This window comes from Bartonella sp. OT172YNZD (assembly GCF_042193725.1).
In the GTDB taxonomy this organism is placed as follows: Bacteria; Pseudomonadota; Alphaproteobacteria; order Rhizobiales; family Rhizobiaceae; genus Bartonella; species Bartonella grahamii_A.
Genome location: NZ_JBHILZ010000001.1, coordinates 115,343 through 173,013 on the forward strand (window position 1 = coordinate 115,343; position 57,671 = coordinate 173,013).

Here is a 57,671-nt window from a genome sequence, read left to right on the forward strand (position 1 = left end):
CTTTTTCAACGTCTTCGTGTTCCTCTGTTTTATGTGTTTTTAAAAATTCATCGGCTGCCTGTTTAAGTGTATTACGATCAGCTGGATTTTTTAAATCACAATTTCCAAATGAAGCGTCAGTAATTTTGTTTTTTTCATCAGACATAAAAATTTTATTCCTTCATAAGATTCGTTATTCTCGATATCGAAATTCTACAGACAAAAATCAAGGGGTATCGATGTATATAATACAATGAGCTTTTATAGTACAAATACTTACCTGCATCGTTTTAACGCAATAACTGCGACACAAGTTGAGCTGTATAATCAACCATGGGCACAATCCTTGCATAATTAAGCCGTGTAGGACCAATAACGCCTAAAGCACCAATGACTCTTTGTTGTGAATCACAATAAGGTGCTACAACTAAAGAAGAACCAGAAAGTGAAAATAACTTATTTTCTGAACCAATAAAAATTCGAACCCCAGAACCTTCATCCGTTAAATCGAGAAGCTGTGCCATACTCTCACGCGTTTCAAGATCATCAAACAAATGGCGTAACCGTTCTAAATCTTCTTCTGCTTTCACATCTTCAAGTAAATTGCTACGCCCGCGAACAATGAGGTGTATTTTATGATCAGCACCTTCTCCTCCCCAAAGAGCTAATCCCGTTTCAACAAGATGATGCGATAAATCATCAAGTGCAGCCTGTGTTTCTGCGCATAAGCGGGCAATTTCCTCTTTAGCTTCACTCAATGTACGCCCTTGGATATGGGCATTGAGAAAATTCGTTGCTTCCGTCAATTGTGCATGGGTAACCCCTTCCGGCAAATGAACAATACGATTTTCAACTTCACCTTGTTGAGTCACCAAAACGGCAAGAGCGTACTCCCTATCAAGGCGCACAAATTCAATATGTTTCAATGTTCCTTCTTGTTTTGTTGCTAAAACAAGCCCTGCCCCACGTGAAAGATCTGAAAGAACTCGGCTTGCTTGAACAAGAAAATGTTCAACCGATTGTGCATGACCAGCCTCTTTGACTTGCATTTCAATATTTTCTCGCTCTTCGTTTGGCAAATCACCCGCTTCCATAAATGCATCAACAAAAAAGCGTAAACCTGATTGTGTCGGCATTCTACCCGCAGAAACATGTGGTGCATAAATCAAACCGAGATGTTCAAGATCACTCATCACATTGCGAATCGTCGCAGGCGATAATGTCTGTCGTAAAAGCCGCGAAAGATTGCGTGACCCTACAGGTTCACCATCATTAAGATAAGCTTCAACAATATGGCGAAAAATATCACGCGAACGTTTATCAAGATATTTTAGTTCATTATCAATATTTTTGTGCTTCATCACAATTGTTTCACTACTTTTAAAATACTCACCTCTTATATAAGTTTTGCCAAGGTTTGGTCAAATAGTCTAAAATAGTATAAAAACATATTATCCTATTGAGCCGTAAAATGCTACCTTTCAAAGTGATGATTGATAAATTACGCAGAAGGTATTTTTTGTTAGAGTGTGTGAGAAATATTTAAGATTAAGAGTTGATCTGTAAAGTGGTCTGCTGTAGGGACTTGCTAAGAGAACCTGGATTATTTAAAAACCGCTGTAAATAGACAATTTCACCCTTTAGAGCAAGCAGGAAAGTGGAAATTTACCATAAAAATACTATCATAAAAAAGGCATGTCTTTCATATCTTGGCAAGGTTATCTTCATACAAGATAAAAAATTTTATTGGAATAAAATATCATAAAACGTGTAAAATAATCATATCATGTAAAATTAAGCAGAATGTGTTTATATGAGTATTTAAGCTGTTTTTTAGCAAAAAATAGTTCCCCTTATTATTTTTGGAGAAATCTATATGAGAAGCATAGCAGATAGGAAACTTGTCATTGCTACACATAACACCGGCAAATTGCATGAAATCACTACTTTAATTACGCCTTTCGGTTTAATAATACAATCAGCAAAAGAACTGGACTTGCCAGAACCAAAAGAAACAGGAAAAACATTTGAAGAAAATGCTTATATTAAAGCTTTTTCAGCAGCAAAAAAAACAGGACTTCCTGCCCTCTCTGATGATTCAGGCTTAGAAATAGATGCATTGGAGGGTGCGCCAGGCGTTTATAGCGCTGATTGGGCGATTCAAGCCGATGGTACACGTAATTTTCCAAAAGCTATGAAAAAAATAGAAAATGAACTCCAAAAAGTCGGAGCACAAGAAAAAAGTCAACGAAAATGCCGTTTTATATCCATCATTTGCATTGCATGGCCTGATGCTCATGCAGATTACTTCCGCGGATGCGTTGAAGGAACATTCATTTGGCCTCCACGGGGAGACAAAGGCTTTGGTTTTGATCCTATTTTTTTACCAGATGGATATGAAAATACCTTTGGAGAAATGTCAACAGAGCAAAAACACAACTGGAAACGTAATGATATTCCCCCTCTTTCACATCGCGCACGTGCTTTCAAACTTTTGGCAGAAAACCTTTTAGCATCCTCATGAATGAACCTTTTGGCATTTACATTCATTGGCCCTTTTGTGCAGCTAAATGTCCTTATTGTGACTTTAATTCGCATGTTCGCATCCATGGTGTTGATCAAACACGTTTTGTTTCCGCCTTTAAGCACGAAATAGAAACGCAATATCACAAAATAGGCCCACGCCATATTACAAGTATTTTTATTGGTGGAGGAACCCCTTCTCTTATGGAGCCGCAAACTGTTGATGCCCTTTTGCAAGCACTTGCAAAAAAATGGGTAGTCGATGATAAAGTTGAAATTACATTAGAAGCTAATCCATCCAGTGTGGAGGCAGAGCGCTTTCGTGGATACCGTGCGGCAGGTGTTAATCGCTTATCTCTAGGGATACAAGCGCTCAATGATAAAGCATTGCGCAAACTTGGCCGACTCCATAATGTGGAACAAGCTCTTTGTGCTATTGCTTTAGCACGGGAAATTTTTCCACGTTTATCCTTTGATCTCATTTATGCCCGCCCCGAACAAACCCTTGAACAATGGAAATCTGAACTTGTACAAGCAATTAATTTGGCAGCGGACCATCTTTCTCTTTATCAATTGACGATCGAAGAAGGAACTGCTTTTAAACGGCTTCATGATGCAGGAAGACTTATCCTTCCCGCATCAGAGCTAGCAGCAGATCTGTATCATCTTACCCAAGAAATAACGGCACTGCATGGACTTCCTGCCTATGAAATCTCAAACCATGCAATGCCCGGTGCTGAATCAGCACACAATCTTCTTTATTGGCGTTATTACCAATATGCAGGCTTTGGTCCAGGAGCACATGGACGTTTCATTGAGCACGCACCGAATCATTCCTCTACCTGTTCAAAAACATTGTCATCACACCTTGAAAACTGCGAACGTTATGTCACAATAAATGAAAAGCATCCCGAACAGTGGCTTAATTTAGTAGAAACAACAGGACATGGCTGTATTGAAACAGAACATTTAACCACTGAACAACAGGCAAATGAAATGCTCCTTATGGGATTACGCCTTTGCGAAGGCTTAGAACTTATACGCTATGAAACCTTAAGCCCTAAACGCATCCCAATGGAAAAACTAAGCGATTTACAACACCAAAAATTGATAGAAATAGTGGATAACCAACGCTTAAAAGCGACAACCAAAGGACGGATTGTTCTTGATCACATCATCAGCCAACTCGTAAACTAAAGTTTTTATAACAACATACTTATTTTAATCATAATTATCATTTTTCATAGCAGAGGTGAGATTAAAATATCGTGAGATTCTCTCATTTCAAAACTATTTATAGTAAATTAGTTGTCACCATTTGTTTACACTTTAAAAGTAGGGAAGCATGTGGATAAAAGCTATAATAAAGAAGTAAAAATGTCTCTCTTATGAACACTCTTAAGTGCTAAAAGCTATTGCAATATTTTGAGCTAGGAAGTGTATGGTGGTCTGACTTTCTTTTTAATAAACGTAAAGATGGTGAGGCACTATAGATTTTGTACACTTTACAGAAAATTTTATATTACACTACATCATAAGCACCGTAGTGGCACGGATGTGACAAACATTGGGAAAATTTCTTTAAAACAAGTATGAAACCATGCATTAATCTCTGATTATTTAGAAAGATATTAATCTAGATACTTTTAAAAACCGTAAAACCGAATAAAAAAGGAGAGTAAAAAAGCACGCTGATTTTCACCTTTATACCTTTTCCCTCAATGAGGTTGTGGCTGTATGTCTGTTTCAGAGATTACAAAAATAGATATACACAATACTTTTATCCTATTCTGGCATATAAAAGCTGTTGTCGCAAAAAATACTGACCAATATTTATTTGAGATACGCAGCTGTATGATTGGTATTGATTTATAGGTCACAGCAAAATCATGAGTTTTATTAAACAAATAAAGCACTCAAATGGCAAATATACCAGATATGAATCGAGATTGCTTTGTTAGCGAGCGAAACGACATTAATCTCATATGATCTTACTTGTCTGCGTACATGTTTATGAGTGTCTATAGCATCCTTTAAGGTTATTTTATTAAAAAATTGAGAATAGTACTAGGACAATCCTTGGCTAAAGAAATCAACGTGCTGCTACAAAAGAATTTCTGTGTATCTTTATCATCTCCAATATTAAAGCTGATAAAATAAGCTTACCTTCTATCACATAATGATTTTGCAATGGAAATTCTTGGGGACAAAAAAAGCAGGGCAAAATATATGAAATAAAACAAACTTAAAGAGCATTTCTATGGGCTTTACTCTAAGAGAGGCTAATTGAAACAAGAAGTACCTTTTATGGGAGTGCAGAAACCATATTAAAATATGAGCTGTGAATGAGCGCATTTATGTTGTACGAACTTTTTACAATAGCAGCATGTTTTTGTGTGTCTTTATGGCTTCAACCTGACATCACACAATTATGATATAGTATTCCTTGTTTTCCATATATGATTGCATGTTGACTTCCTTTCTACACTTTAAAGAACGAATATTTTAATCCAATATGGTCTGTAAACAGTTCCGCTTCTTAAAGCAGGTCCCACTTGGCTTTCCAATTATGTAATTCACTTAACGAAAGACTCTACAGGCAAGAATCCCAACTTAAGAATATTCATCACTTACTCTAAAACCACTTAATATATTAAGTCTTACGTGTTTCATATCACCACACCTCAAATAGCAATGTCTTATGGCACAACAAGATAAAGGTATTTTTGAGCCAAAAATCATTTCTTTATGAAAAAAAATCAACAATAAAACGCTCATAAATAGTAGTAAGCGTTTCCACTGCATCAAGGGCTACACACTCATCTACCATATGCATCGTTTGTCCTGGTAAGCCAAATTCAACCACTGGGCAATAATCCTTAATAAATCGCGCATCTGAAGTACCGCCAGAAGTGGAACATTCTGGTATATTCCCTGTTACACTTTTAATAGCATTAGATAACGTTTGAATGAGTTTATTATTTTTGGTCAAAAAAACATCCCCTAAACTTGGAATCCATTCAAGCTGATAAGAAGGATATTGGTCACCATTGTTTTTTGATTGCACCAAAGCAAGACGCTTTTTAATTTCCTCCATCAGTGTTTCTTTTGTCCAAAGATCATTGTAGCGTATATTAAAATGAACTGTTGTCTGCGCTGGAATAACATTGACCGCTAAATTACCGGTATCGATGCTTGTTAGCTCTAAATTACTGGGTTGAAAATTCTCTGTCCCTTTATCTAAAGCAGTTTGTGTTAATGCTTGAATAAGCTTACTTGCCAAAGGCAAGGGATTAGAAGCCCGCTCTGGAAAAGCAACATGACCTTGGCGACCTCTCACGGTAATAATACCAGAAATCGATCCGCGGCGACCAATTTTGATGACATCCCCGACAGTCTTTACACTTGTTGGTTCCCCCACAAGAGCCGCAGTCCATTTTTCGCCTTTTTTTTCTGCCCATTTGAGAAGTTTGACGGTACCATTAACAGCAGGTCCCTCTTCATCACCGGTAATCAAAAAACTTACCGTTCCTTTAATGGGCCGTTTCTCCAGAACTCGCGCTAGCGCCGCAATAAAACAAGCGATTGCGCCCTTCATATCAACAGCACCCCGCCCATATAATTTCCCCTGATCTATGATAGCTTCAAAAGGTGAATAGGTCCATTCATCCAATGCACCTGGTGGTACGACATCTGTATGACCTGCAAACATAAGATGGGGTCCTTCATTTCCCATTTTTGCATAAAGATTTTCAACATTATCTGTATTTTTATCCGTAAAAATAGGGCGCTCGACATGAAATCCCATTTTTTTCAAAAATTGTTCCAAAGCTGATAAAGCCCCTGCTTCATGAGGTGTAACAGAAGGACAACGGATAAGTCTCTGTAATAGCTGAAGTGGATCTGTAAGAACAGGCATAAGGTCGCCTTCCCATTTTTATAAGTCATCGGAACTTAAGGTTATTATGCTGAATTACAAAAAAGATAAAGTAAAAACATTGAAGACACTCAGCAAACCAAGCAGGGGAGAACAATCGTGCTGAGAGCTTCAATAGCTTCCTCATTATGTATGAGCAAGTACACACACAACAAAACACTCAACAAAAAGTTCCGTTAAATATTGCCTTCATTGGAAAGTTTTTTACGCCTCTAAATTATATGAATCAAAATTAATTGCTTGCAATCTATGAGCATTTTCCTTCAACCAAGCGCGATACGTTTTACTATCAGGACATAGTTCTTCACAAAGAGCCCAAAATCTTGGACCGTGATTCATTTCAACAAGATGAGCAACCTCATGAGCAGCAACATATTCCACAACTTCTTTTGGTGCCATAACAAGGCGCCAAGAAAAAGAAAGACGCTTATCTATTGAACAAGACCCCCAACGACTTCTCGTATCTTTATAACAAATTGATTTGACTTTACGCTCTACTTTATGGGCATAATGTGCCACCAAAGGCGTTATAATGCGTGCCGCTTGTTTTTTCAAAACGTCAGCAATACGTCTTGGGAGGTATTCTAATTGACCATAAACGATAATTTGAGGTTCTTGTCCTGCATCTCCTGCAATAATTTCCGTCACCCCACGTCCTTCTCTATGCTTTATGGAATGGCAAACACCCAATAAAGAAATCGTCGCCCCCTCTTTGAGATAAGCATTTTCATGAGAGATTTGTACACGAGCAAGACGTGCCTCAATCCAAGACCGATGCTTTTCAATAAAACTTTGAATCGTACAGAGACTTATCGCTGGTGGTGTTGTTACACAAATCTCTTGACTGCTGATATCGATACGTAAGGTAAGACGGCGCGCGCACTTATTTTCCCGCACCCGTACAGGTACAGAGCGATCAGAAAAAATAAAATGCTGTTTAGAAATGCTCATATATTTTTATCTTCATCAATAAATGTATCCTTTATTTTGTATTAATCTGATTGATAAAAGATCTCAAGACTGTTTCAAAACAATCTAAATCTTGTGGACGAGAAAAGCGATGATCTGCATCACGAACAAGTGTCAATGTTACATCATGGAGAGGCAAATGATCCAGTAAAGTCAATGTATGCTGATAGGGTATCTCTGCATCTTTCATTCCTTGTAGAATATGAACTGGACACCCAACATCAATGCATCCTTTCATAACACAATTTTCGTATCCATCTTCAATCAGTGTTTTTGTAAAGGGCATTGGCTCTGTATCACCAACAGCAGGTCGCTCAATATAGCCTTTTTCTTCCAAAGTTTTCCATTCTTCTGGGCCTAATTCTGGTTCCACTAATGTTTGTGTAAAATCAGGTGCTGGAGCAATTAATATCATGCCAGCAAGCTTCTTATTTTTCTGTCCTAGAATCATAGCAAGCTTTAGCGCAATCCACCCGCCCATAGAGGTGCCAATCAAAATTTGTGGCCCCTCACAATAAGTTTCAAAAACCGCTAAACTTTCTTTAACCCAGCGTGAAATCGTTCCTTGAAAAAAATCACCATCCGATTCTCCATGTCCAGAGTAATCAAAACGTAAACAAGACAAATCATTCTTCTGAGCAAAATTATCAACCAACATCGCCTTATCCCCTGACATATTGGATAAATAGCCATGAAGCCAAACCAAACCTGGAGATTGGTGCCCCTTGCGATAGCGTACTGCAAGTGCGGTGTTCTCAAACAAAAAAAACTGACAAGGAATATTTTGATCCATGACTCTGTATCCTCCATAAAACAATTTCTTTAAATTAAGAGAAAAACTTTTATAATCTAAATCATTCCAAAAAGTAATAAATCAAATAATGAAAAAGACGCGAATTATAGTTGTTTTTAGGTGCATAATTGTATATTAAATTAACCGTAGTTGAATCAAAATTAAGGAGCATAAACCATTCGTAAACCGTTTAAAATGACGCCTACCCAAAAAGACGGACCACGTTCAAATCAGGATATCCGGGTACCTCATGTTCAGCTTATCAATGATGAAGGACAACATCAGGGGGTTGTCACGATACAAGAAGCTCTTGCTATGGCTGCAGATGCGGGACTTGATTTGGTTGAAATTGTACCAAATGCGAAGCCACCCGTATGTAAAATCATCGATTTAGGCAAATTAAAATATCAAACCCAAAAAAAAGCTGCTGAAACGCGTAAGAAGCAAAAAGTCATCGAAATCAAAGAGATTAAGATGCGTCCAAATGTTGATGTCCATGATTATGGAGTCAAACTCAAGGCTGTTCATCGCTTTATTGATCATGGTGATAAAGTAAAGATTACTTTGCGTTTTCGTGGTCGTGAGATGGCTCACCAGGATCTTGGATTAAAGCTTCTTCAGCGTGTGAAAGAAGATACAAGTGAAATTGCCAAAATCGAATTGGAGCCAAAGCTTGAAGGCCGGCAAATGATGATGGTGATAGCACCTAAATAATTTTGCATTGGAATAATAGTTGCATGCAACTCATCAAAATGATGTTATAGTATTATTTAGAAGCACCACATAGAGTTTTTGTGGTGCTTTTAAGATTTTATAAATGTGTATAAATCATGCTTTATCAATTTATAAGAAGAATTCCTTATTTTGCATATTAAATGAGAAAGCTCACACATCGTAAGATCTCCTTATTTCAAGCTCTCTTATCATACAATGCAGCAAAATTGTTTGCTTACACATCAGAAATGGAGATGATACATAAAAATTATTAAAAAAGCAGAAATGTTTTTTGTGAGTCATTTCAAGTGCCAAAGGCTATCACAATATGGAAATTGGTAAATACAATGGTGAAACTCACCAGTACCTTTTATTGAAAACTAAAAATAATGATAAACAACGAATTTTCGTTATACCTTTCACAGAAACTTTGCCCTACACCCTTCACTCTCACCATCATGAGATTGATACGATGAACCTTGAAAGAAAAGGCTATTTTTGTAAAAAAGATTAAGGGGCTTTTTAATTAAGAGTGTTCCAATCTTGCATAAAATAATGAGAGAATATAGAAGCACTTCATGGCTAAAAAACAAATTTCCTCTTTCGATAAACATCTTATTATCCGCCTTTTGCGAGAAAATTTTCGTAAACATATGCGTTGGTACAGTGCAGCTATTTTCTCAATGATCATCATTTCTTGTACCACGGCAACTAGTGCATGGATTATGCGTGATGTTGTTAATCAGATTATTGATGCACAAAATTTTCCTATGATTGTTTTTATTTCTAGCTTCATTGCTTTTATCTTTATTCTCAAGGGAGTTGCAACTTTTTCTCAAACTTACTTTCTAAACAAAGCAGGCAATAGTATCATTGCTGAACAACAGCGTAAAATTTTTGCACGACTTATGGAACAAGGAGTCTCTTTTTATCATAATAATACTTCATCTGATCTTCTTGTTCGTGTAACTCATAATGCGACAGCCGTACGTAACATAATTGATACTATTATCACAACTTTTGTACGTGATTTGCTTTCCGTTAGTGGTCTGTTACTTGTCATGTTCATTCAAAACTTTGTGTTAATCTCCATTACTTTAATCGTCGGACCACTAGCTTTTTTAGGCGTTCGAATGGCTTTAAAACGCATTCGCTGCCTGATGGAAAAAGAGCTCCTTTCACTTGGTGAAATTATCAAAATCATACAGGAAACGGCTGTTGGTATTCGAATCATCAAGACCTTTTCACTAGAAGAAGTCATGAAAAAACGGATGGACAAAGCCATTTGTGATGTTGAAAAACAAACAAACAATATTGCAACACTCGAAGCTATCACCAATCCAATTATGGAAACACTCACGGGTATTGCTATTGCAGGTATTATTTGTTTTTCCGGTTATCTTGCAACCCAACGCGCAGGTGTTCAAGGTGAATTTATGTCCTTTATTGTTGCTTTACTTTTAGCTTATGAACCCGCAAAAAGACTAGCAAATGTACGTGTAAAAATTGAATCTGGCTTGGTCAATATCCATACGATGTTTGAAATACTCGATTGTCCTCTTACAGTTGTAGAACATAAAGAAGCTAAAGATCTGAGTAAAACGCAAGGAACTATTCGTTTCGAACATGTTTCTTTTGCATACACTGATAACAAAATGATATTGAAAGACATCAACCTAGAAATAGAAGCCGGAAAAATGACAGCATTGGTGGGACCATCCGGTTCGGGAAAGTCATCCCTTATCAACCTTATTATGCGCCTCTATGACCCTACAAAAGGACGCATATTGATTAATGATCAAGACATCCGTTACACGACATTTCGCTCTCTGAGAAACCTGATGGCCTATGTAGGACAGGATACTTTTCTCTTTCAAGGAACTGTTAAATATAATATCGGGCTTGGAAAAGAAGGGGCTAGTGATGCCGAAATTATCGACGCAGCAAAAGCAGCAAATGCTCATGACTTTATTATGAGTTTGCCAAATGGTTATGATACACAGATAGGTGATAATGGCTGTAATCTTTCAGGGGGGCAAAAACAACGACTCGCTATCGCTAGAGCAATAATTCACGATAGCGAAATTCTGATTCTTGATGAAGCAACGAGTGCGCTTGATTCACACACCGAATCACAAATTAATGAAGCCATTCAACACCTTACCAAAGGACGCACAACGATCATTATTGCTCACCGCCTTTCAACGATTGCTCGTGCTCATAAAATTGTGGTCATACAAAATGGACAACTGATTGAACAAGGCACTCAGAAAGAATTACTAGCAAAAGAACATGGGTTTTATAAAAAACTTCATAATATCCAGTTCAAAAACATACCTCCTAATTTCTAGACCCTTAAATAAGATTTGAAATAAAAATGGATAGAAGGTAATGCTCCATTTATAAAAAAGGCTTGTTACCAAGCAAAAGTATTACTTCAATCAAGAATTGGCAAAGAATTTATGGTTTATTGAAAATAAACTTCTTGGATTTAGATGAAAACTTTACTCGCTATTTTATTGAATGCAATTGACTTTAACAATGAAACTTCAAAAACCCCTTCTCTTCCTCAAATAAGTGTTGAAACATTCATAAGTGTTGTGAATCCTAAAAGAGAGAGCATCAAGATTTGAAAAAATTGCCGCGGATTATGATGATGAATCTGGATTAATACAACCTTTATCCGTGTTTATCCCTACACTGACAATTTTTTCTCCACACATCTTAAAGGATAAAGATTCTACCCAATCCGATTTGTAAACAATCTAGATTTTTATTGAGTTCGTTTCACTTGATAACAACTTATGTGATTCACTTATACAAGGCTTACCTTAAATATTCACCACGTGCTTTCAAAATACTTTGTCAAAAAGGCTTACATGCCTTATGTTACCACACCTCAAATGTCGGTCTTTTATGGTACAACAGGATAAGCTGACAATTATAAATTTTGCTGCAAATTATAGATATACGCAGCGTAAAAGAAAAACATTGAAAAAATAAGAGAGAATTTATTATAAAACTTTTTTACTGTTGTAGATTGCTTTAAAGCAAGCTTTGCTGTTTTTTCTACATCTAGAATTAAAGTGATATTCCTCAAATACCTTAACTTCTTGAAAAGTTTATAAATGCACAACGTTAGTGCTTATATTAAGACTATGATTTCAAATATGCAAAAAAACAGATGAAAAGTAAAATGACATTCGTCTTTCTTTTAACCGCCTAAATAGAAAATTAAAACATACTAACTCTAATAAATATTCTTACAAAAAATATCTTTTGGCATGCATCTTAGTACTTTTATTTATAATCATAATATCTTAAATAAAAGATAAGATGTAATTTTCTTACTGCAAATTTTTTTATATTTATGATGAATCAATCAAAAGCACTTGTTGTACGTTATAAGAGATATTGGTGTATGCATAAAAACTCTTAAGATAAGCAATAAAAATACCTCTACGCTTTCAAGTGAAAAAATTGTCGGCAACATGAGAAGCTGGAAAATAGAATGGTGCCGGCTTATATCTTTAATTAATACTTATGCCTTTATTAATAACGGTAGTATGGATTTTATACCATTCATAAGAGATACTTTATACCATTTCACAAGCAATCTTATGAAATAGGCTCAAGCGCAACACTGAAAAACGTTTCTTTAAAATAAGAAAATGAATTTGCAACACAGTAGTGTTATATTTTGTAGTATTCTATTTGGCGGAGCTATTCATTATAAGAAAAGTGACCTCACTCAAAAAAACAATAAACAAAAATCTAAAATAATAGGTAATTTTTATTATTAAAAATATTGCTTTAAATGCGTTTGAAAATAAAATCGATATCTTATGAACTCTACGCTTGCCTCACGCTTTTGTTATCGCGTTCTTTAATGAAATCACACTCTTCACGTAAAAACAGAATGCCATTGTTTTGCAAATTCACGGGCTTGTTTTAAAGAGACCTCTCTCAAAGTCCTTCCCCAAGCCCATTTCGCGATAACATCCGTGAATTGTATAACGATAAATCCATTAAGCCCCCTATCCTTACGCTTATAGAGTAAAAAGCTGGCATTCACACTGTTTTGCCAGCCCCTAATATTGCGACAGCTCTTAGTTCTCGAAGATGGTTCATAAGAAGCATTTTTAGTCATTTCTTAATAGTTCTATCCACACAGGATTCTCCGCTTTTAACATGCAAAGCGAATGATTTTGACTGATTCAACATGAGAGAAAGCCGAAATGAAAGAATTATACGATATTCAAAGTTCTAATTCAAGTTAAATAACGATAAATTATCTTTATAAATCAATATATTGCATATATTTCATTCTTTAGGCAACAGCACGAGATGAGTTTGAGAACAAGGTAAGTTATTTCTCATAAATATATAACAGCAAAATAACATACTGTCTTTCGTGAAGATTTTGTCCCTTTAGAAAATAGCATAAATAAAAATCGAATATTTCAGATATATCTCTTTATGCCTCAACAAAAAGCTTCTTCTTTTATAGGATTTCTAGTCTATGTCTCCTTCCGCAGATTTAGAAATGAGAGACAAAAAACGAAGAAATTGTTTTTTTAAAATCCAATCTTTAGTAATCTCTTTCATAAAAGAGACCAATACTAGAATTTTGTTCATTTCCTATGGCACCTTTAGCTTTGAGATGACGCGAAATATCTAAATTAATTGTCCCTTTCGTCGTTCCATCAGACCCTGCTTCAAAGCCCAAGTAAATATTATTGTGTATGTAACGTCCAATACGTAAGCCTGTATTACCCTTCTCATTAACGATAACATCAAGATCATCAAGCCCAATTTTAGTTCGTAAAGTATTCAACAAAGATGTATTAGAAGCACCTGTAAGATCAGCCGCTGCTGCTGCAAGTTGAGCAATCTGAAATGGTGATAATTCATTAAGAGAGCGATTAAAAATCAAACGTGCCAAGATCTCATCCTGAGGCAAATTCGGTTGTGAAGAAAAATTAATATCAAGATTATCAATCGTCCCACTTACAGTTACAGTGACTTGAATATCACCACTATTATTATTGGTTACAAAATAAACCGTAGGATTAAGATTACCGCTAAAACTCGTTTGCCCTTGATCAAAATTAAGACGTTGCGAAAGAATATCAAAACGTCCACGAATCATTCTAAATTCACCAACTGGATGCACATCATTCAATGGACCTGCTAGATTAATGCGTCCTCCCAGTTCAGCATCTAACCCTTTTCCGCGTACAAAAAATTGATTGCGTGCTGTAATACGCATATTTGATAGCACGACAGATGAAGATTCTGGTGTAACTATACGGCTTTTGCTTTTGTTCGTGTTCTTAACATCAGCACGTTTAAGTGTTGTTTGAATCGATTTAGTTAAATTCTTATTTCTAACATCAAGAAACTTAGCACTTTTAAAATGATCAGGAACAAAAACTTCAGCTTTTTCAACGATGATATCACCACCAAGAACAAGATCATTTAAAAAATGACCTGTCATTGTCATCTCACCTGATAATGTTGCCAGAATCATAGAACCATCATTATAATTGGCATTATCAAGATGAAATATCAAATCTGTCTCTAGACCATTAGAGATACGACCTGAAGCGGAAATCCTTCCCCCTTCAAACGAAGAAGCTGAAGCTTTCTCTATAAGGAGATGATCACCACTCAATTTGCCTTCAAGCGTTATATTATTCAATCCTACATTTGTTTGTGAATCAAAAAAGCTACCGTCGCCTATAGAAATATTTCCTATCAATTGTGGCTTTGATAACGCCCCATTAAGAGCTGTATCAATTCTTGCTGTACCCGTTATATGTGCACCACGCTTGGCTAATAAGAGATTAACAAAATCAAGAGGCATTATCCCTTTAACGTTTAATTTTGCCTCTGAACCATTAAGAGATACAGGCCCATGGATGGAAAGATCTAATCCTTTATCTCCAGTAGCTATCATATTTTCAATATGAAATGTCGATTTTTTATAAGAACCACGAGCATTTATATTGATTGACATTGGTCCTTTATGCGTCATAGCAGTTAAATTTTGACTAAAAAGCTCAAAATGAGCAGATGGATCCTTCATTGTTCCGCCAATATCCACTTTTCCTATCATTGTCCCATCAAATGCTTGTCCTGCAATAAAACCATTCGCTAAACGTGCAGATAAATTTTGCAAATTAATATGAAGATCAAGCGTATTTTTCTCTAGAGATACATGCCCCTGAGCTTGTGCTTGTACTCCTTCTCCTGTTAAATTTGCATTCAAAGTAAGATTTTGATCTAAAGTCTTCCCCGTAGCAGAAAGAGAAAAAGGCATAATTTTTTTATCTTGAAAAGCAACGGTTGTCAGTCCCTCACCTTTTATATCGTAAGTTATATCAGGTTTTTTTAAATGACCACGAATCATAACCCGCCCTGTTACACTCCCTGCTGCTCCAAGATCGGATTTCCACAGATTGACTAAAGTAGCAGGAAGTGCATTCATTGTAAGTTGCAAATTCAGAGTATCTTGAATATTCCCTGCTAAGGTGATGTTGCCTCCATTTATTGCAATTCTTAATTCATTGATTGTCATTCCATCTTTATCAAAAGCAATTATGGATGGTTTCGGCAATGTTGCATGAAACGTGTATTGTTTTAGGTCCACAGTTTCAATTTGCACTTCTCGTTTTATACTTTCTGGAAGTTCCTCAACCATTAAACGACCAGAAAGCTTTGTATTGAGAGTATCATGCAACATCGCTTGGACAGTAAAAACCGTTTGCCCATTATTTCTATCGGCATGAGCATTTAAACGATTGACCATTATCAAAGGTGTTTGAATATGTTCTGCATTGATAACTCCTTCAAACTGAATCATGCCAAAAGGATCGAATATGTCAGCATCTATTGCCAATTTTTTTATTTTATTCTTGGAAAAATTCAAATGGCGAACATACGCCTTCACATTGGTTTTTTGTCTGCCATTGTGTTCATCAAAAATAAAATCTCCTTTTACTTTTCCACTACCATCCTGCAAAAATAACGCTGAAAGTATGGAAATATCATCGGCATCAATATGCAGCGCTCCTTTCAAAAAACCGCCAAGTTGTTGAGAAAGAGCACCCGTTATTTTTGCACTTCCCCCTCTAATATCGATATTTTCAAGTTTTCGAATTTTATGAGAATCTTTAAAAGAGGCCGATAAATGCAAAGGTTTTTTAGCAAAAATCCCTTCACCTTTTACCACCCCTGTTAAAGCAGTAACTGGTGCTGTATTATCTACAAGTGCATCTATGTTAAATGTTGTGTTTTGAAGTTTCTTCCCTACGATTAATGCTTCAGCAATATGGGCACGTGTATTTAGTTCTATATGGCTATTGCGCCCTCTCGCCGTACTTTGAATTGTAAGCGCACCGCTTATCTTTGGATCTAATTTGGACAAATCAGATATTTGAGCAGATAAATCCATTTTAGCGCTTTCATCTGAAAAATAACCATTAGCCTCTATGTTTGTATATTGATTTTTCAAATTAAAATGACGAAAAATGAAACCCCTCGTATTTCGAGTAGCACCACCTGAAAGAGTAATGTTTCCTTTGAATAAACGATCAAAAGGCTGCACGCCTATTTTCACATCATCAGCCATTCCTGATAATTGGAGATCAAAAATACCACTCAATAAACTGATCGTTCCTTTGGCTTTAATATCTGCACTACCAGAAAGTGATTGTTTACTGAACACTTCCAAAGGAGTTAATGTTTGAGCTTTTAAACCGAGATCACCTTTAAAAACAAAATTCTCCATTGTTCCTTTTAACCAAGAAGAAAAACCCTGAGCCGTAACACTCAGATCATGAATCAAAATTGGTTTGTTCGAAACAATATCCGTATCTAAATGCACATGAACCGCTTGGCTTAAATTTTCTACTAACGCTCCCTTAATCTTTTTAACCCCTTGAAGCGTCCCTTTAACCTGAACACCAACATGACGAGAAGCTGCATTATCAAGATTTTCGCTTACTCCTCCCATATCAAAAATTGCATCGCGAATATAAATATTTTTATTGCTTAAATGATTTACAACCAACCGCCCATTCCAAGATTGTTGACCTTCGCGACCATAGTCAATGTTCAAAGCAAGAGTATTCGCAGGTTTTGGCACTTCTGATATAGGTAAATGAACAGACTCCTTTTCGTTATCAAGAGCCATTTTGCCATCAACAAAAAGCCGTCGCAAGAATCCATCGGCGGTTATTTCAGCATTGGCTATAACATTCATTGCTTTGTTCTGAATAACCATCTGATCAAGGTGTGTTACACCTTCTTTTGTTCTTCTTGCCTTTGCTTTTAATGTTATATCAGATTCGAAGAGACTACGATATTGAGAAGGTATTAAATGGCTCAGCGTTCCCTCTAGTTTCGTAGAAAAACTGTGTCCTTCTGGAACACTTGCAAGAATAACATTACCATCTAAAATAGAATGATGATCGGACTCTAAAGAAAGTTTGATAACCAAATCATCAAAAGTACCATTGCCTTTCACGACGAGATTTAATGCTGGGCGTTGTTCAATGTTAAAAATATTCGCCAAAATACCATTTTGTGGTTCATTAGCAGAAATATCAATTTGAGCTGTACGATTACTATCAGATATCTTGGTGAGAACAGAAAAAGAACCCGGTGCATCTAAACGATGCGCCACTATATCGACATCAAAATTACCACTAGCTAAAGTGAAATTACCTTTTAAGGACATATCAGCAGAAAAACAAAAAAGATTCTGTTCAAATGTCACATGTTGAGCTGTGAGCGTATTGATAGAAAGAGCAAGCGGCAATTTTGGTAAAGAGAACTTACCCGTCTCCAGGGAAGAAACAAAAGAAGTATTGCCTTGCGGTTTGCGTAAAAATGTAACCTGTTCTGCCGAAAGCTGGTTAATATCCATCCGCCCTCTCAGCAACGCTAGACGATTCCAATCCATTTTAGCATTGGTAATTTTAAGCCAAACCCCTTTTTTATCACTGACAGTAATAGCATCAATTGATATTTGAGAAGACAGTGTCCCTTGCATATTGTGTAAACGAACTTGACGATTGGGTGCTGAAAGCTTTCGTTCAATTAAAGAAACAAACCATGAGCGATCATCTATCTTCATTTCGCTAGAGGGAAGAGTATCTCCTCTTTGCGCAAAAACAAAACCACCCACCCCAAAAAACAAAAATACAAAGAAGAAAGCTGATAAACGTACACCTTTTTTCATTAAAATGCTTGCCCTATACCCACATAAAAACCAATGCGAGGATCAGCCTTCTCTCTCTTTAAAGGAAAGGCTAAATCAACGCGTAAAGGACCAAGACCCGTCATATAACGACCTCCTATACCGGCTCCCCATTTAATTTTTTGAGAAAAATCAAAATTCGCCTTTTCCCCTACTAAACCTCCATCAAGAAAACTGACAAACCCTATTTTATCATTTAAAGAAACACGCAATTCTGCTGACCCCTCAATAAGCGCCCGTCCACCAACAACCCCATCATTTTCTGTTTTGATACCAATATTACGGTAAGCATAACCACGAACAGAGCCCCCGCCACCAGCAAAAAAAAGCGTATTTGCGGGTACTTGTGCTGTATCATTCCCAAGAATTGTACCAAGCTTTGCCCGCGCAGCAACAACAAAACGATCCCCTTCATCCAACGCCCAATAAGAACGACCTTCTGCTGTTACTTTTGCAACAAAGTTGCTAAAACGCATCTCATAAAAAGGCTCAATGAAAACTTCACCATATAAACCTTTTGTTGCATTAAACTTATTATTACGACTATCGTAAATCAAACCGCTAGGGAAACCGATTGTTGTAAAATTACGGCTCCCCAAATAGATATCACGTGAATAACCATTTGAAACTTCTACAGCAGCCTGTCCCGATAGATTACCATTAAAAATATGCGTAATACCTAATTTTCCTTTAATGGCTTTTGTCGTATAATTTTCTAAAACATCTTGTTGTATTTTTAATTCTGACCTGAAATCTGTATCTGGCGTGAGTACACCGGGCTTTACAAATGTGCCACCGAAAAGATAATCAAAATTTTTAAAATTATATGATTGCTTTTTATTGCTACCAACACCACTTATTTTTGTTTCAATTTTAAGAGTCTCTGCATGACCAAAAAGATTGTTATGCATCCAATAAGTCTCAAAACCAGCACCGTCTAAAGTTGAATAGCTACCGCCTACACCAAAACGACGCGGTTTACGTTCTTGTACAACAAGTGCAAGCGGTAAACTACCATCTAGATTAATAGTATCAGCCTCACGTATATTGATAGCACGAAAAACACCAAAGCGCGCAAGACGTTCATTTGCCTTAGCTAACGCATCAGAATCGTATATCTGCCCTGGTTTCAATCCGGTCATCCACGCGATATAAGCTGAATCTACACGTGGTTTCTTACTTATATTACGCACACTTAAAGGACCATAATAAGCCTTTTGTCCAGGAGCAACAAGAATCCGTCCTTCAACACGCAACGCAGCATGGTCAGCCACGACCTCACTCTTCATAATTTTAGCTTTAGCATAACCTTGTTGCCGCCATCCTTCTATCGCCCATTTTTCTGCTTTCAAAATGGTTTCAGATTTAGCAATAGCCCCAACTTTATAGCCCAATTCTTCAATTGTAGGCATTTTATGCGCTTTACGTTTTTCAAACGGAGCTACTTTATCAATATTTGCAATACTAAAAACATATTGTGGACCAGCATTAATTGTAATAACAATATTGGACCGTGCTGGAAGTTGAGTTACCGGACTTAAATCAGCGACTTCTAAGCCATTAATTTTAATACTAATAACACCACCATAGCGTCCATCAGCATAAAGAGCAGAAAGAATTGCTCGATAATCTGAACGCGCCTTGGCGAGCAAACCAGAAGAACTGGCGGATGCTTTCTCTTTATCAGCAACAAGAGAAGAAACAGATTTAACTATTTTTATACCTTCTAATGGTGCACCTGGCGGTGCAACAACATCAACTTTATAAAATTTCTCTGTACTTTTGGCATAATGTGAAGAAGAATTTGTTTTCTTTTGACCAAAAAGAGGGATGCCGAAAAAATCAAATGCAGCAAGTGGCTGTGGAAAAGAAAAAGCAAAACACAAGCCTATAAATACACAGCGCACAGTCCCTGATTTTAACAAAATTCTTGTCTGGTATACCATAAAATCAGATACCTTATAATACACTTTGCATCTACTACGCTTTAAATAATATAAAAATAAGAAAGGTAAATATAATTACTTTGCACATTTTACACGTTTTATCACATCAAATAACGCTCTGCGATACATAACGTTATCCTCCCCTTATATTTTCATAAAATTCTGCACTGTTGTATAACACGAACAGCCTCATTCTTTTTTTCTTAACATATTTATTTAGCTTATTATAAATGTTTTATTGCGTCCCATATCATCATGGTTAAATTTGTACAAATGACTTTCCATGGGAATGCTAAAAAACTGCCCACGTATATAGTTCTCTCTATAAAAAAAGCTATAGAGATGCTTCTTGATTTTTATAAATAGATATGATTGTCTCTACCAAGTCTAAAGGGGGAAAATAAATAAATGATCGCACGTATTACAACTGTTGCTTTTCGCGGTCTAGAAGCAGTCCCTGTCGATGTACAGGTTATGATTTCGTCTGGTAAAATAGGAATGGCTATTGTTGGATTAGCTGATAAGGCAGTTGCAGAAAGCCGTGAACGTGTACAAGCAGCCCTCCACGCTTGTGGACTTTCTATGCCTACTAAACGAATTACGATTAATCTTGCACCAGCTGATTTGCCTAAAGAGGGATCGCATTATGATTTGCCAATCGCTGTAGGCTTAATGCTTGCTATGGGAATCCTCCCTCCCGAAGTAGCTCAAGACTATATCATTTTAGGAGAATTATCACTGGATGGTTCACTTACCGCTGTTAATGGTGTTTTACCAGCTGCCATGACAGCTTTATCACTCGATAAAGGACTGATTTGTCCCTTCCAATGTGGACCTGAAGCAGCATGGGCAAATGCAGAAATAAATATTCTTGCCCCAGAGACTCTGCTCACTATAGTCAACCATTTCAAAGGAACCCAAATTCAAAAACGTCCACAACCGCGCCAATATACTATCGAAACTGGACTTCCAGATCTTTGCGAAATCAAAGGACAAAAAACAGCCAAACGTGCCTTAGAAGTTTGTGCTGCTGGACGCCATAACCTTTTGTTTGTAGGTCCCCCTGGTGCTGGAAAATCTATGCTAGCGCAACGCTTACCTTCCATTTTGCCACCTCTTGATAGCCGTGAGCTTTTAGATGTCTCTCTGATTGCTTCTATTACAGGAGAAACGGTTCATAATACCATTTCACTTCATTGCCCCTTTCGTTCCCCACATCATTCTGCTTCCATGGCCGCAATGATTGGTGGAGGGCTTAAAGGACGACCAGGAGAGGTCTCCCTTGCTCATAATGGTGTGTTATTCCTTGATGAATTGCCTGAATTTTCTCCACAGGTTCTTGATTCTCTTCGTCAACCTTTAGAAAGTGGGGTGTCAGTTATCGCCCGCGCTAATCACCATATTAGCTATCCTGCTCGCTTCCAACTTATTGCCGCAATGAACCCTTGCCGTTGTGGTATGGCAGGCGAAAAAGACCATGTTTGCCCTAAAGGGATACGCTGTCAAATCGATTATCAGTCCCGTATTTCTGGTCCTCTGCTTGACCGAATTGATTTACGGATTGATGTCCCTGCTTTGACGGCTATAGACCTTATGCAACCAGAACAATCAGAAAAAAGCTGCGACGTTGCCAAACGCGTCGCACGGTGCCGTACCATTCAAGCTAAACGTTTTTCAACAATGGGGTTTGATCATATTCGTACCAATGGCGATTGCCCTGCCAAAATTATAGAACAGATTGCCATTCCTGATAAAAGTGCGACCATACTCTTACGAGATGTGAGTGAAAAAATGCACCTCTCTGCACGCGCTTATCATCGCATTCTCAAAGTTGCACGCACAATTGCTGATCTTGACGGATCAGATACTCTTTCACGCTATCATCTCGCAGAAGCTATTTCCTATCGACTAGGCGCAGAAAGATTAACAGCCCTTAATTAAAAAACTACTCATCAATAAAAACTTATTGGAAAATAACGCAAATAAAGTTCTGTAAGTTTACCATCCTCTTCTAGAGATTTCAGCGCATAATTGAGTATATCAACCAATTTTTCATTCTTTTTTGCAACAGCAAGCTGCATTCCTTGCCCCAATAACTGTGGCGCCATATATGCCCCCCCAACAAAATGGTAGCAATCAACAGATTTTTGTTTTTTGAACCATAATGATAAAGCAAATCCATCATCAAAAATAAGGTCAATTTTACGCTCTTGTAATGCTTTATAGAGCTCTTCTCTCTTTTTAAACCCTTGCCATTTGGCTTTAGGAAAATAATGTTGAAAGAGTTTTTCGTGAACACTTTTAGACAAAATACCACTGGTTAAATGTACCAATTGATCGCTTATTGGCTCATCGAGATTTAAACGTCGAGAAGCAACAAATCGCGCTGGAAAGCGCAAATATGACTTTGTAAAAACCAGATCTTGCTGGGTTTTACTTGTTTCTTTTAAACCCGCAATAATGACTTCTGCACCACCATTTTTAACATGTTCTACAAGCTCTTTCCAAGGAATCACTTCTATTTCACAAAGCTTCTCTAATTTTAATTTTGAGCAAATAGCGCGCAATAAATCGATATTATAACCTGCAAGATACCCCGATTGATCAATAAAATTAAAAGGAGGAAAATCAAAACTTGTTACAAAACGCAAACGAAAGATATCCGTTGTATCAGGTTGTACCAAATGTTCATGCGAATCAAAAAAAGAAGGCAGCCTTTCAGCTTCTGCGTAAGAGGAAAATAGAACACCCCCTACTACAAATAAAATACGAATAAAAATATTATATGGACTATTGAATAAAAAGTATCGTAAACGCAATTGAAGATGTTTTACATATATAGATTTTTTTATTTTCAAAATCTCTCCCCCATTTTTCAAAACTAAGATGCAATTCTTCTCAACTATTATCTAACGCACTGCACCAAAATATCTGGCGTTTAATAAATAAAAAGTAATCTTAGAGAAATAAGCTATACACTCTTTAGTGGCACACTCCATTTTATCAAAATATCCCGCATATCTTAAAATATTAAGACAATGATTTGTAATGATAATTTACTATTTATATGTTGAATAAAAAACTTTATTTCAAATCTATTTATATTGAAAATATCAAAACCATTTTCTTGCGCATCACAACCAGCGGGAATATATAGATACTATTGAAGAAAAGAATAAAAATACCCTTCAAATGCCGGGGGTTTTCTCAACATTAAGGTTGTATCAACATTTAAGAGCTGGAAAATAAAATGCTGCTGCTGGTTTGCACCTTATTGTCAAGATGGACAAGATAGGGGACATGAATCTTGTAGTATTCATAGGGTATTTTACACTGAGAGATGTTTCTTAAAAAAGCGCGTGAATAATAGCGCAATGGTGCTTTGTTTTAAATGAGGAACTTAGCCTCCATCATAGGAATGAGAAAAACTAAAACGTAAGATAATGCGTCATCACCTTATTTTAAAACATTGCCGTGGACGTTTTTAAAAGTTGTAAAACTGAATACAAGAACGATAGTGGAAACATGTTTTTACATTTACGCCTTTATATTTTCCACATTTTAAAGATGGCACAAACCAGTATACACAATATTTTTGCCTCAATCTAACATAAAAAAGTTTGAGCTGCTTAGAGAGCTTGTAACCTTTGTTTTAAATATACGGCAGCATTAGAATTGAAAATTGATTGATGGATAAAACAATTAAGACCTTTGTTAGTGTAACATAAAAATGTATAATTAATTTTGGAACATTACGCATATGCAAAAATAAACAAAATAAATAGCATTATTTTATGAAATAACTTTTTGTATAAGTCAAAAGTGTTTATAAAAATATAAGAATTTATTATTATCTCATGATAAGATAATTTATAATATTTTACTCTTCGCACAAGTGTAAAGCTTGAGTGACCTCATCCCTACACCTCAAAGGAAAAGATTCCTACTAGCGTTGGCGTCTAAACAGTTCTGCTTCTCTCGGCTAATTCCTCGGAGCTATCCACTCATGCGATTCACTTAACTAAAGGTTATACAAATAAATCCTTCTCCGAATATTCACCACGCACTTTAAAAATACTTAATGTATCAAAGCAGTGCTTACTTTCCTTATAACACCGCCCTCAATGACGAAGTTTTACGACATAACAGTATAATCTCATTTCATCATTCTCTTCTTATATATCGACAGATATTGAATCTAGTTCTGATATACGGTAAATGTTTAATGTGGTTATTCCATAAATAACTGATCAGAACATTGAGCTTTAAAAAGCAGATAAAATATTGTAAATTGAACACAGGAATGGACTAACTTATGAGTGATGAAATAACCTTAGCGGCACAAAGCGATGATTATGGTGCTGCTTCTATCAAAGTTCTCAAAGGTCTTGATGCTGTACGCAAACGTCCTGGTATGTATATCGGTGATACTGATGATGGATCGGGTTTACACCATATGGTCTATGAAGTTGTAGACAATGCTATCGATGAAGCTTTAGCCGGTCATGCTACTCTTGTAAACGTCACACTCCATACTGATGGTTCTTGTTCTGTTCGTGATAATGGACGTGGAATTCCGACAGATATCCATCCAACAGAAGGTGTCTCTGCAGCTGAAGTTATTATGACACAGCTTCATGCCGGCGGAAAGTTTGATCAAAACTCTTATAAAGTTTCAGGTGGATTACACGGTGTTGGCGTCTCTGTTGTGAATGCATTATCCGTTTGGCTTAAATTGCAAATCAGACGAAATGGTAAAATTCATGAAATATCATTTACCCACGGGGTAGCTGATGCTCCATTAAAAGTTATTGGCGATTGCGATAGAGAAAGTGGAACAGAAATCAGATTTTTACCAAGTTCTGAAACTTTTACTATGGTTGAGTTTGATTTTGAAACTTTGGAGCGCCGTTTACGGGAATTAGCCTTTCTAAATTCTGGAGTTTATATTCTTCTTGTTGACGAGCGTCATGCTGATATTAAATCAGTTGAATTGCATTATGAGGGTGGATTAACGGAGTTTGTCAAATATATTGACCAATCAAAAAAAGCTTTGCTTGATAATCCTATTTACATTGCAAGTGAAAAGGATGGTATGAGCGTTGATGTTGCCCTATGGTGGAATGATTCCTATCATGAGAAGGTCTTGTGTTTTACCAATAATATTCCTCAGCGTGATGGTGGAACTCATTTGATAGGTTTTAGAAGTGCCCTTACGCGCCAAATTAATGGCTATGCTGAATCTTCAGGTATTGCTAAAAAAGAAAAAGTGAACTTAACCGGTGATGACTGCCGTGAAGGATTAACAGCTATTCTTTCTGTCAAAGTTCCTGATCCGAAATTTTCTTCACAAACAAAGGATAAGTTAGTCTCTTCTGAAGTGCGCCCTATTGTTGAAAATTTGGTCAATGAAGGTCTTTCAGTATGGCTGGAAGAACATCCTCATGAGGCAAAACTTCTCATTAGTAAAGTGGTAGAAGCTGCAACAGCACGTGAAGCAGCACGCAAAGCACGTGAACTCACAAGACGAAAAGGGGCGCTTGATATCACTTCTCTACCAGGAAAGCTTGCCGATTGCCAAGAACGTGATCCTGCAAAATCAGAAATCTTTATTGTCGAGGGAGATTCGGCTGGCGGTTCAGCAAAAAGTGGGCGTTCACGTCAAAATCAAGCAATTTTACCCCTTCGTGGTAAAATCCTCAATGTTGAACGAGCACGTTTCGACCGCATGCTCTCATCTGATATGATTGGAACACTTATTACAGCTCTTGGAACGTCTATCGGTAAAGATGAATTTTCACCGGATAAATTACGTTATCATAAGATTATTATCATGACAGATGCGGACGTTGATGGCGCCCATATTCGTACTCTGCTGCTTACTTTCTTTTTTAGACAAATGCCCGAGTTGATTGAACGTGGACATCTTTATATTGCTCAGCCTCCTCTTTACAAAGTATCGCGTGGAAAATCTTCCCAATATATTAAAAATGAAGCAGCGTTTGAAGAATTCTTGATCGATACTGGATTAGAAGAAACAACGCTTGAGCTTTCAACGGGAGAAGTTCGTGCAGGAGCTGATTTGTATCAACTCGCTAAAGATGCTCGTATATTACGTCAACTTTTAAATGGTCTTCATACCCGTTATAACCGTAATATTATTGAACAAGCAGCAATTGTTGGCGCTTTTAATCTTGAAGTCTTTGCAACACAAGAAAAAGCGCAAAAAATAGCAGATACTATAGCACACCGCCTTAATCTGATTGCTGATGATATGGAACAAGGCTGGAGTGGACAATATACAACAGATGGAAGTTTATGTTTTGAGCGTATTTTGCGTGGTGTTAAAGATGTTGTTACGCTTGATGTGGGACTTATAAATTCAACTGACGCACGCCAAATTGATCGCATTTCCCAAAGTTTTATCGACATATATCATCCTCCTGTTCTTTTACGTCGCAAAGATAAAACAGAGCGTATTTTTGGTCCTATGAGCCTCTTAGAAAGTATTTTTACAAACGGTAAAAAAGGTGTTACTCTTCAACGCTATAAAGGTCTTGGGGAAATGAATGCTGAACAGCTTTGGGAAACAACTCTTGATCCTAATGCACGTTCTCTTTTACAAGTAAAAATTAATGATGCAACCGATGCAGATTCACTCTTCTCTCGTCTCATGGGTGATGAAGTTGAACCTAGACGTATTTTTATTCAAGACAATGCCTTGAGCGTTGCCAATCTTGATATCTAAAGGTACTTTTCTGTTTTTAGCTGTGTAAATGTCGCAGTTTTATACGTTGTTTTTTCGTATTTGAACATTTCCTCTTTATTTCATTTACGATAAAAGAAAAATAAGGAAGGTCATACGCATGGCAGTTGAAACAGAACGTGTAGGAACCAAGGGTGGCATGGAGCACTCTTTTGGTTTTACAAGAGTAGATGAAACACAAAAACAATCCATGGTGGACGGTGTATTTCATTCTGTTGCTGAAAATTATGACAAGATGAATGATATCTTATCATTAGGACTACACCGTGTGTGGAAAAATTCCATGATTGCTTGGCTTTCCCCACCAGCACTTTCTCATTGGAAAGTTCTTGATGTCGCTGGCGGTACAGGTGATATTGCTTTTCGTATTCTTAATGCTTCACGCCAAAAAGCCCATGTTACAGTGCTTGATATTAATGGCTCAATGCTCAGCGTTGGCAAAAAACGCGCACAAAAAAATGGTCTTGCCCCTCTGATTGATTTTGTTGAAGCCAATGCAGAAAATCTACCTTTTGAAAATCAAAGCTTTGACGCTTACACTATTGCTTTTGGAATTCGCAATGTTCCTCATATTGATCAAGCTCTTAGAGAAGCTTTTCGTGTTTTAAAGCTCGGTGGACGTTTCTTATGTTTAGAATTTTCAAATGTCGAGATGCCTCTGCTGGATAAAATTTATGATCTTTGGTCTTTCCATGCTATCCCTAAGCTGGGTCAATTTATTGCAAATGATGGCGATGCTTATCGTTATTTGGTTGAATCTATCCGCAAATTTCCTAAGCAAGATGATTTTGCCCATATGATCAAGCATGCGGGGTTTTCGCGGGTATCGTACCGCAATCTCACCGGTGCGATTGCAGCGCTGCATTCAGGTTGGAAAATTTAAAAATGGCGCAAATTTCCCCTTACTTTCAATTGATGCGTGCAGGATGGGTTTTAACACGTGAAGGTGTTTTAAGTGCTCTTCCTCATGGTGATCTCCAAGGATTTCCAGCGCTATGTCATCGTATAGCGGGTATATTAGCACGACGCAAAACGAAAAAAAAACAGCGATCTGAAAATATTTCATATGCCATTAATAAGCTTGGACCCTCTTACATAAAACTTGGTCAATTTCTTGCCACAAGGCCTGATATTGTTGGGCGTGATATTGCGGAAGATTTGTCACAACTACAAGATCGCGTCCAAACATTTTCTTGCACCGCCGCTATTGCTCAAATTGAAAGTTCTCTTGGTCGCTCTATTGATGATTTATTCGTAAATTTTTATCCCCCCATTGCCGCCGCTTCTATTGCTCAAGTTCATCCAGCTGAATACAGTGATGAAACTGGCCATAAGAAAAAATGTGCTGTAAAAGTTATTCGTCCCAATATCAGAGCACGTTTTTCTAAAGATCTTAGAGGATTCTATCTCATTGCTCATTTGCAAGAGCGCTATATCCCTGCCTCTCGAAGGCTTCGTCCTGTTTGTGTGGTGGATACTTTAGCACAAATAACACGACTTGAAATGGATTTACGCTTAGAAGCAGCAGCTATATCTGAAATGGCTGAAAATATTCAACATGATACAGGCTTTCGGGTTCCACGTATTGACTGGGAACGGACAGGACGTAATGTTCTTACAATGGAATGGATTGATGGTATAAGAATATCCGAAACTTCCAAACTCAAAGAAGCAGGATTTGATTTGAAGGCGCTTGCTATTACGCTTATTCAATCTTTTCTTCGTCATACACTGCGTGATGGTTTTTTTCACGCCGATATGCATCCTGGTAATTTATTTGTAGATGAAAAAGGATGTATTGTCGCTGTTGATCTAGGTATTACAGGACGGCTTGGAAAAAAAGAAAAGCATTTCCTTGCTGAAATTCTTTACGGCTTTATTACCCGCGATTACCATCGAGTTGCACGTGCCCATTTTGAGGCAGGCTATGTTCCTTCACACCATAATATTGAAAGCTTTGCGCAAGCCAACCGCGCTATTGGCGAACCAATTCACGGACAATCAGCACAAAGCATTTCCATGGCTAAATTGCTCACTTTATTGTTTGAAGTCACTGAATTATTTGACATGCAAACGCGACCTGAACTTTTATTGCTGCAAAAAACGATGGTTGTCGTGGAAGGTGTTGCCCGCACATTAGACCCCACTTTTAATATGTGGAAAGCTTCTGAACCCATTGTCAAAGAATGGATTAGTAAAAATTTAGGACCCGTAGGCGTTGCAAAAGACTTTAGTGAAGGAGCACAAGCTCTCCTTTCGCTGGCACGCAAAACACCACAATTGGTTCAAAATTTCCAACAAATAGAAGAAGATTTTAATCAAATGAGAAAAACAGGTTTTAATCTTTCTCCTGCTACCCTCAAACAACTTGCTGTAGAACAAAGTCACAGAAACCGTTATGGTCGTTATAGTCTTTTCATTATTGCACTTTGTTGCGCTTGTCTTACTTTTTACTTTTTTCACCTTTTCTAATCTCCTTAATATGCTAAAAATATCAACAATGAAATCATTGAAATCATTTTATTTCTTGGAGGTATTTTATGGCCAGTATTACCATTCGTAACCTGTCTCCTGAAACCAAAGAAGCTTTGCGCATACGCGCCGCGCAAAATGGTATTTCTATGGAAGAAGAAGTCCGGCGCCTTTTAAGCAATCCCTCTCCTCTCACCACACAACCCCTTCATGCTAGCGCTGTTGAAATGCAATCATTGAAATCAAAATCTCTCCTTCTTATTATTGGTGGAAGTATTGCATCCTATAAAGCACTTGATTTGATTCGCCGTTTACAAGAACGTGGAGCACATTTAAAAGTTGTGATGACAAAAGCAGCGCAAAAATTTATTACGCCTTTAGTCGCTGAAGCTTTAAGCGGTGGTACTGTATATACTGATTTATTTTCACGCGAAGAAGAACACGATATCGGACATATCCGATTAGCACGTGATGCTGACCTGATTATTTTAGCTCCTGCTACAGCCAACCGTATTGCAAAAATAGCCAATGGCATAGGAGATGATCTGGCTGATTGCATTCTTTTAGCGGCACGCTGTCCACTCTTGATTGCACCCGCTATGAATCCGTCCATGTGGACGCATCCAGCCACTATTCGCAATGTTGCACAATTGCGCGCAGATGGCGTTCATATCATCGGACCAGAAATCGGAAATATGGCTGAACGTGACGAGATGGGATATGGACGCATGAGCGAACCTTTAACTATTGTCGCTACCATAGAGAATCTTTTGAATGTGCATGAAAAACCTCTCTCTGACCGCCATTTCATCGTTACCTCTGGCCCTACCCATGAACCAATTGATCCAGTGCGTTATATTGCTAATCGGTCTTCAGGTAAACAAGGTCATGCCATCGCAACCGCTCTTGCACATTTGGGTGCAAAAGTAACACTTATTTGTGGACCTGTTAATCTCGCAGACCCACAAGAAGTAAAAACCATTCATGTTGAAACAGCACAACAGATGTTACAAGCCGTTCAAACCGCATTGCCCGCTGATGGTGCTATCTTTGTTGCCGCTGTTTGTGACTGGCGCAGTCAAATGCAGTCTTTACACAAAATTAAAAAGAATGCTCATAAAATACCACCATCCCTTCATATGGTTGAAAATCCTGACATTTTAGCAACGATTGGACACGCTCCAAACCGCCCCTCATTGGTCATTGGTTTTGCTGCTGAAACATGTGATATCATTGCCAACGCGCAAAAAAAATGTGTTGAAAAAGGAGCTGATTTCATTCTTGCTAATGATATTTCTCTTCAACTAGATGGTACAAGTGTCATGGGTGCTGATACAAATCAAGTTTATCTCGTAAGTAGAAAAAAAGTTGAACAATGGCCCCATATGAGTAAACAACACGTAGCGCAAAAATTAGCAGACATGATTGTATCATTTTTTGCCCCCTAGACACCTACTCCTCATGAGGAAAATATACCCCATTTCAAATAATAACCCTTCAAACGCGTTAATATTAAACACCTTATCAAATAGAACTGACAATAGGTGTCTATCCATCTCAATTAGTATATAATATTTCTGGTTTATAATGATAATATCGCATTGTTCATATTAAATTAGAATCCCAAATATCATAAGATTCTCTCATTCCCAATCTCTCTCATGTTGAATCAATAAAAATCATTTTCTTGCACGTTGTAAACAAGGATAACTGTATAAATACAAAACGTTTCAGAAAGAACTAAAAGCGCTTATAATGGACCGTCTCAAGAACCAAGGGCTTGTCTCGGACAACACTGAGGATGATGGTGCCAGCGTGCTCTTTTTATTAAGCGTAAAGTTAGTGATGCCCTATAAGTTTTATATTATTCACGAGAGCTTTACCCATATACCATTCACAAACGCTGTTGCGAAATGGGTATGATGAGCGTTGGGAAATGTTTTTTTAAAAAATCCTATCTCACCCTAGCCTTCATAAAAGTAGGATCTATTACACCACTGTCTCGCCAGCTTATAAAAAAACAAGCTATCATTCATTTTGGCTACCATCAATTTTGACAAAGCTTTTGTAATGGATAAAATTTATAAAAATCATTTTCTTTCTTCAATGTTTTTATCCACATATTGATCATATTTATGATATGCAAATAAATGATTTTGATTGTTTCATGATGAGAGCAGCTAATGAGAAAATATGAAAACTTTATTTTGAGCTCTTATTCGCTATGAAAAATAATGTATAAATCAATGATATTATAACATCTCAATGCAATTTGAAGCATATCTCACACTGACGCTTATAAAGAGTGTAGACAAAATTCGCTGCACCACTGTCTATAAGTTTATGAAACTGAAGCCTTTATTATTTTTCTCAGTGATCGGTCTTTAAGATTAAATGTGTGTGTCCTCTCTCCAGAATACCAAGACCACAAAAACTAGAATTTTATCCATGATATCCTCACATTGTGATGTTTCATGAGAAGCATTTTTATTCCTTTATTGAAAGCTTTGTATCCATACATTGGTCTCGCCTATAATGTGTACGTAAATAATTTTTTGATGTTGAATAGAGTCTTTGAAATTAAAGAATATTTCTATATTTGGGATTCTTAGTTCAAGTTGAAAATGATCAATTCTCTTCGATAAACTAGTGGTGTTATTATCTAAAAATTATTTGATACAGTGCACCACTTGTATGAAAAGTGCTTCAATGAATGCTTACTTCATTGCATTTATAGCTTTTAAAATTCAAAATCTTATCATTTTTAAGCATCCGTGGTTTCTCCCTTTCTTTGCTTCTTCTCAAAAAACTGCTCTTCTATGGGATCCGACGATCAATCGCCTAAGCTTATTTTTTCCACTTCTATCATATTAATCATTCTGTTGCCCAAAATTAGAATATCTACGGAGCTACTACGTTACCCCTATTCCATTGAACTCAATATTTTTTTGAAAGCGAGAGGCAAAAGCATGCCGCCAAATAGTAGAAAAGTACAGAATTTTAGGAATTGTGCAAAACAATTAAACACTTAGATAAACGAAGTTAGATAACTCTACTGAATAAATAGAAGTAAACAACTTTTCTCCCAAATAGTTCTTATTCCTTAATTTTTTACATATATCATATAAACGCAATAATCTACACTATGTACAAAAATACTAAAAATTTCTTCTACAACAGCTACTTTTTAAATTCTTCTTTGTTTTTAAAAATCAAAATTTCTATTTATTCAAACTTTATTTTTAACAAAGAAACCTTAACCGTTTTTTATAATGTTCTTGAAAAAAATCTTGTAATTCAAAGAAAGAAAAAATTACACTGTACATACTTTAAATATATTTCTTGTTTTTTTTGCTTCTTTCCTTAGTTTGTTAATCTATGATTTTTACTGCTGCTTATCGTGCTTTACAACGTCTTCTGACCTCGCAATATCGTATTATGATACTGAAAGCATTGGGGGTTACTTTTTTCATTCTCACCATTTTATGGTTATGTGTGCACCAACTTTTTGTGTCTTACTTTTGGCCCTGGATTGCTCAATTTCTTCCTGGATTCCCTAGTTGGGCGGGATGGATTGGTTTTAGCATGCTTATCATTTTTAATCTTGGTTTGGCTCTTTTGTCGGCTTTTTTGATTGCACCGATCTCAGCTATGATTGGTGGTTTTTTCATTGACTCTGCTGCTGAAATCATTGAAAAAGAGGATTACCAAAACGAGCCTATTGGACAAGCTTTGCCGTTTCAGCGTTCTCTTATCATTTCCTTTAAATTTGTTATTTTAAGCCTTCTTGGTAATGGAATTGCTTTTATTTTATTCTTCATACCAGGTATTAATTTAATTGCTTTTTATGTTATTAATGGTTATTTGCTCGGTCATGAATATTTCTTGTTTGCTGCTTATCGTTTTCGAACAGAGCAAGATGCACGTGCTTTTTTACATACTCATTACACAACAGTTTTTGGTGCAGGATTATTGATAGCGCTTTTTGTTTCGATTCCAATTCTTAACTTAGCAACACCGCTTTTTGCAGCCGCCTTTATGACATATTTACACAAAATGCTTTCCCAAAAGACCATGGCACGCATTACACAAAAATAATATTCCTTGACTTTAAGGTTAATAAAACTTGCTAGCCAAAGAAAGCATAATATAAAATTTTATGCTTTATCTTTTATTAAAGCAATATATTGATTTATAATGATAACTTATCATTTCACAACATGAGTGAAAAACCTAAATATCATGAGGGTTTCTCATTTTAATCCTATTCATATTGGATCAATTGAAATCGTTTGTTAATATGTCACAAACGGAGATGGTGTGCGGATAAAAGTACTTTCAAAAAGGCGTGAAATATCTTTTATGAATCCTCTCAATGCAAACATTATCGTCAAATTAAAACTGGAAAAGAGTATGATGGTATCGATTTGTACCTTCTATTTCAGTAAAAATGAAGAGCATAATGTATTTTATACCATTCATGGAGAGTATATGCTCTTCTGAGAACCGTCATAAGAGAGTTTTGGAGATTATTGAAAAATGTCTTTGTAAAACAAGCACATGAATGAGTAATATAATAGCATTTTTGAGGGTATTCTATTTTAATTGTGAAAAGCGCGCGCTTTAAAGAAACCTTTTGAAAAAAATCTTGCTCTGATGTTAGCGTTTCGCTAATATGGTGTTATCGTGTACATTATCTTAAATGGATTATTTTAGCCTTATTAACGCCTTATATTATAAGGTTTCTTTTCTTCAAAGCCGTTGATACAAATGATTAATTGGATATTCATTTTTATTAAAAAATAAGGGGTTTGTTAACCATCGCAAGGAGTGAATTTTAATACCAAAATAAAAAATAAAAACATGTAAGTTCTTAAGCTTACGACAAATTTGTTATAGTGTATACTCTTCATAGATATGATTGTTATGATATTGGAAAATTAAAAATTAAAAAAACAAGCTATACGTACACTGATAAAAGTATTAAATAGACTCCTTTGTTCCATCGGTAAAGCAAATGTGACTGCTTAGGTTCATATTCTTTCAAATCATGCGAAAGATGTGTAATATTTAAAGGAAGGTTATAAAGATGAACTGGATTACAAATTATGTTCGTCCTAAAATTAACTCTATATTGGGGCGCCGTGAAATTCCAGAAAATCTATGGATTAAAGATCCTACCAATGGTGAAATGATCTTCCATAAAGATCTGGAAGCTAATCAATTTGTAGCTCCCAATTCTGGCCATCATATGCGTATCAGCGCTAAAAATCGTCTCATGCATTTCTTTGATGATGGTGTTTATACAGCTCTTGAAAATCCAAAAGTTGTAACAGATCCTTTAAAATTTCGTGACGAAAAACGCTATATTGACCGGTTAAAAGATTATCGTTCTAAACTTGGTGTTGATGATAATATTTTAAGTGCACGTGGTACGATTGAAGGCTTACCAATCATTGCAACCGTTCAAGATTTCGCCTTTATGGGTGGATCACTCGGTATGGCTTCAGGAGAAGCTATTATTAAAGCTTTTGATACTGCTATTGCCGAAAGGCGCCCGTTAGTTCTTTTTTCTGCTTCTGGTGGCGCACGCATGCAAGAAGGAACACTCTCGTTGATGCAAATGCCTCGTACAACCGTAGCGATTGAAATGTTGAAAGAAGAAAAACTTCCCTATATTGTTGTGCTGACTAATCCAACCACCGGTGGTGTTACTGCTTCTTACGCCATGCTTGGTGATATTCACATTGCTGAACCTGGCGCTATGATTGGTTTTGCTGGTCCACGTGTGATTCAACAAACTATACGCGAAACCCTACCAGAAGGTTTTCAAAGTAGTGAATATCTGCTCGAACATGGTATGATTGATATGGTTGTCTCACGTTTAGAAATGAAAACAACAATTGCGCGTCTTTTACGTTTGATGATGAAACGCCCTGCTGTTTTTAACCCTTCCGATCCATCCCCAACAGACTCTCAAACATCGCTTTCTACAACAAAAGCAGCTTAAATTTATGCAACAAAACCAGATACAAAGGGTGGTGGATGATTTACTAAAAAATTATCCGAAAAAATTTGATCTTTCTTTAGAGCGTATTATTCACCTTTTAGAGCGTCTTGGTAATCCACATTTAAAACTTGCCCCTATTATTCACATCGCTGGAACAAATGGCAAAGGATCTGCCTCAGCGATTTGCCGTGCTCTTTTAGAAAATGCAGGATACTGCGTTCATGTCTATAGCTCACCTCATCTCGTCAACTGGAATGAACGCTGCCGGTTAGGTCAAAAAGGAGGTGGTCAACTTGTTACAGAAAACCAATTGGCTGAGACAATCCGTGAAATTATAAAAGTAAATCGTCAAGAGCCGATTACTATTTTTGAAATTTTTACAGCCGCTGCCTTTATGCTGTTTAGTACACATCCAGCTGATGTTGTCATTTTAGAAGTTGGGTTGGGAGGGCGTTTTGATGCTACCAATGTCATTAACAAACCAGCTGTATCGCTTATTATGCCCATTGATTATGATCATGAGAACTTTCTTGGAAACACAATTGCTCAAATCGCTTTTCAAAAGGGGGGAATTATCAAACCAAATGTTCCAGTAGTCATCGGGAAGCAAAATTATGAAGAAACTCTTGCTACTTTAATACCCCTTGCCGATAAAAATAAAGCACCTTATTCTCTATTTGATCAAGATTATCAAAGTTATAAAGAACATGGACGTATGGTTTTTCAAAACAATCAAGGTCTCATGGATCTTTCACTTCCTAACCTTATTGGAGACCACCAAGTTGCCAATGCTGGCGCATCTCTTGAAGCAGTTTGTCAAGCAGGTTTTCAACTTTCAGAACAAACCATAAATGACGCTTTGAAAAATATCTATTGGCCCGCACGGATGCAACATCTTATCCAAGGACATTTGGTTGATCAACTGTCTCCTAATATTGATTTATGGTTAGACGGTGGTCACAATCCTGCTGCTGGAAAAGTTATTGCGGCAGAACTTACACAATGGAGAAAAAAAACAGATCGTCCCATTATTATGATTGCTGGCATGCTCAATACCAAAGATGCTGTCGGTTATTTTCGTTCCTTAGCGAACCTTGTCGATAAAATATATACGATACCGCTGATTAACAATAATGCCAGTATCTCTCCAATAAAATTAGCTGAATCAGCGCAAAAAGCAGGAATCTTTGCTACTCCACAAGCACATCTACAAGATGCTTTGCATAAGATTAGAGCCGAATATAAAGAGGCAATTGTCCTTATTAGTGGTTCCCTTTATCTTGCGGGCGATATTTTACGTGACAATAAAACACCTCCATGCTAGAAATTGATTATTTTAAAGCTTTGAAAGATAGACTTTTTAATCATGCAACTTGATTGTGCACTTTATCAACATCCTAAACTTATTACTGTTTTTGGCGGATCTGGTTTTGTAGGACGACATGTCGTTGAAACTTTGACTAAGCGGGGATATCGCGTTCGTATCGCTGTTCGTTATCCACAAAAAGCTTATTACATGCTCCAAATAGGAGAAGTAGGACAAACCCAAATGCTTAAAACGGATATCAAGCATCGTGCCTCTGTTGCACGCGCGTTGCTTGGAGCTGATGCGGCAGTGTTTTTACCTGGTAGCTTAAAACAAGCAAATCAATCGAATTTTAAAAACACACAAATTGATGGTGCTTACAATGTTGCTGAGTTAACAGCACAAGCTGCTATTCCACTCATCTATATGTCAGCACTTGTGGCTAACGAGAATGCTTCATGTCTTTATGCACGTGTTAAGTTTATGGGTGAACAAATCGTTCATAACAAGCATCCTCAAGCAATTATTATCCGTCCATCCGTTATCTTTGGACCAGAGGATTGTTTCTTTAACACCTTAGCAGATTTGTCACGTTTTTTACCAATTATGCCTCTTTTTGGGGGTGGGCAAAGCAAATTGCAACCCGTGTATGTTGGTGACGTTGCTGAGTTTATCGCGCGCGCTTTAGATGGACAGGTTGCTTGGGGAAAAAATTATGATCTTGGTGGTCCCCAGATTATCACCTTTCAAAATACTCTTGAAAATATACTCAAAATTATTCACCGTAAAAAAACAATCCTATCCATGCCTCTTTCTGCTGGTCTATTGATTGGAGGAATTTTGGGAACTATCGGTAAATTGCCTTTTGTACCAACACTTGTAACAGCCAATCAGATACGTTTTTTGCAAATGGATAACATTGTTTCTAAAGAGGCTATAGAGAATGGATATACTCTAGAAGGTGCGGGAATTACCCCCAGAGCAATGGCTGCATTCTTGCCAAGTTATCTTTGGCGATTTCGTCCACATGGTCAATTTTCCCAAAACTTACACGTCTAGAATAAATTTTTCCAAAACTGAGTTATTATTTGATTTATAATTTATAGCTCGTTGTTAGCGATTCTGAAATCAGAATGCTCAATAGAGTAATGTTTTTGCGTTTTAAATGCTCTATTCAGTATCACAAAAAATGTTTAATCGTATACCTATAGTATTTTGATAAAAATCGTTGAAAACAGGAGAAAAGCACTTCTTATAAACTGTCTTTATCCAAGAGCAGATGCAACATTGGAATCCTAAAGAACCGATTCTGAATTGCCTATTCATAAATATGATAACCTATGACTTTGCATTATATTATTTTGGTAGAAAGCTTAATAATGAGATTAAAGTAATTCTTCCTTTTTCAACAACCGCATAAGTGAGTAGAATACGAGTATAATACTTTCGATATTATCCCATAAAAAATCGATATAAAAACTGTGAAGCAATGCACAATTTTTATTATTTAAAAGGTATTCTCTTTGGAGATTTTAAAAGAGCTTTTTCACATAAAGAAGTTCTCTTCTTGTCTTGCATTTTTTTTTAATTTCTCCTACCGTCTTGGAAAAACTTATTTTAAAGGAATAAAGAATGGCAGCTCAAGATTTTGTTGTCAAAGATATTGCACTTGCCGCTTATGGTCGTAAAGAACTTGATATTGCTGAAACTGAGATGCCTGGTTTGATGGCTTGTCGTAAGGAGTTTTCCTCTAATCAACCTTTGCGCGGAGCGCGTATTTCTGGCTCATTGCACATGACAATTCAAACAGCTGTTTTAATTGAAACATTAAAAGCGATTGGCGCCGATATACGGTGGAGCTCTAGCAATATTTTTTCTACGCAAGACCATGCAGCAGCAGCTATCGCCGAAACTGGTATTCCTGTATTCGCCGTTAAGGGTGAAACATTGGAAGAATATTGGACTTATATAGATGCAATTTTCCAATGGCCAGATGGTAATCCTTCCAATCTTATTTTAGATGATGGCGCTGATGCCACAAACTATATTTTAATGGGAAGTCGTGCAGAACAAAATAAAGATATCCTATCGCATCCCAAAACAGAAGAAGAAGAAATTTTTTTCAAACAAATACAAAAGCGTATGGATGCAACGCCAGGATTTTTTACACGACAGCGCGCAGCAATTAAAGGTGTAAGCGAAGAAACCACAACAGGTGTAAACCGTCTTTATCAGTTACAAAAAGAAGGGCTTTTGCCTTTTCCTGCTATTAATGTCAATGATAGCGTCACTAAATCAAAGTTTGATAATAAATATGGATGTAAAGAATCATTGGTCGATGGTATTCGACGTGGAACAGACGTGATGATCGCTGGTAAAACTGCCATTGTCTGTGGTTATGGTGACGTAGGAAAAGGTTCAGCAGCATCTCTTTCTGGTGCTGGAGCTCGTGTTAAAGTAACAGAAATTGATCCTATTTGCGCTCTTCAAGCAGCTATGGATGGCTATGAAGTTGTTAATTTGGATGATGCTGCTTCCAGTGCTGATATTATCATCACGACAACAGGCAATAAAGATGTTGTTCGTTTAGACCATATGCGACAAGTAAAGGATATGTGTATTCTTGGAAATATTGGTCATTTTGATAACGAAATCCAAGTCGCAGCCCTTAGAAATTTGCCATGGACAAATATTAAACCACAAGTTGATATGATCACCTTTCCCGATGGAAAACGCATTATTTTGCTCTCTGAAGGGCGTTTGTTAAACCTCGGGAATGCGACTGGGCATCCTTCTTTTGTCATGTCAGCCTCGTTTACTAATCAAGTTTTAGCGCAAATTGAACTTTTTACCCGTTCAGAACACTATACAAATGAAGTCACTGTTTTGCCTAAACATCTTGATGAAAAAGTTGCACGTCTACATCTTGATCGGTTAGGAATAAAATTAAGTGTTTTATCAGAAGAACAAGCCGCTTATATTGGAGTCACACCACAAGGACCTTATAAACCAAACCATTACCGTTACTAAACATTTCCTTGGGTTAAAAAAGGGTAAGATGTCGTGCGCAGCTTTGGTGACTATAACCCCAAAGAAAAAGCTCAAAAAATGATTCGAATCTATGCGTATATATTTTGCCTTTTTTTCTTTTTTTCTCCAACATGCGCTGTTGCTCAGTCATTGGAAGATTATTTACCATTTCTCTTCACTTTACTAGATGGTCCATGGCTGCTTTTAGCGCTGTGTGGAGGGATTTCTTGTGCTTCACTTCTCACGTGTCTAGCTGTTATTATGCGTGCAAAAAAAACTGCACAGAAGCCTTTGAAGATAATTCAGGCAAATTTTTCTGAAAAACTTAAATATTATGAATGGCTTCTGGAAGAAACCGAGCAATTCCTTCTTATTTGGGAAAATCCAACAACCTTACCCCGTGTCGTTGGTGCTCTTTCTGCATTGCAAAAAATAGGAATCGATCAGAAAGATTTTCAGCGTTTTGAGCTCTGGGTTGAAGAAAATTCTCTGCGAGAACTTGATTATGCATTGACTCAACTACGTTGTAAATGTCACCCTTTTGATCTTTCTATCACCACCACAAACAATGTACTGCTACAAGTTACAGGCGTCATCGCAGGAACAGTCGCTATTGCTCGTTTTCAAGATATCTCAAAACAACAGAGTGAAAATGCTCGTTTACAAAAAGATATCGCCCGCCTTCTTACTGAACTGAGAATGCAGCGTAATCTTCTTGATCTTATTCAAGAGCCCGTATGGATAAAAGATTGTGAAGGAAAAGTTTGTTTTATCAATCGCGCCTTTAGAGAAATGACAGACTTTCGTGAAGGCAGTGATGAAGTGGGGGATCTTTTCAATGAAAATACACAACGCAAAACAGATGAAACAGAAACAATTTTTCAAGAACATGTTCACACAGTTATTGATGGAGAACGACATCGTTTTCATCTCACACGTATTACAACAGCCGAAGGGATGGCAGCTTTTGCGCGTGATGACAGCGCATATGAAAATCTTTCTCATGAATTAAGTTATGTTCTTCAAAGCCATTGTGAAACACTTGACAAAATTTCAACAGCTGTAGCCATTTTTGATACAAACCAAAAATTAAAATTCTGTAATCATGCTTTTAAAATTTTATGGCCGTTGGAGACTTCCTTTTTAGAAAGTGAACCAAGCCATACATTATTTCTTGAACGTCTACGTGAAAAAGGGCTCATTGCTGAACACCCCGATTGGCGCGCGTGGAAAGAAGAACTTTTTAAAGCCTATCGACAAACAGAATCTAACCAACAAATTTGGAATCTTCCAGATGGGCGTACCGTGCGTGTTATTTCTAGCCCTCATCCACAAGGAGGTGTCACTTGGCTTTACGAAAACCTTACAGAAAAAATTGATCTTGAACGTCGTTATAATACACTTATTAAAATACAAGGTGAAACACTTGATAAACTTTCCGAAGGCGTGGTCGTTTTTGGTACTGATGGACGCCTTCGTTTATCGAATCCAGCCCTATCGAAATTGTGGTCGCTTCCTTATAATTTACTGGTAGAAGGGACCCATATTACACAGTTACAAAGCCATTGTTCAGCTTTAACCTTAGGACAAGAATGGGATCAATTTACCAAATTCATTACCGGTTTTGCTGAAAAACGTGAAACATATTCAGGTCGTATAGATCTTAAAAATGATATGATTATTGACTATACTCTGGTTCCTCTTCCCGATGGACAAACGATGCTTACTTTTGTGAATGTTACGGACACTGTCCATGTTGCGCGTGCTCTTCAAGAAAGAAATGAAGCATTAGAAAGTGCTGATCGTTTGCGTAATGAATTTGTCCAACATGTTTCCTATGAATTGCGTACACCTCTCACCAATATTATTGGATTTTCGGATATTTTACGTGATCAAATTTTCGGCTCTATCAATAAACGTCAACAAGAATATCTTGGGTATATTCATTCAGAATCAGGAACTCTTTTAAATATTGTTAACGATATTCTTGATCTTGCTACCCTTGATGCAGGTATTATGGAGTTGGACATAAAATCGGTTAATATTGCAGATGCTATGATACAAGCAGTAGCACGTATAGAAGATCGTCTTAATGAACGCCATATTACGCTTTTACAACAAATTTCTCCTTCCTTAAATTCTATTTCTGCTGACGAAAAACGCTTGCATCAAATTTTTGTGAATGTGCTGAGTAATGCTATTAACTTCGCAACAGAGGCGAGCACTATTGAATTTTGCGTAGATGAACAAGATGATAACATTGTCTTTAGCGTTCACAATGAAGGCTCTGACATCCCAGAAGACGTCCTTGATCGTATTTTTAAACGTTTTTCTTCTTATTCACACCATGGTGGGCGTGCAGGAGCAGGTCTTGGCCTTTCCCTTGTGAAGAGTTTCGTTGAACTACACGGTGGACATGTTGAAATTCTTACCGGTTCTGGAAAAGGAACAACAGTTAAATGTTTTTTCCCACTTCCCAAAGGAGATAAGATTTTTTAATTTCAATCTTATTTTAACAAAAATTTTTCATCCATTTCATGGAACTCTTAATGAATTTTAGTTTTTTTCTTAAAAATGAAGAGGCAACGAAGCTTTTTGCACAACATTTAACCCTTTCTTTAAAGCCGGGGGATATTGTAACGCTTCAAGGAGATCTTGGAACTGGAAAATCAACTATTGCACGTACAATCATCCAAACACTTGCGAACGATAATACTATGGATGTTCCAAGCCCTACTTTTACTCTTGTGCAAAGCTATCAACTTCCACAGTTTGAAATTATTCATGCTGATCTTTATCGCCTTTCTATGGCAGAAGAAATTGATGAATTAGGGCTTCATGAAACTCGTGAGAAAAATATTCTACTTGTTGAATGGCCAGAAAGAAATACCGCTCTTTTAGAGCTCGCCACTTTTGCACTCACTTTACACTATAAAGAACATGGGCGTCATGTAACACTTAGATCAGCACAAAATTCCATTGAACGTTTGCAACAGTCTTTTGCAATTCGTACATTTTAAAAAAACATCGACATGAGCATGAACAACATCATTTTTTAATTGATAATACCTCAGTACGTACCTATGAAATTTGAGATGATGAACAAGATAAAAAAGCTCCTCATGATGCGATAACCATAAAGATGAGACGAAATACTGACTCTTTTATATAACAATGACATAAATTGCAAAGGACATCCATTAATTTATAGGAATTTATCAATTTATTTTAGAGAATGTTTTTTGCCTTTCATATTTTTGTTAAAGGCTTCGAAAAAAGTCTTTTGATTCTAGAGAATAGTCTAAGAGAATTTTAAATTGAGGTTGTAACCCTTTGGAAAAGCATTATATAACCTGTAGTGAATTGCTTGCTTCTTTCTGCTTAAAAATTGTGAACTTCAGAAAAGTAATTTGCAAAGTTTTTGCTTAAAATCTCCTTATTGCTAGATTGATATGCCTTTTTATGTGTTGAAAGCACTATCTATCTGAATAGTCTTATCTAAGAAGAAAATACCTTTATGAAATTATCATTCACCCAATATTTTTGACGCGCATATAAGGAAAGAATTGCCTATATTCTTCATACAGGGTAATTTTTTTATAAAAAATGGTCAATTGAATCATGCATAAAAGTACGAATTCTTAAATTCATTTAACATTTTTATTTTATTTTTTTTCATTACAATATATTGCAAAAAAGAATGTTTTAAAAAAGTCAAAAGGAGAGACAAAACTTCTCTCCTTTATAGTAATTATATGTGGAATTAACTAAGCCCATCTTTTATCCATTCAGAAAGACGTCCTTTAGAGGTAGCGCCAACCATATTTGATGAAATATTTCCATTTTTAAACATTAATAATGTAGGGATAGAACGTACTCCGTATTGGGTAGCCAGTTCCGGATTTTCATCAATATTTATCTTAGCAATTTTAACTTGATTTTGCATTTCCATTGAAATTTCATCCAAAATTGGAGCAATCATTTTGCAAGGGCCACACCATTCTGCCCAAAAATCCACCACAACAGGGGTGGAAGAGGTTAGAACTTCACTCTCGAAATTGTCCTTATCAACTTTTATACACGTCATTGATTTATCCTTTATATTCACTTTTTATAGATTGGTATGATAACAATTCATATCAAGTTATTGCAAAGATAAATTATTAAAGGACTTTTTTACACCAGAGATTGTGCATTGTGTTTGTTTGGAGGATTTTATGAAAGTAAGAAAGTATAAAGATGCTTTGAAGGAAAGGAGTAACTTATAAGGCAACTTCACCAAGAAATGCTTCGAGTTTTTCTGGAGAAAGTTTAAAAACTTTGGCTTCTTTACTGTAGATAAGCAGAGCTTGGATATCTTTATCAGGATGAATAGCTTGCAACAATTTTCGGTAAAGAGCCATTTGCAACCAGTGATGGGAAGCAATAGCGGTTTCATTTTCTGGCGGAGTTCCTGTTTTAAAATCGGCAAATATAATGCTGTTTTTCGTGATGTAGAGACGGTCAATTTGACCAGAAATTGCTTGTTCTTTGCCACGAATTTTCACAATACCCATTAAGGAGACCTCAGCACGTGAATGCTCAGAGAAAAGGGGCTTGAGGTAAACATGATCTAATATTTTCCAAACATGGCGAAGAGCATCTTCTCTTTGGCTCTCATACCAATGAGAAGCTTTGATATTGAGATAGTTTTGAGCATAATCTCGACGTTTTTGTAGGGGGTAATCGGGTAAATATTGTAACAATCGGTGAACGAGATTACCATATTCAATGGAAAAAGCTCTGTTAGTATTTGTTGCGCCTAAAACAGGGGAGGTGGTAAGCTGTTTTGGACTTGAGGACAGCTCTGTATCAGCTTCAATGGCAAGGCTCGCGACTGAGGGTTTTAACGGTTTTGGTAGCACTGGTTCCTCTGGTACTTTATGAGAGAAAAAAGCAGGCAAAGGTGGTAAGGTTTGGCATTCAGCGCAAGGTACTTTTGGGTTTATAGAAGCAGAAAAAGGAGGTGTAATGCAATAACGCCAAGCTGCAATATCTTCCCCGGAACCTTTTATAGCAAGAGCATGCGGTTCGAGGGCTTTTTTTACTAGTTGTAACCATGTATGAGATGGCGTTTTCTGGCCTTTATATCCACAAATAAACAAGCGATCTTCAGCGCGTGTCATTCCTACATAAAGAAGGCGCCTATATTCTTCTTCTGCACGCTCTTTTAAATATGAAATTGCTTGTTTAGAGAGTTTTGTATCAAACTTTTCATTGGGGCGCCAAATAAAGGCTTGTTTTCCGTTCCATTGTGCGTTACTTGAAGTGATTTTAAGCAAGTGAGGTGCATGCTGAGGATGCCAAATCGCACTACCAGGATCAACTAAAAACACAACAGCAGCCTCTAGACCTTTTGCAGCATGGACAGTCATGATGCGAATTTCTTCATTATTTTGTTCAAATTCACGTTTAATTTCTGGTTCGCTTGCACTTAATGTTTCTAAAAAAGCTTGTAATCCTGGTAATCCTGTTTTTTGAATAGTGAGCGTATAATCCATAAAAGCATCGAGCACATCATTTGCTTCAGATCCTAAACGAGACAGAATTTTTTGTCTTCCCTTATCATTATTCAAAATATGGCTATAAAACTCGAAAACCGGTATTTTATCCACTAAAGCGCGATAATGGTTTAGCTTTTCAAAAGCATCTTTAAAAGATATCTGCGATGATGCGTGCGTACATAAGCTCTGCCAAAGAGAGCCGGTGCGGTGTGCGGCAAGCTGATAGAGCTCTTCTTCACTAAAAGCAAAAAGGGGGCTTTTTAAAACGCAAGCAAGAGAAAGATCATCTTGTGGCTGCAAAACAAAACGCGCAAGCGCCATTAAATCACGGATACTAATATGTTTGGTAAGCTGTAAACGATCAGCCCCTGCTACGGGAATATTGCGGTGTTTAAAAGCACGGGAAAGAGCTGAGACAAATTGGTCACGTTTACGAACCAATATCATAATATCACTTGCACGTATTAAGCGTCCTTTTGCTGGAAGCATTTCACCTTTTTGTAACCAATTAGCAATAGTTTCAGCAATTTTTTCTGCTAAACGAACTTCAGGAGTATCTAAATGATCAACGCTTAAATGCCAATCATGAGGAAATTCACTCGTTTCTTGAGAAATTGTATCCCATATAACAACTTCACCGGGACTATGAACACGAATAGCTTCATGCACCGTTTTTGTATTTTCTGTCGAAAGTCCTTTATAGTTTTCTGGTGTTTCAAAAACAATATCAACGCTTTTAAGAACATCCGCTGTAGAGCGAAAAGAGTAATGCAATTGTACTTTTTCAAATTGCTGATTTATTTGCTGCACTTTTTTTTGAATGATTCGTCCATTTTCAGCAAAATTTTCTGGAGCTGCACCTTGAAAAGAATAAATAGATTGCTTTTCATCTCCAACAGCAAAAAGAGTCCGTATATTTGTTCGTTGGCTATAACCTGAGAAAAACTCTTGTGCCAACAGTTGAATAATCTTCCATTGCTCAGGGTTAGTATCTTGTGCTTCATCAAGTAGAATGTGATCAAGCCCACGATCAAGTTTATAATGCACCCATTGGCTTGCACCTTTACGCTGTAACAAATAAAGTGTACGCTCAATAAGATCGTCAAAGTCTAAGAAGCCATTGGCCTTTTTTAGATTCGTATAGATTTTGAGATAAACGGCACATAACTGAAAAGCAGCCATATTGAGAGTAGCAATTTTTGCGCATTGATATTTCTCTAAAAGAATAGAAAGCTTGTTTTGTTTATCTTTAAGCATTTGCTGAATAAAAGGCCAAATTTGGTCTGATTTTTTACGAAATAAATGTGAAAAATTACGCGGCTCACCTTTTATTGTAAAATAAATATCAGAAATAATATTGAGAATATTTGTCTCATCACGCACCTTTTCTAATTGGGAAAGTTTTTCCACCATATCCTTGCAGCTTTGACTGCCATTGATTTCACAATGCGTAAGAGCATAAAGAGGAAGGCGCGCTGTTTGTTTAATTTGTTCCAATAGACATTGATTTGTTTCATCGGGCGCTAAGTTAAAAAGTGCACGCAATTTTTCTTCTCCATTTTCAGATAGAAGAGAAGATAAAAAATCAGATAATTTATGTTGCTTTTCTGTTGCTTCATAAAGCAATTGGTTAAAAGTATGTTCACTAATAACTGTAAATAACTGTTGCAAAGCAGGCTGTATATCACGACGGGCTAAAAGTTGGCGACGGGATTCTTGTAGTAATTTTTTTCGACTGATATCATCGGGAAGTTCAAAATGCCCTGAAATATTGGCTTCTAACATAAATTGATGCAAGAGAGATTCACAAAAAGCATGAATCGTTTGGATTTTTAAACCACCAGGTGTTTCGAGGGCACGTGCGAAGAGTTGTCGTGCATAAGTTAGTTTTTGCGCATTAACAGGTTTTTTTTCAAACCGTGTTAAGGTTTCTTGCAGCTGTGCATCATCGAGTTCATTCCAACTGGAAAGCGTGCGAAAAATTCGTGATTGCATAACAGCAGCAGCAGCTCTTGTATAAGTAAGGCATAAAATACGTGCTGGAGGCGTACCGTTTAAAAGCAAACGGATAACACGTTCACTTAAAACGTGGGTTTTTCCAGACCCAGCATTTGCAGAAACCCACACGTTTTTTTGGGGATGTGTTGCCGTTGCTTGTGCATCAAGAGCAGCTTCAGGAATAGAAAAAAACGTCATGATTACTCTTCTTTATGAAAACCACTTGACCATTCCCACAACCGAGCCAAATGATCGTAGTCACCTTCATATCGTTTTGACATAGGGACAGCATGTGAGAGATAGCCTTGTTGTGGATTTTGATAATAAGTTATGAGTGTGATAAGATTTTTCCATGCATTTTCACCAAGATTAACAGCACTTAGGTGAGTTTTTTCATCTTTTTTCTTTAAAAGAATTGATTGGGATTTAATTTCACCTTTTCTGTTAAGGGGAATGTAAAATAAATTTGAGGGGGTAAAATCTTGAAAATCTGGGAATCCCCCTTGTATGAGTAAAGCTGTTTCTAAAGCCAATTGCGGAAATAATAATTCACGAACTTGTTTTGATGAAGGAGGGGTTCCGGTTTTGAAATCTAGAATTTCAACTGTTTTATCTGGCAAAACATCAAGACGATCAACACGTCCTGAAAGGGTTACCCCTGTTGTTCCTATAGGGATTTTTTGTGATACTACTTCCGAATATCGCTCTCGTAGTCCTAAACTTTGTTCCCATTGAATAAGGCGTGGAGCAAGATTTTCAAAACTATTCCACCAAATTACTTCAATATCAGATGGAAAATTGAATTTATCAAACTCTTTACGTCCAATAGCAAGCAGTACATTGAGTGCATTTGCAACATTTGGATTTTTTATTTGTGCGCAAAAAGCTGCAAGAATAGCGTGATAAAGTGTTCCCCGTTCTGAAGCGCTAGGATCATGAATAAGTTCTTTAAGTGGTTTGAGACGTAAGATTTTTTTAGCATAAATAGCATAAGGATCATACCGCAATGTTTCTATTTCAGTGACTGAAAAATGACGCGGTCGTATATCAAGGGGTGGAGCAGGACAGGGACGTTCTACCTCAGAAGTTATGCTTGTATGATCAAGCATCTTTGTCCAATGGCGTAGTATTTCACCTCGTGCACGGATTTTTTTCCAAACCTGTTTTCCTACAACTGTTTCTATGCGTTGTAGCCAGCGTGAAGGAATGGAAGGCGTATGATTAACGCGCAATGCGCGACTCATCACCACTTTATCCATTCCCATTGCCCATTGAAAATCATGCGCGGAAAGACCAATACGCTGCTCTGGTGGTTCCAGAGTTAACATCATTTTCATCGGTCGCGATAAAAAAGCATCATTTCGGGTTGATATCGGCCATGACCCTTCATTAAGACCGCCGATGACCACTGTATCAACCGTTTGCAAACGTGATTCCAAAGTACCCCAGATGAATAAACGTGGATGTCCTCCAGGTGAAGGTATGACAGAACGGGTAGCTATTATGGCAGAAAACATAGCGGGCCATTCGCAAAGATGAAATGTTAATCCTGATTGATCACTGACCAATTCGCATAAAAATTTTGATAGGGCTTGTCCTGCTTCGTTTTGATAAAGATATACAAGAGAATTATCCTCACTGCGACCAAAATTTTCAAAAACCTCAACAGTTGCTATCGCAGCTTCATTGATGGTGCATTTTTTCTCTTGTTTCATAAGAGATGTTAAAGGTTCAACAGCTTTCCTCAAAAGATGACAAAGGAAACGTGCTTCTTCACATTTCTGTTGATCAAGAGCGCTGATTTCAGAACTATTATGAAAATATATTTCAATCCATTTTTCAAGAAATTGATCACATTCGCAAAGATTGATGCGCCCCGTATTTCCTCGAAGAATAAAAAGTTCAAAATTTTCTGCAATTTCGCGTAAACGATGACGGTTTTGTTGGAGTGTTGTCAGTGGATGTTTAAGAAGAGAAAGAAAAGCAATGGGATCATCTGGTTGCAACACATTTTCTAAGATAAGTCGTAAGAGAGTTACAGGCAATGTTTGTGCAAGTGGTATTCCACCTGAATCATTTGCTTCAATTCCAAATCGCTGTAATTCCACAGCAACACGGCGCGCTAAATTACGGTCATTTGTAATAAGGGCCGCAGTTTTTTGGGGTTCTTCAATAGCTTTGCGTAAGGTAATAGCTATAGCGAGAGCTTCTTCACGTTCATTTATAGCTTCAATAAATGACCAATCTGCACAAAGATTTTCATAATCATCACGGACAATTTGTATCCATTTATCTGTTGTAGAAGCTGGTCGGAGTGCTTCTGATAAAAGAGCCATTCGTCTTTTCTTTGTTATACTTTGTTGGCCAATTTCGCAAACATGATGACGTTGACACTCCATGAGGGTTAAAAGTTTTTTTAAATGATATTGAGGATGGCTAAAAACATTTTCTGCATGATCAAAAAAATCACAAGCTGTTTTTTCTTTATTGCTTGTGCTTAGTGCATTCCATTGTTCTTCATCCATATGAAGATCAAGGCCAGGAAGAACAACAGCTCCTTTTGGCAGAGAAGCTATAACCTTTAAAAGATGAGAAACTGCGGGCATAGAACCTGACACACCAGCTGCAATGATCGGTTTATCAGGCAGCATACATCGTAAAGTCTCTGCATGCATTGTGAGTGCTTGATTACGCCATTCAGCGGGATTACTTCGTTGTCTTTCTGTCAAGATTTTTGGCCAATTTTGCGTAACAATAGTCAAGAAATCGAGCGTTATTTGCCACCATTCAGCGACCATATCAGGTGCAATATTTTTAAGTTTTGACCAGTCTGCTCCTTCTGTTTCAATTTCGTCCATCAAGTGTGCTAAATCTTGCGCAAGCCAAATCGCATCAGCACTATGAGCTGGAGTAAGCACATCTTCTGTACCAAACATGGCACGCAGATGCACAGGTAAATTTTCACGCCAAGGACGGATAAGGCGCGCTAAAAGTAAAAGACGTTCACTTTCTCCAATAGGTGGATTCAGAGTGCTGGTATGATTTTCAACAAAAAGGAAACTGTCTTCATCTACATCTCCTAAAGCACGAATGGTTGGCAAGAATGTTGATTGTGTATCACTTCTTTCAACAAAGGCTAAACGCAAAGCGCGAGCAGCACGACGTGTCGGAACATAAATAAGGCTATCAGCAAGGGCGGTTTGAATATCTCCACTTGAAGCGAAATTATCAATAAGGCTACCAGAGAGTAGTGCATCAACAAAGTGAGGCAAAAAAGCCGTTCCCGGAGAAATAGAAAAGACACGCGGTTTATAGGTCATATGATCTCATATTTGGGATAACAAATTTCAGTTTATTGATTATTTGTATTATTTTGACTGTATACAATATTTATACAAGGAAAAACTGAAAAGCTATATTTATACAGCAGATTTTTTAGTTTAAATTTAAAAAATATTGAAATAAATTATATGTCTTAAGTCATCGCGAAAAAATATATAAATTTTTTCTGATATTTTTCAACGTAGAATTGGCTACAGTTTATTCTCTAACTAAAATAGATAATATAAAAATAAATATTGAAGTTTTAAAAGGTACTAGGGATACCAATGCATTGTAGCTCTTTGAATATAATAAATTTACCATATTCTTTATACAGTGCAATCTGAAAATATTCTTTAAATACTCCATCATTTCAGAAAAAAATAGATATCATGATATTGCAAAATTTAAAAAATCAGTTTCATAAATAATATTTTCGAATCCCATAAAAAGCTTGGAAAAAAATAATAATATTTCCACCTTTCACAGCGAAAATAGATTACTTTGATGGAGAGAGTTTTGCAAAAGTTTATCGTGCAAGCCCCTAATCTTGCTAGGATCACATCCCTTGTGCAAAATAGAATGCCCCAAAATATCATTATGTTGCAATTTTATATGTTTGTTTTTAAAGAGACATTTTTCATTGTACTTGAGCGTACTGCGTAATGTCGTCCCGTAAATAATATAAACGAATAGTATAACGTAAACTTCCGTGAATGGGATAAGATACATCACACACCACCATCATCACTTTTTACCCTCACCTAATATTTTGAAAGCTCTTGACTATAGAGAAGTTTTATAAGAGGCATTGTATTTTTTGCTTCAAGTGTTTTACGCACACACCAATCCTACTTATGACGTGCAAACAAATGATTTTGATTGTTTCAATATAAAAAAACTTATAATATTCAGATTTTTCACTCAATATAAAAAACGATAAATTATCATTATAAGTAAAATTATTGTAGAAAAGATTTTTCTTTATTTTAAGAGCGTACTTGATAATCTTTAAAAGCAGAAAATTTTATTTTAGGAGCTCTTTCTGCCTCATAATTCAATGAAAAATGGTTCTCCGCTAAAAAAACTGGATCACCTTCTAAATCATAAGCAATAGCAGAGCGGTGATTGCTGAGAAACTTTTGCAACTCATCTTTGCTCTGCGCTGAAATCCAACGGCATAAATTAAAGCGCGCAGACTCAAAATTTACTGGCAAAGAATATTCTATTTTTAATCGTTCTTTTAAAACATCAATTTGCAAAGCACCAATAACACCAATGAGAGAAAGCGACCCATCATCAGGAATAAACAATTGTACAACCCCTTCTTCAGCCATTTGTTGCAAAGCTTCTTTGAGCTTTTTTGCTTTCATTGGATCGCCCAAACAAACACGACGCAAAATCTCTGGTGCAAAATTTGGTACTCCCTTAAAGAGGATATCTTCTCCTTCAGTCAAAGTATCGCCAATACGTAATGCTCCATGATTAGGAATCCCTACGATATCACCAGCATAGGCTTGATCAGCAATTTGGCGCGAACGCGCAAAGAAAAATTGTGGAGCCGAAAGTGTCATTGGTTTTCCTGTTCGGACCAACTTCGTCTTCATACCACGTTCAAGTGTTCCCGAACATACCCGAAAAAATGCAATACGATCACGATGATTAGGATCCATATTCGCTTGAATTTTAAAAACAAATCCCGTCATTTTAGGTTCAGTTGCTATGACATTGCGCTGATCTGCACTTTGGTCACGAGGGCTTTGACCAAAATCAATAAGCGCATTGATCAAATCACGAACACCAAAATTTCGCAAAGCTGAACCAAAATAAACCGGAGTCATATGACCTTCACGGAAAGCTTGAAGATCAAAATTCTTGCAAACACTTTGAGCGAGTTCTACCCCTTCAATAAAAGTTAAACGTTGGTATTCAGGAAGTAAATGGACAACCTCTTTGGGATTTGAAACTATCCTCTGTGTTATCTCATCATCTTTTTGACGAAAACGATTATGATGAAGGTCATAGGTACCAACAAAATCTTTACCCGTACCAATTGGCCATGTTATAGGCGCAGTATCAAGAGCAAGCTTTTCTTCAATTTCATCTAAAAGCTCTATAGGATCACGTGCCTCACGGTCCATTTTATTGATAAACGTAACAATAGGAATATCCCGCATCCGACACACTTCAAACAATTTTAATGTTCTAGGCTCAATCCCGCGGGCCCCATCCAACACCATGATAGCACTATCAACGGCTGTGAGAGTGCGATACGTATCATCCGCAAAGTCCTCATGTCCTGGAGTATCTAGGAGATTAAAAATATGATTTTTATATTCAAATGTCATCACCGAAGTCACAACGGAAATACCACGATCACGCTCAATATTCATCCAATCAGAGCGGGTTTGAATACGGTCTTTTTTCGCTTTTACCTCACCGGCAAGTTGAATAGCACCACCAAACAATAAAAGCTTTTCTGTCAATGTTGTTTTCCCCGCATCTGGGTGAGCAATAATTGCAAATGTACGGCGTCGCTTTACTTCTTGCACTCTCTTTTCCATTATTCCTCCACAGGACGTGCAAGCGCTTCAGCAATCAGTGCACGCATTTCATTAATCCCATAAAGCGCTATAAATGATCCCCATCGTGGACCTCGCTCTTGTCCCAGAAGGACTTCATACAACATTTGAAAAAAAACATTGGAAACACCAGGCCCACCTTCAGGGCTTTTTTTGCTATGATCTTGATAGCGTTCCGTTAACCGTGCAACATCAAGAAGCATATTTTGTAGCATGTTGCCATCAACAGTTTCAGGTAAATTAGCTAATTTTTCATCAATTTGTGCTAATGTTGTTCGTTCGCTATCATCTGGTATACGAAATTTTTTGTTTGGTTTAACAAAAACATCAAAATATTTAATGGCAAACTTCACCAATTGATCAAGTTCTGGATAAGTTTGTGCATTTGCTCCTTTAGCGTAACGGGAGATAAAACCCCAAAGAACTTCTGCATTCTCCGCATTTGAAGCACTTACCAAATTTAAAAGCATCGCAAAGGATACAGGCAAATCAACCTGCGGTGGACAACCATTATGAATATGCCATACAGGATTATTAAGCCGCTCTTTCCATTCTTGGCGACCATAGGCTGAAAGATGCGCATAATATTCATCAACCGCTTTTGGAATGACATCAAAATAAAGCCGTTTTGCTGTTTTAGGCTTTGAAAACATATAAAGCCCTAAACTCTCTGTTGGGGCATAAGTAAGCCATTCATCAATGGTTAAGCCATTTCCCTTGGATTTAGAAATTTTCTGCCCTTTCTCATCTAAAAAGAGCTCATAGTTGAATCCTTCTGGAGACTTCCCACCTAATACTTTACAAATTTTAGAAGAAAGATTTGTGGAATCGATAAGGTCTTTTCCTGCCATTTCATAATCAATGCCAAGCGCTGTCCAACGCATTGCCCAATCTACCTTCCACTGACACTTAACCTTGCCCCCCGTAATCTCTGTTTCTATGGTTTCTCCTGTTTCTGGTTCGATATAAGTAACTGTACCTTTTTCAACATTACGCGCAATCATCGGTACCTGTAATACTTTTCCAGAAAAGGGAGAAATCGGTAAAAAAAGCGAATAGGTCGCTTGCCGTTCTGCACCCAATGTTGGTAAAATAATTGCCATAACCTTGTCATAACAGGCAAGGATTTTCAAAATTGTTTCATCAAAACGACCAGAATTGTAATAATCCGTAGCACTTGCAAATTCATAATCAAAACCAAAACGATCAAGGAAAGCCCGTAACCGCGCATTATTCGCTGCCCCAAAAGAAGGATAATCATCTCCAAAAGGGTCGGGTACACGGCTCAACGGTTGACCAAGATAATGTTCCATGCTTTCGCGATCAGGCACATTCTCAGGAACCTTGCGCAAACCATCCATATCATCAGAAAAACAAAGCAATTTTGTTTTTACTTTATTATCCGTAAGAATATTAAATGCATGACGCACCATGGTTGTACGTGCAACTTCCCCAAAAGTTCCAATATGCGGTAAACCAGAAGGTCCATAACCTGTTTCAAATACTACACTGTCCGGATAACCCGTCTTTTCATACCGTTTGATAATCTTACGTGCTTCTTCAAATGGCCAAGTTCTCGATTGAGAAGCCGCATCTTTTAATTCAGGCGTAAGGTTAAGGGTATCACACTGATCACGCATCATTTTTATCCTAAAAATTACACTCTTTCAAAATAGGGTGTATGGTTCTTGAATTTATTCGTCAATAATAGCAAGCAAAAAGATGAAAATTTCTTTACACTCTTAAGTCACAATACAAAAAGCGCCTTCGCTATAAACATATTTTGTTCTGATAAAAATCGAAAACATTCAATACTATAAAGCAAAATTGACTTGTTTTGATTATCGGAGCCTTCATTGCTATTATTACATGGATTTTGCTTATTATACTGACTTAGTACAAAAGAGAAGCCTCTAACATTGGATGAAAGAACTGCAAAAACCAACAGATAAAAATGCTTAAGTTAGGCATTTCATACAGAAGCATTCCCCCTACTTTAAACTTGTCACCGTAATTTTCTATTTTTTTGTCACCTTGATGACGCATTGCTAATGTAGAGTATTTAATTTAATAAAACCAGTTGCATCTCTTTGATCATAAGTACCTCGATCATCCTCGAAAATTACCAACTAACTAAAATAAAATGATTTTTTACTTTGGCACCCTTCAACAATCACGTTTCCTTTATAGAGTTTTAACGTGACTTCACCTTCAACATGTTCTTGAGATAAATCAATAGCTGCCTGCAACATCTTACCTTCCGGTGAAAACCAAAATCCATAATAAATGAATTCTGCATAACATGGCATCAATTCATCTTTCAAATGAGCTGCACCACGATATAGCGTTAAAGATTTATAGCTCTGTGAGCCGTTAAAAGAATGGTCTCCCCCTAGTGTTTTCATAAATACCCCGCGATTTCATATCCACAAAGCGATTTTCTACCAAATCTGACCGACCAATACCATTATCGCGCCCATAATGATTTAACTCTGCAAGTAAAGTTGCAGGAGGTAAATTTTTTCCAATGATTGAAACAGCATCACCTTTTTTAAAGCCAAGAGTGATTCTAGTTGCTTAATCTGGAGCATCTTCCACCGAAAAATTACGCATATGGACATATTCAGGAGCAGGAAGTGCTGGATCTTCTAAAATCTTTCCTTCTGATGAAGAATGCAATAAATTTTCATCCACTGAAAAAAGCGCTTCGCCTTGCTTATCCTTTTCTACAGGAATTTGATGTGTACGAGCAAATTCAAACAGATCTGTCCACTCTTAAAATCCCAATCACGCCATAGAGCAATAATCTTTATATCAGAATTAAGAGCATAAGCAGACAGCTCAAAGCGTACCTGATCATTGCCTTTGCCCGTTGCCTATGAGCAATTGCATCTGCTCCTGTTTCCTTAGCAATTTCAATTAAACGTTTTGAAATAAGTGGGCGTGCAATTGATGTTCCTAAAAGATAAGTCCCCTTATAAACGGTATTGGCTCGAAACATCGGAAAAACAAAATCACGCACAAATTCTTCGCGCAAATCTTCAATGTAGATTTCTTTAACACCTAGAGCATTTCAGCTTTACAACGAGCAAACTCTAGTTCTTCCCCCTGCTCCAAATCCGCTGTAAAAGTCACAACTTCAACGTCCAGGGTACTTTGCAACCATTTGAGAATAATTGACCTATCCAATCCCCCCTGAATAAGCCAAAACAACTTTTCTAATATTTTGCCACTTCTTCATTTCAAAGTTCTATATGAGCTGCTCTTTTATTTCTACCCAAAAATCAAAACAATGCAAGAAATATAAAAATAAATTCTCTTTAAGCAACATTAAAAAGACGCAAAAAATGTAAATAAAAACGCTTTAGAGTGTCAAAAATGAATACTGCTTAAAAATAAAAGGAAATTTACGTGTCATTTCTACCGGAGTGGTCTATTGTTATACAATTTGCTTTAGCATCGTTGATTTTAGCACTTATTCCAGGACCTGATATGATGCTTTCTTTAGAACGAACCATTACACAAAGCAAAAAAGCTGGAATTATGTGTGCCTTGGGCAGTGCAACAGGGTTTGCCATTCAGGTTACCGCTGTAACACTTGGCTTATCAGCGCTTGTTTTTGCTACGCCACACACTTTTATTCTTCTAAAAATTGTTGGCGCCTTTTATCTTTTATGGTTTTCCTTTCAAGCATTACGGAGAAATTCGACTTTTTCCTTTGAACAGACATCTTCTAAATCTCAAAGCGCTAAACGTAACTATCTTGTTGGTATTGGAATTAATCTTTTAAATCCTAAAGTTATACTCTTTAACGCGACATTCTTACCACAATTTATCAATGCGAATGATCCTATGGCAACACAAAAGCTACTCTTTTTAGGACTTTCTTATATCCCTATTTCTTTTCCCATTACAATTTCTATCATTTTTACAGCGCATAAACTTACCAAAATTCTCAAGAAAAATCCTCTTTATATTCGCTTTCTCGACTGGCTTATTGCTGGTACTTTTACTAGCTTTGCTCTCCATCTCCTTATAGTTACAAACATTGATTTATAAATGTAATTTATCGTTTTTAATTTAAATGAGAACCCAAATATTGTAGGATTCTCTCATTTCAAACCTGTTTATGTTGAATCAAACAATATCTTTCCCTTGTACGTTATAAGTGCATCGGGAGTTTTCGTATGAATAAAAACTATCTCAGAAAAGAATAAAAATACCTCTCATAAACCCTCTTAAATACCAAAAGCGTTACAATATTGGGAGTTGAAAAATAAAATGGTAGTACCAACTTAGCACCTTTATTAAATGTAAAGGTGGGGTAATATCACAATTTCATAGAGGCTTTTGTCTTATACTCTTCACAAGCATTATCATGAAATGGGGAGTGCATTAGGAAATACTTTTTTAAAAACATGTCAGTAGACAATACGATGGTATTTATATTTTAGACACTCCGCTTTGTGTGTAAGGCGTAATCTTATTAAAGAACATAACAAACAAAAAAGTGA

32 protein-coding genes and 1 pseudogene (1 of these 33 cut by a window edge) are annotated in these 57,671 nt (G+C 36.9%); 18 read left to right on the plus strand and 15 right to left on the minus strand.

Annotated elements, in window-relative coordinates; genetic code table 11:
• Both grpE and hrcA read right to left on the minus strand, forming a co-directional pair.
• A protein-coding gene (grpE, locus tag ACFIJS_RS00455) for a nucleotide exchange factor GrpE (protein ID WP_375648787.1) crosses the window boundary here: on the minus strand, window positions 1–145 show its beginning. 518 nt of this gene lie to the left of the window's left edge; 145 of the gene's 663 nt are visible here — the first part of the coding sequence; its start codon is at window positions 143–145; its stop codon lies beyond the left edge, outside the window.
• A gap of 124 nt (window positions 146–269) precedes the next feature.
• The gene (gene hrcA, locus ACFIJS_RS00460) at window positions 270–1,340 is read right to left on the minus strand and encodes a heat-inducible transcriptional repressor HrcA (protein ID WP_375648789.1); all 1,071 of its coding nucleotides are present in this window, start codon (window positions 1,338–1,340) and stop codon (window positions 270–272) included.
• Window positions 1,341–1,855: 515 nt separating this feature from the next.
• Here hrcA and rdgB point away from each other — a divergent pair.
• On the plus strand, window positions 1,856–2,503 hold the full coding sequence (gene rdgB / locus ACFIJS_RS00465) for an RdgB/HAM1 family non-canonical purine NTP pyrophosphatase (protein ID WP_375648791.1): 648 nt from the start codon (window positions 1,856–1,858) through the stop codon (window positions 2,501–2,503).
• Window positions 2,500–3,699 carry a radical SAM family heme chaperone HemW gene (gene hemW, locus ACFIJS_RS00470; protein ID WP_375648793.1) on the plus strand — a complete coding sequence of 400 codons (1,200 nt, stop codon included), beginning with the start codon at window positions 2,500–2,502 and terminating at the stop codon, window positions 3,697–3,699. Before rdgB ends, hemW begins: the two co-directional genes overlap by 4 nt.
• Before the next feature lie 1,549 nt (window positions 3,700–5,248).
• On the opposite strand, the gene dapE is transcribed toward hemW, so the two are convergent.
• The 3 genes from dapE to ACFIJS_RS00485 all read right to left on the minus strand — a co-directional run bounded on the left by dapE (window position 5,249) and on the right by ACFIJS_RS00485 (window position 8,201).
• On the minus strand, window positions 5,249–6,421 hold the full coding sequence (gene dapE / locus ACFIJS_RS00475; RefSeq protein WP_375648795.1) for a succinyl-diaminopimelate desuccinylase: 1,173 nt from the start codon (window positions 6,419–6,421) through the stop codon (window positions 5,249–5,251).
• Between the two features lie 222 nt (window positions 6,422–6,643).
• Window positions 6,644–7,390 carry a M48 family metallopeptidase gene (locus ACFIJS_RS00480; protein WP_375648797.1) on the minus strand — a complete coding sequence of 249 codons (747 nt, stop codon included), beginning with the start codon at window positions 7,388–7,390 and terminating at the stop codon, window positions 6,644–6,646.
• Between the two features lie 31 nt (window positions 7,391–7,421).
• Entirely contained in the window at window positions 7,422–8,201 is a 780-nt protein-coding gene (locus ACFIJS_RS00485) for an alpha/beta hydrolase (RefSeq protein ID WP_375648798.1), read from the minus strand.
• A 195-nt stretch (window positions 8,202–8,396) separates the two neighbouring features.
• On the opposite strand from ACFIJS_RS00485, the gene infC reads away from it, so the two are divergent.
• The 3 genes from infC to ACFIJS_RS00500 all read left to right on the plus strand — a co-directional run bounded on the left by infC (window position 8,397) and on the right by ACFIJS_RS00500 (window position 11,266).
• Window positions 8,397–8,915 (plus strand): translation initiation factor IF-3, encoded by a 519-nt coding sequence (gene infC, locus ACFIJS_RS00490; protein WP_375648800.1) that lies wholly within the window; start codon window positions 8,397–8,399, stop codon window positions 8,913–8,915.
• A gap of 328 nt (window positions 8,916–9,243) precedes the next feature.
• Window positions 9,244–9,429 carry a hypothetical protein gene (locus ACFIJS_RS00495; protein ID WP_375648802.1) on the plus strand — a complete coding sequence of 62 codons (186 nt, stop codon included), beginning with the start codon at window positions 9,244–9,246 and terminating at the stop codon, window positions 9,427–9,429.
• 64 nt (window positions 9,430–9,493) lie between these two features.
• Window positions 9,494–11,266, plus strand: coding sequence for an ABC transporter ATP-binding protein (locus ACFIJS_RS00500; protein ID WP_375648804.1), 1,773 nt, complete (start codon window positions 9,494–9,496; stop codon window positions 11,264–11,266).
• A gap of 1,553 nt (window positions 11,267–12,819) precedes the next feature.
• On the opposite strand, the gene ACFIJS_RS00505 is transcribed toward ACFIJS_RS00500, so the two are convergent.
• The 3 genes from ACFIJS_RS00505 to ACFIJS_RS00515 all read right to left on the minus strand — a co-directional run bounded on the left by ACFIJS_RS00505 (window position 12,820) and on the right by ACFIJS_RS00515 (window position 20,129).
• Window positions 12,820–13,065 (minus strand): hypothetical protein, encoded by a 246-nt coding sequence (locus tag ACFIJS_RS00505; RefSeq protein ID WP_375648806.1) that lies wholly within the window; start codon window positions 13,063–13,065, stop codon window positions 12,820–12,822.
• 441 nt (window positions 13,066–13,506) lie between these two features.
• Window positions 13,507–18,165 carry a translocation/assembly module TamB domain-containing protein gene (locus tag ACFIJS_RS00510; protein WP_375648808.1) on the minus strand — a complete coding sequence of 1,553 codons (4,659 nt, stop codon included), beginning with the start codon at window positions 18,163–18,165 and terminating at the stop codon, window positions 13,507–13,509.
• Window positions 18,165–20,129 carry an autotransporter assembly complex family protein gene (locus tag ACFIJS_RS00515; RefSeq protein WP_375648810.1) on the minus strand — a complete coding sequence of 655 codons (1,965 nt, stop codon included), beginning with the start codon at window positions 20,127–20,129 and terminating at the stop codon, window positions 18,165–18,167. Before ACFIJS_RS00515 ends, ACFIJS_RS00510 begins: the two co-directional genes overlap by 1 nt.
• A 408-nt stretch (window positions 20,130–20,537) precedes the next feature.
• Here ACFIJS_RS00515 and ACFIJS_RS00520 point away from each other — a divergent pair, with 408 nt between their 5' ends.
• Window positions 20,538–22,070 carry a YifB family Mg chelatase-like AAA ATPase gene (locus ACFIJS_RS00520; RefSeq protein ID WP_375636377.1) on the plus strand — a complete coding sequence of 511 codons (1,533 nt, stop codon included), beginning with the start codon at window positions 20,538–20,540 and terminating at the stop codon, window positions 22,068–22,070.
• Between the two features lie 11 nt (window positions 22,071–22,081).
• On the opposite strand, the gene ACFIJS_RS00525 is transcribed toward ACFIJS_RS00520, so the two are convergent.
• Window positions 22,082–22,987, minus strand: a complete 906-nt coding sequence (locus tag ACFIJS_RS00525) for a transporter substrate-binding domain-containing protein (protein WP_375648812.1) — start codon at window positions 22,985–22,987, stop codon at window positions 22,082–22,084.
• Window positions 22,988–24,444: 1,457 nt separating this feature from the next.
• Between ACFIJS_RS00525 and gyrB the strand changes: the two genes are divergently transcribed.
• The 11 genes from gyrB (at window position 24,445) to tsaE (ending at window position 42,733) form a co-directional block, all read left to right on the plus strand.
• Window positions 24,445–26,877 (plus strand): DNA topoisomerase (ATP-hydrolyzing) subunit B, encoded by a 2,433-nt coding sequence (gene gyrB, locus ACFIJS_RS00530; protein ID WP_375648815.1) that lies wholly within the window; start codon window positions 24,445–24,447, stop codon window positions 26,875–26,877.
• 118 nt (window positions 26,878–26,995) lie between these two features.
• A complete protein-coding gene (ubiE, locus tag ACFIJS_RS00535; protein ID WP_375648817.1) occupies window positions 26,996–27,778 on the plus strand; it encodes a bifunctional demethylmenaquinone methyltransferase/2-methoxy-6-polyprenyl-1,4-benzoquinol methylase UbiE in 783 nt (260 codons plus the stop codon).
• A gap of 2 nt (window positions 27,779–27,780) precedes the next feature.
• Complete coding sequence (gene ubiB, locus ACFIJS_RS00540) at window positions 27,781–29,367, plus strand: 2-polyprenylphenol 6-hydroxylase (RefSeq protein ID WP_375648820.1); 1,587 nt, start codon at window positions 27,781–27,783, stop codon at window positions 29,365–29,367.
• Between the two features lie 68 nt (window positions 29,368–29,435).
• A complete protein-coding gene (gene coaBC, locus ACFIJS_RS00545; RefSeq protein ID WP_375648822.1) occupies window positions 29,436–30,815 on the plus strand; it encodes a bifunctional phosphopantothenoylcysteine decarboxylase/phosphopantothenate--cysteine ligase CoaBC in 1,380 nt (459 codons plus the stop codon).
• 1,930 nt (window positions 30,816–32,745) lie between these two features.
• Entirely contained in the window at window positions 32,746–33,465 is a 720-nt protein-coding gene (locus tag ACFIJS_RS00550; protein WP_375648824.1) for a sulfate transporter family protein, read from the plus strand.
• Window positions 33,466–34,456: 991 nt separating this feature from the next.
• A complete protein-coding gene (gene accD / locus ACFIJS_RS00555; protein ID WP_375648826.1) occupies window positions 34,457–35,377 on the plus strand; it encodes an acetyl-CoA carboxylase, carboxyltransferase subunit beta in 921 nt (306 codons plus the stop codon).
• A 4-nt stretch (window positions 35,378–35,381) separates the two neighbouring features.
• Entirely contained in the window at window positions 35,382–36,701 is a 1,320-nt protein-coding gene (locus ACFIJS_RS00560) for a bifunctional folylpolyglutamate synthase/dihydrofolate synthase (RefSeq protein WP_375648829.1), read from the plus strand.
• Between the two features lie 42 nt (window positions 36,702–36,743).
• Window positions 36,744–37,742, plus strand: a complete 999-nt coding sequence (locus tag ACFIJS_RS00565; RefSeq protein WP_375648831.1) for a complex I NDUFA9 subunit family protein — start codon at window positions 36,744–36,746, stop codon at window positions 37,740–37,742.
• 573 nt (window positions 37,743–38,315) lie between these two features.
• A complete protein-coding gene (gene ahcY / locus ACFIJS_RS00570; RefSeq protein ID WP_375648833.1) occupies window positions 38,316–39,713 on the plus strand; it encodes an adenosylhomocysteinase in 1,398 nt (465 codons plus the stop codon).
• 33 nt (window positions 39,714–39,746) lie between these two features.
• The gene (locus ACFIJS_RS00575) at window positions 39,747–42,212 is read left to right on the plus strand and encodes an ATP-binding protein (protein WP_375648836.1); all 2,466 of its coding nucleotides are present in this window, start codon (window positions 39,747–39,749) and stop codon (window positions 42,210–42,212) included.
• A 50-nt stretch (window positions 42,213–42,262) separates the two neighbouring features.
• On the plus strand, window positions 42,263–42,733 hold the full coding sequence (tsaE, locus tag ACFIJS_RS00580) for a tRNA (adenosine(37)-N6)-threonylcarbamoyltransferase complex ATPase subunit type 1 TsaE (protein ID WP_375648838.1): 471 nt from the start codon (window positions 42,263–42,265) through the stop codon (window positions 42,731–42,733).
• A gap of 743 nt (window positions 42,734–43,476) precedes the next feature.
• Here tsaE and trxA read toward each other — a convergent pair.
• The 6 genes and pseudogenes from trxA to ACFIJS_RS00610 form a co-directional block, all read right to left on the minus strand.
• Window positions 43,477–43,800, minus strand: a complete 324-nt coding sequence (trxA, locus tag ACFIJS_RS00585; protein WP_375648841.1) for a thioredoxin — start codon at window positions 43,798–43,800, stop codon at window positions 43,477–43,479.
• Between the two features lie 175 nt (window positions 43,801–43,975).
• Window positions 43,976–47,452 (minus strand): double-strand break repair helicase AddA, encoded by a 3,477-nt coding sequence (addA, locus tag ACFIJS_RS00590; RefSeq protein ID WP_375648843.1) that lies wholly within the window; start codon window positions 47,450–47,452, stop codon window positions 43,976–43,978.
• 2 nt (window positions 47,453–47,454) lie between these two features.
• Window positions 47,455–50,574, minus strand: a complete 3,120-nt coding sequence (addB, locus tag ACFIJS_RS00595; RefSeq protein WP_375648846.1) for a double-strand break repair protein AddB — start codon at window positions 50,572–50,574, stop codon at window positions 47,455–47,457.
• A 990-nt stretch (window positions 50,575–51,564) separates the two neighbouring features.
• Window positions 51,565–53,139, minus strand: a complete 1,575-nt coding sequence (locus ACFIJS_RS00600) for a peptide chain release factor 3 (RefSeq protein WP_375648849.1) — start codon at window positions 53,137–53,139, stop codon at window positions 51,565–51,567.
• Complete coding sequence (locus ACFIJS_RS00605; RefSeq protein WP_375648852.1) at window positions 53,139–54,800, minus strand: lysine--tRNA ligase; 1,662 nt, start codon at window positions 54,798–54,800, stop codon at window positions 53,139–53,141. Before ACFIJS_RS00605 ends, ACFIJS_RS00600 begins: the two co-directional genes overlap by 1 nt.
• 405 nt (window positions 54,801–55,205) lie before the next feature.
• A pseudogene (locus tag ACFIJS_RS00610) lies at window positions 55,206–56,398 on the minus strand (argininosuccinate synthase).
• A gap of 170 nt (window positions 56,399–56,568) precedes the next feature.
• On the opposite strand from ACFIJS_RS00610, the gene ACFIJS_RS00615 reads away from it, so the two are divergent.
• On the plus strand, window positions 56,569–57,216 hold the full coding sequence (locus tag ACFIJS_RS00615; protein WP_375648854.1) for a LysE family translocator: 648 nt from the start codon (window positions 56,569–56,571) through the stop codon (window positions 57,214–57,216).
• Window positions 57,217–57,671 lie beyond the last annotated feature (455 nt).

Excerpts from the sequence above, each read along its gene's own strand:
- accD (WP_375648826.1), top strand. The coding sequence starts at position 34,457 with ATGAACTGGATTACAAATTATGTTCGTCCTAAAATTAACTCTATATTG.
- ahcY (WP_375648833.1), top strand. The coding sequence starts at position 38,316 with ATGGCAGCTCAAGATTTTGTTGTCAAAGATATTGCACTTGCCGCTTAT.
- ACFIJS_RS00560 (WP_375648829.1), top strand. The coding sequence starts at position 35,382 with ATGCAACAAAACCAGATACAAAGGGTGGTGGATGATTTACTAAAAAAT.
- ACFIJS_RS00510 (WP_375648808.1), bottom strand. The coding sequence starts at position 18,165 with ATGAAAAAAGGTGTACGTTTATCAGCTTTCTTCTTTGTATTTTTGTTT.
- ACFIJS_RS00480 (WP_375648797.1), bottom strand. The coding sequence starts at position 7,390 with ATGAGCATTTCTAAACAGCATTTTATTTTTTCTGATCGCTCTGTACCT.
- rdgB (WP_375648791.1), top strand. The coding sequence starts at position 1,856 with ATGAGAAGCATAGCAGATAGGAAACTTGTCATTGCTACACATAACACC.
- ACFIJS_RS00495 (WP_375648802.1), top strand. The coding sequence starts at position 9,244 with ATGGAAATTGGTAAATACAATGGTGAAACTCACCAGTACCTTTTATTG.
- hemW (WP_375648793.1), top strand. The coding sequence starts at position 2,500 with ATGAATGAACCTTTTGGCATTTACATTCATTGGCCCTTTTGTGCAGCT.
- dapE (WP_375648795.1), bottom strand. The coding sequence starts at position 6,421 with ATGCCTGTTCTTACAGATCCACTTCAGCTATTACAGAGACTTATCCGT.
- tsaE (WP_375648838.1), top strand. The coding sequence starts at position 42,263 with ATGAATTTTAGTTTTTTTCTTAAAAATGAAGAGGCAACGAAGCTTTTT.
- ACFIJS_RS00605 (WP_375648852.1), bottom strand. The coding sequence starts at position 54,800 with ATGATGCGTGATCAGTGTGATACCCTTAACCTTACGCCTGAATTAAAA.
- addB (WP_375648846.1), bottom strand. The coding sequence starts at position 50,574 with ATGACCTATAAACCGCGTGTCTTTTCTATTTCTCCGGGAACGGCTTTT.
- ubiB (WP_375648820.1), top strand. The coding sequence starts at position 27,781 with ATGGCGCAAATTTCCCCTTACTTTCAATTGATGCGTGCAGGATGGGTT.
- ACFIJS_RS00500 (WP_375648804.1), top strand. The coding sequence starts at position 9,494 with ATGGCTAAAAAACAAATTTCCTCTTTCGATAAACATCTTATTATCCGC.
- ACFIJS_RS00485 (WP_375648798.1), bottom strand. The coding sequence starts at position 8,201 with ATGGATCAAAATATTCCTTGTCAGTTTTTTTTGTTTGAGAACACCGCA.
- ACFIJS_RS00565 (WP_375648831.1), top strand. The coding sequence starts at position 36,744 with ATGCAACTTGATTGTGCACTTTATCAACATCCTAAACTTATTACTGTT.
- infC (WP_375648800.1), top strand. The coding sequence starts at position 8,397 with ATGACGCCTACCCAAAAAGACGGACCACGTTCAAATCAGGATATCCGG.
- ACFIJS_RS00600 (WP_375648849.1), bottom strand. The coding sequence starts at position 53,139 with ATGGAAAAGAGAGTGCAAGAAGTAAAGCGACGCCGTACATTTGCAATT.
- ACFIJS_RS00505 (WP_375648806.1), bottom strand. The coding sequence starts at position 13,065 with ATGACTAAAAATGCTTCTTATGAACCATCTTCGAGAACTAAGAGCTGT.
- hrcA (WP_375648789.1), bottom strand. The coding sequence starts at position 1,340 with ATGAAGCACAAAAATATTGATAATGAACTAAAATATCTTGATAAACGT.
- ACFIJS_RS00515 (WP_375648810.1), bottom strand. The coding sequence starts at position 20,129 with ATGGTATACCAGACAAGAATTTTGTTAAAATCAGGGACTGTGCGCTGT.
- ACFIJS_RS00550 (WP_375648824.1), top strand. The coding sequence starts at position 32,746 with ATGATTTTTACTGCTGCTTATCGTGCTTTACAACGTCTTCTGACCTCG.
- gyrB (WP_375648815.1), top strand. The coding sequence starts at position 24,445 with ATGAGTGATGAAATAACCTTAGCGGCACAAAGCGATGATTATGGTGCT.
- coaBC (WP_375648822.1), top strand. The coding sequence starts at position 29,436 with ATGGCCAGTATTACCATTCGTAACCTGTCTCCTGAAACCAAAGAAGCT.
- addA (WP_375648843.1), bottom strand. The coding sequence starts at position 47,452 with ATGACGTTTTTTTCTATTCCTGAAGCTGCTCTTGATGCACAAGCAACG.
- ubiE (WP_375648817.1), top strand. The coding sequence starts at position 26,996 with ATGGCAGTTGAAACAGAACGTGTAGGAACCAAGGGTGGCATGGAGCAC.
- ACFIJS_RS00520 (WP_375636377.1), top strand. The coding sequence starts at position 20,538 with ATGATCGCACGTATTACAACTGTTGCTTTTCGCGGTCTAGAAGCAGTC.
- trxA (WP_375648841.1), bottom strand. The coding sequence starts at position 43,800 with ATGACGTGTATAAAAGTTGATAAGGACAATTTCGAGAGTGAAGTTCTA.